The following is a 56044-nucleotide window of genomic DNA, read 5'->3' as shown; positions in this document are numbered from 1 at the left end:
CCGCTGACCGCCAGCACGGTGGTCTCCGTGGGGCCGTAGCCGTTGAGGAACCGCCGGCCGGGGGCCCAGCGGGCGACCAGCTCGGCCGGGACGGCCTCGCCGCCGCAGAGCAGCATCCGCCAGGACGGCAGCTCCGCCGGGTCGAGCAGGGCGAGCACGGTCGGGGTGATGAAGCCCCAGGTCACCTCGTGCGCGGCGACGAACCGGGCCAGCCGGACGGGGTCGCCCCGGTCGTCGGCGCCGAGCAGTTGCACCGCGCCGCCGAGCAGCAGCGGCACGAACAGGTCCATGGTGGCCGCGTCGAAGCCGAGCGAGGCGATGCCGAGGCTGCGTACCGAGGCGTCGGCGCCGGTCAGCGCGGCGACCCCGGTGACGAACTCGACCGCGTTGCGGTGGGTGGTGAGCACCCCCTTGGGCCGGCCGGTGGAGCCGGAGGTGAACAGCACGTACGCCGGGTCGCCGGGACGCGCCGGGCAGGGCGCCAGCGGGGCCGGGCCGGGCAGCCCGACCGCTTTGACGCCCGGCTCGTCGCCGAACTCGGCCGCCGCGGCGTCGCCGACGACCACCCGCACCCCGGCGTCCCGGGCGATCTCGCGCAGCCGCTCGCGGGGGCCGCCCGGCTCCAGCGGCACGTACGCGGCGCCGGCCAGCAGCACACCGAGCACGGTGACCACCAGGTCGGGGGTACGCGCGCCGCACACCCCGACCCGGTCGCCGGGGCCGGCGCCGCGCTCGCGCAGGGCGGCGGCCACCCCGGCCGCCCGGTCGACGAGCTGCCGGTAGGTGAGCCGGGTGTCCCACTGTCGTACCGCCACCGCGTCGGGAGTGCGGGCGGCCTGCGCGGCGACCAGGTCGGCCAGGGTGGCGTCCGGCCAGGGCAGGTCCGCCCCGTACGCGGCGCTGACGGTCAGGATGTCGGTCACCCGTGGTCTCCCCGGTGCTCGGCTGGGTCGGTGATCTGGAGGCGGAGTTCGCTGACGTAGCCACGGCCCTGCGCGTCGGTGACCCACGACCGGGCCGGGGCGGGCAGCAGCTCGGAGACCACGATCGGGACGTCCGGGCCGGTCCGGTGGGCGGCGTCGACCATGGCGCAGAGCGACTGCGCGTACAGCGGGCCGGTCAGGTCGACGTAGCAGGGCTTGATCTCGGTGCCCACCTTGACGAACACCCGCTCGGGCAGGCCGGCGGCCGCCCGCCACCGGCGTACGGCGAGGTAGCGGGCCGTCTCGTCGGCGTGCCCGGCGAGGCCGCACGCGCCCGCCGTGCTCCGCCAGGTGCGGCGGGCCACCACCAGCCGGTCGATGGTGATCCGGGGCGTGTGCGGAGCCGGGTCGAGCAGCTTGAAGGCGTCAATCAGCAGCGAGTCGAGCAGGCTGGCGAAGACCTCCATCAGCGGCCAGCGTCCGCCGTCGGGGAAGACCGCGACCAGCTGGCCGGCGGAGCCCTCCACTGTGGCCGCGGTGGCCGGCACCAGCTGGTCGGGGTCCGCGCCGTGGGCGGTGTCGATGCCGAGCTGGCGGTCCGCGGGTCCGGTCAGCCCGTACGTGGTGCGGGTGGTCCGCCGGGGGTAGCTGTCCGGCCAGAGCAGCCGCAGCCGGGCGGGGCCGAGGTCGGCGTCACCGGCGGCCCGCAGCGCCGCCGGGTCGGGGTGGAACGGGCTGAACACGGCGCTGTCGTAGGCGACATGGGCCGGATGCAGCTCGCCGAGAACGAGCAGGAACTCCCCCCGTCGGATCGCCTCCGGCGAGGCCGCGCTGAGCTGGACGTCCGGGTTGTGCAGCCGGGCCGACGGCCAGCCGGGGCGCTCCGCGGGGAAAAGCTGCCGGACCCGCTCGGCCAGGTCTTCGGCGCGCAGCAGCAGCTCCGCCTGGTCGGCGGGCAGGTCGCGCAGGCCGAACAGTTCCGCCCACCGCTCGGTGAAGGCGGCACCGGCCCGGCCGATCGGGCCGTCCGGTGCGACCAGCGTCCCCTGGGCCAGCGACCAGAGGTCGGCCAGCCGCACCGGGCCGTCCGCGGCCAGCTCGTCGTGCAGCTCGGCGAAGAGGTCGGCGCATCGGGCGGCGACCTCCCCGGTGAACCATCGGGCGGTCTGCAGCACGAGCGCCAGCGGGGCGGCCAGCGCGTCCAGGACCGCCGAGCCGACGGTGAACTCGAGGTCCCGGGCCGTCTCCTCGTAGCAGACGGTGCGGCCGACGTACATCTGGCCGCTCTGGCGGGTGGCCGGGCGGCCGGTCACCGCCGTGAACTCGGTGTTCAGCGCGGCCAGGGCGACGCCGAGCCGGTCCGGGTCGCCGGCGGCCGCGGCGACCGCGTCGCGGGCCGCGCGGAGCCGGTCGAAGCCGGCGGCCACCTCGGCCCGGACACCCTCGTCGCCGATGAGCGCGATCCGCTCGGCGAGCACCCGCTCGGCGTCGGGGCTGACCGGCAGGTTGGCGCCCCAGATGAGCTGGCCGCGATCGACCCACCGATCGAGCAGCAGGTAGACGTCGTCGACGCCGTGCACCTCGCCGTCGGCGTGCATCCGCTCCGCCAGCTCGATCGCGGGGGTCCGCCCGTCGCAGGCGGAGAGCAGCCGGGCCTCGGTCGGGGTCAGCGCGATCGGCGGGTGCAGTGGCCAGCGCAGCTGGCGCCCCTCGACGGTCAGGTGCGGTTGCCGCGCAGGAGCCCACCAGCGGCGCACCGCCAGGTCGTCACCCAGCCGGTCGGCGTACGCGATCAGCGCCCATGCCTCGAAGAACACGTGCCGCCGGTCGACCAGCGACGGGCCGGGCGACAACCGGACAGCCGGCTCCTCGGGATCGAGGGTTCCCCAGCAGACCGGCCCGAAGAAGCCGATCGTCTCCGCCTTGCCGCAGTACCGCTGCCAGTAGCGCAGCAGGCTCAGTTCGCGCTTGCGCCGGCGTACGTTGCGCACCTCGGGATCGGTGCGCAGCAGGCCGTCGAGCGCGACGAGCATGTCCGGGTTCTGCCAGGTGACCGCCTCCCGCAGCAGCGGGTCGGCGGCGAGCTCGTTCACGACGGCGGACGAGTCGGCGAACGCCTCGCGCAGCACCTTGTCGAGCAGGTCCGGGTAGCTCGCGCCGGTCAGCACCGCGTCGGCGACGGCGGCCGCCTCCGGCGCGCCGAACCGGTCGAGCCCCTCCGCCGGGAACCCGGCGGTGCGCAACACCACGTCCCGCCAGACCGACCAGCCGGTCTCCCCCAGTGGCAGCAGGTGGCTCATCGGTTCTCCGTCCCCGGGGTGTCCACGATGTGCAGGCGCAGCTCGCTGAAGTAGCGGCGGCCGGCGCCGTCGGGCACCCAGGCCTGGTCCGTGGTCGGGAGCATCTCGCTGACGGTGAGCGAGGCGTCGTCGCCGCCGTCGACCCGGGCGGCCCGGACCATGGCGCAGAACATGTTGGCGAAGGCCGGGCTGGAAAGGTCCACGAAGCACGGCTTGGTCTCGGTGCCGAGCTTGACGTAGACCTGCTCGGGCAGGCCGAGCCGGCGCCGCCAGTCCCGCACGGCCAGGAAGCGCTGCCGCTCGCCGGTGGCCTGGGCCAGGCCGCTCTCCCCCACCGTGGTCCGCCAGGTCTGCCGGGCCACCACCAGCCGGTCCAGCGTGATCCGCGGCGTGTACGGCGCGGCGGCGACCAGCTTGAAGCCGTCCACCGCGTGCGCGCTGAGCGGCTCGGCGAAGACCTCGGCGAGCGGCCACCGCTGCCCGTCGGAGGCGGTGGCGACGAGCCGCCCGTCGACCTCGCTGACGGTGAGGTCCACGGTGGGCAGCACCCGGGCCGGGTCCCCGCCCGGCGCGTCCTGGAAGGCCAGGTGCCGGTCGGTCGGCCCGGTCAGCGACTCGGCGGTGCGGCTGGTCCGGCGCGGCCACTCGGTGGGGAAGAGCAGCCGGACCCGCCGCTCGCCCATGTCCTCGGCCAGCGCGGCGCGCAGCCGCTCCACCTCCGGGTGGGACGGGGTGAACACCGCGCAGTCGAACGAGGACCAGGCGGCGTGCAGCTCGCCGAGCACCACGGTGTACTCGCCCCGGGCCAGCGCCGCCGCGTCGGTGGCGCAGATCTGCAGGTCGGGGCTGTGCATCACGGCGTTGGACCAGGTCGGCCGGGCGCCGGGGAAGACCGCGTCGATCCGATCGGCCAGGTCGGCCACCCGCAGCCGCACGTCGGTGGTGCCGGGCGGCAGCGCGTCCAGCCCGAACAGCCCGGCCCAGCGGGCGGCGAAGTCGGCGGCGACCGTGTCGACCGGCCGTTCGCCCCCGCCCCAGAACAGGCCCTGGGCCAGGAACCACAGGTCCGCCAGGGCGACCGGGCCGTCGCCGGCCTCCGCGCGCAGCTCCTCGTAGAGCCCGCGGAACACCTCGTCGTACGCCTCGGCCAGGGCGTTCGCCATCCAGCGGGCGGCGCGCAGCAGCACGTCCAGCGGGGCGGCCAGCTCGGCCAGCAGCGGCGCGCCGAAGACCACGTCCAGGTCGCGGGCGGTGTCCTCGTAGCAGATGGTCCGGCCGGCGTACATCTGGCCGGCCCGGCGGACGGCCGGGACGCCGGTCAGCTCGGTGAAGGTGGCGTCGAGGGTCTCCAGGGCGGGGCGCAGCCGCACCGGGTCGCCGGCCGCCTCGGCCACCGCGTCCCGGGCGGCGCGGAGCCGGTCGAACCCGGCCCGCGCGGCGCTCCGGGCGGCCTCGTCGCCGATCGCCCCGATCCGGTCACCCAGCACCCGCTCGGCGTCCGGGCTGACCGGCAGCGCCGCGTCCCAGGTGATCAGCTCCCGCTCCACCAGCCGGTCGAGCAGGGCGTACCCGTCCTCGGGGCGGCGCAGCCCGATGGCCGGGTCGGCCACCAGGTCGGCGGCGCAGCGGTGACCGTCGGCGGCGGCGAGCAGGGCCGCCTCCACCGGGGTCAGCGCCAGCGGGGGCCGGCCGGGGCGCAGCACGGTCCGGTCCCGAACCGCGAGGTGCGGGCGCAGCACCGGCGGCCACCACCGGCGGACGGCCAGGTCGGCGCCGATCCGCTCGGCGTACGCGGCCAGCGCCCAGGACTCGAACCAGACCCAGCGCCGGCGGGTCAGCCCGGCGCCGGGGCGGATCCGGGCGGTCTCCGGCTGATCGGGGTCGACGGTCACCCAGCAGCTCGGGCCGAAGAAGCCGACGGTCTCGTTCTTGCCGCCGTAGCGCTGCCAGTACTTGAGCAGTGCCCGCTCCCGGTCCCGGCGTCGCACGTTGCGGGCCGCGTCGACGCCGCCGCGGGCCAGGCCGTCCAGCGCGACCAGGGCACCCCGGTTCTGCCAGGTGATCGCCTCCCGCAGCAGCGGGTCGGCGGCCAGCTCGCTGAGCCGCTGGGCACTGGCGCGGACCGCCTCGTCGAACTCCTTGTCGTACCGGTCCTCGCCGGTGCCGGTGGCCAGCAACTCGTCGGCCGCCGCGGCGGCCCGGGGCGCGGCGAACAGGCCCAGGCCGTCGGCCGGGAAGCCGGTGGTGCGCAGGATGGCGTCGCGCCACACCGACCAGGCCGTGGCGCCGAGCGGCACCCGGTGCGAGCCGCCGGCGGTCCCGCGGCCGGCGGCGCGCACCAGGTCCGTACCCGCGGCCGGCGCGCCGGTGCGGGTGGTCTGGCCAACGAGCGCCGCGGTCAGGTCGGCGCGGATCAGCGCGAGCAGCTCGGGGAGCCGGTCGTGCAGGAAGAAGTGGCCGCCGGCCAGCTCGTGCAGGGCGAACCCGGCGGCGGTGTGCTCGGCCCAGGCGGCGGTCTGCTCGCGGGTGACCGCCCGGTCGTCCCGACCGCTGAACGCGACGATCGGCAGCGGCAGCGGCTCGCCGGGCACGTACCGGTAGCCGTCCACCCGGCCGAAGTCGGCCCGCAGCAGCGGCAGCAGCAGCTCCACCAGCTCCGGGTGGTCGAACAGCTCGGCGGGGAGGCCGCCGCCGTCGCCGAGGCGGCGCAGCAGTTCGTCGTCGTCGGCGCGGGACAGCCCGTCGAAGGGGCCGGGCGCGGTGACGTGCGGGGCGCGGGCGCCGCCGACGTAGAGCCGCAGCGGCAGGGGCCGGCCGGTCCGGCGCAGCTCCCGGACCACCTCGAAGCCGAGCCGGCCGCCCATCGAGTGGCCGTAGAGGGCGTACGGGCGGTCGGCCCGGGCGGCGACGGCCTCGGCCACCTCGGCGACGTCGAAGCGCGGATCCTCGTTGATCCGGTTCTCCCGGCCGGGCAGCTGCACCGGCAGCACCTCGACGTCCGGACCGATCCCCTCCTGCCAGCGCCGGAACGCGCTCGCGCCGGCACCTGCGTAGGGCAGGCAGAACAACCGCACCGGCGCCTGGGGTCGGCTTCCGGCGGAGACGAACCAGTTCACCGCGGACCTTTCTGGACGGGGTCGATCCAGTACCGCTGGCGCTGGAACGGATAGGTGGGCAGGCCGGTGCGCCGGACCGTGCCCTCGGGGTGCAGGGCGTCCCAGTCGACGTCCCGCCCGGCGACCCAGTCGGCCGCCAGCTCGCGCAGCGGGCCACCCTCGCCCGCGACCCGGGCGTCGGTGTCCAGCAGCGCGTCCAGTCCGGCCAGCGCGCCGGGCAGGTCGGCGGCGACCACCGCGGCCCGGTGGGGGAAGGCCCGCCGACCGAGCGCCAGGGTGGCGGCCACCTCGGGCAGCGCGGGGGCGTCGCCGCCGAGGTGGGCCCGCAGCCGGGCCAGCGCGGCCCGCAGCGCCGCCGGGGTACGCGCCGACACCGGCAGCAGCCAGGGTCCGGCGGGCGGGTCGGCCGGGTCGGCCGGCGGCGGCTGCTCCACCACGACGTGCGCGTTGGTGCCGCCGAGGCCGAAGGCGCTGACCCCGGCCACCCGGCGCGGCCCCTCGGGCCAGTCCCGGGCCTTGGTGGGCACGTAGAACGGGCCGGCGGCCAGGTCGATCTCCGGGTGCGGGCGGGTGAAGTGCAGGTTCGGCGGGATCACCCCGTGCCGGACGGCCAGCACCGCCTTGATCAGCCCGGCGATCCCGGCGGCCGCGTCGAGGTGGCCGATGTTGGTCTTCACCGAGCCGAGCGCGCAGCTCTCGGCGGGGGCGGCGCCGGCGTACACCTCGTGCAGCGCGGCGACCTCGATGGCGTCGCCGAGCGGCGTGCCGCTGCCGTGCCCCTCGACCAGGCCGACCTCGCCGGGTGCGACCTCGGCGGTGGCCAGCGCGTTGGCCACCGCGGCGGCCTGCCCGGCCGGGCCGGGCACGGCGAAGCCGGCGCGGTCCGCGCCGTCGTTGGTGACCGCCCAGCCGGGCAGGACGGCGTAGATCCGGTCGCCGTCGGCCTGCGCGTCGGCGAGCCGGCGCAGCGCGACCGCTCCGGTGCCGGAGCCGAAGCCGGAGCCGTTGGCGCCCTCGTCGAAGGCGCGGCACCGGCCGTCCGGGGAGGCGAGCCCGCCCGGGACGTGCCGGTGCCGGGGCCAGGTGACGGTCACCCCGCCGGCCAGGGCGAGGTCGCACTGGTAGTCGGCGAGGCTCTGCGCGGCCAGGCAGACCGCGACCAGCGAGCTGGAGCAGGCGCTCTGCACGGCCAGGGCGGGCCCGGTGAGCCCGAGCCGGTAGGCGACCTGCCCGGGCAGGTGGTCGGTGAACTGCCGGCCGATCAGCCGGGCCTCCCAGTCGTCCGGGTCGACGTCGCCGACCACGGCCGGGTTGTCCATGAGGTGGAACAGGAAGTACCGGTTGGCGGAGGTGGCCGAGTAGACCCCGACCAGGCCGGGGAAGCGCTCCGGGTCGTGCCCGGCGTCCTCCAGGGCCTCCCAGGCGGTCTCCAGGAAGAGCCGGTGCTGCGGGTCGGTCCGGGCGGCCTCGTCGGCGGCGAAGGAGAAGAACTCGGCGTCGAAGTCGGCGACCCCGTCGAGCCGGCCGACGGCCCGCACGTGCCGGGGGTCCGCGCGCAGCCCCGGCCCGACGCCGAGGGCGGCCAGTTCCTCGTCGGTGTGCTCGTGGATGGAGTCGACCCCGGTGCACAGGTTCCACCAGAAGGTCGCCACGTCCGGCGCGCCGGGGAAGCGACCGGCGAGGCCGACCACGGCGATCTCGTCGCCGGTGTACTCGCGGGCCGCGGCGGCCGGCGCGGCGGGCGCGGGCAGCACCGGAGCGCGGACCGCCTCGGGCGGGGCGTCGAGCAGCGCCGCCTGGGCGGCCACCGTGGGGTGGTCGAAGAGGCGCAGCAGGGGCAGGCGTACGCCGAACCGGTCGGCGAGCCGCTGCTGCACCTGGCCCAGCAGCAGGGACTGCCCGCCGACGTCGAAGAAGCTGTCGGCGCGGCCGACCGCCGGGCGGCCGAGCACGGCGCACCAGATGTCGTGCACCGCCCGCTCGGTGTCGGTGGCGGGCGCCTCCCCGGCCGGCACCTCGGCCGCCGGGTCGGGCAGCGCCCGCTCGTCGACCTTGCCGGTGACGGTGAGCGGGAACTCGTCGAGCAGCACGACCGCGCGGGGCAGCGCGTACCCGGGCAGCGCGGCGGCGAGCGCGGCGCGCAGCGCGGCGGGGTCGGGGCGGTCGCCGGCCGGGCGGGCGTACGCCAGCAGTTCGCCGTCGCGGGCGATGGCGCGCACGCCGGCCACGCCGGGCTGGGCGGCGAGCACCGCCTCGATCTCGGTCAGCTCGACCCGGTGCCCGCGCACCTTGACCTGCCGGTCGAGCCGGCCGAGGCAGACCAGTTCGCCGCCGGGCAGCCGCCGGCCGAGGTCGCCGGTGCGGTAGGACCGCACCCCGTCGGCGTCCACGGTGAACCGGTCGCTGTCCTGGTTGAGGTAGCCGGGGGCGAGGTGCCGGCTGCGGACCACCAGCTCGCCGGTGTCCGGGGCCAGGTCGACCTGGTAGCCGGGGAACGCGGTGCCGATCGGCAGCGGGCCGGTGGCGGCCGGGTCCACGGTGGACAGCGACAGCACGTGCCGGGCCACGAAGGTCATCTCGGTGGCGCCGTAGCCGTTGACCAGCCGGCAGTCGGTGGCGAACCGGTCCCGGCCGCGGACGGCGTCGGCGTACGTGGCCTGCTCGCCGCCGAGCAGCACCACGCGGACCGCGTCGAGGCGCCGTTCGCCCAGGGTGTCGAGCAGGTAGCGGTAGACGGTGGGCGTGCAGTGCAGCACGGTGGCCCGGTGCCGGTCGAGCTGCGCGACGGCGTGGCCGAGCCCCTGCCGGCGCAGGTCGACCGGGACCACCGCGGCGCCGGTGAGCAGCGCCGGGTAGAGGTCGGGGATGGCGGCGTCGAAGCTGAACGAGGCGAGCAGGCTGAGCCGGTCGGCCGGGCCGATCGCCAGCGCGGCGATCTGGTTGTCGACGACGTGCGCCAGGTTGCGGTGGGTCTGCCCGACGGCCTTCGGCACCCCGGTGGAGCCGGAGGTGAACAGCACGTACGCCAACGCGTCCGGGTCGACCGGGACGGGCCGCAGCGGGGCGGGCGGCACCTGGTCCAGCGGCACCACGGTCCGCCCGTCGGCGAGGTCCCGGGCCAGTTCGCGGTGCTCGGCGCCGCAGGCGAGGGCGGTGACCCCGGCGGCGGCGAGCATGTGGCGCAGCCGGTCGACCGGGAAGCCCGGGTCCAGCGGCACGTACGCGCATCCCGCGGCGAGGGCGCCGAGCAGCGCCGCGACGGTCGGAACGCCGTGCGCGGTGAGCAGGGCGACGCGGTCACCGGGTCGGACGCCGGCGGCGACGAGCGCGGCCGCGTGTCCCCCGGCCATCCCGGCCAACTCGGTGTAATCGACCTCGTGGGTCTCACCGAGCAGGGCCGGACGATCACCGTGACGCGCCGCGACCTCGCCGAAACGATTGATGATCATCGGCTGTGCCATGTCAGCGGGCTGATGTTTCCCCATGGATGACAGGCGCGCAGCGTTCAGTGAATGTGATCATGATCCCCCCCAGGACTTCACATTGGAAGCAGAATAAGGCTCAATCTCTCGATGGAGAGGGCATCGATGCAGGTCAAGCCGAAGGGGGGACGGCACCCTGGAACCTCGGACGGAGGAATTCGTCCGATCATCCCTCTAGCGCGTAGACGATTTACCGCGTAAGTGCCTACTCGCGAGTTATTTTACGGTGAAAATACTTCCTGACCGTGGAATTTCCACATTGACGGCCTCGTCGCCGCAGCTCAACCCGGGTTTCGGGGAGCCTGCCTACACATCGTACGGTGGCCGCGGGATCGGGTCGACCATTGCGTCGAATCCCTTGGGGAGTTGCGCCACGAGATCCTGGAACTCCCCGACCGTGACCGTCTCGCGCAGGGTGGCGAGCACCGCGCGAGCACCCACCTCAGCCACCGCCGGGTCCACTCCGGCCCGTTCCGCGACCCGATACAGGAAGGCGACCGCGCCGCCGGTCGTGCCGCCCTCGCCCGGCGCGACGAGATAGCTGCCGACCTCGTCCGGCAGCTGCGCGGCCAGGTCCGCAGACTCGGTGGCGGTGATCCGCTCGGCGAGGGTCTGCAACACCGCCCGTGAGATCGTGGCGGCCTGCCCGGCGGGCAGCTCGGCGCGGCGGGACACCGCCTCGACGAATCGGGGAAACCGCACAGCCGCACTCCTGTCGTCGCCGCCCGCCGCCGGGTATCCGACAGCCCCGGCCCGAAACGGCCCGGAGCGTCGCGCCGCGGTTACCCGCGCGCGACGGCGGCAAACGGCCCACATCGCCGTGCGCGCCCCGGCGGCCGGATGGCGATCGACCGGGCAACCTGGCGGCCGATCCGGTGACCCGCCCCGGCGCCGCAGGGGGAACCGGGCTCGCGCGGCGGCTCGGTAGGCTCGCCGTATGGCCCGTACCACCCACCCCGGCGCCTGCCCGCTCGACTGCCCGGACACCTGCGTCTGGCAGCTGACCGTGGAGGACGGCCGGGCCGTCGCGCTGCGCGGCGACCGCGACCACCCGTTCACCCGGGGGGCGCTCTGCGGCAAGGTCAACCGCTACCTGGACGCGGTCAACGGCCCCGACCGGCTGACCACGCCCTACGTGCGCACCGGCCCGAAGGGCGTCGGGCGGTTCGCCTACCGGCCGGCGAGCTGGGCGGAGGCGGTCGACCGGGTGGCCGCCGGGCTGCGGGTCAGCATCGAGCGGGACGGCCCCGAGTCGGTGCTGCCCTACTACTTCGCCGGCACCATGGGGCACGTGCAGGGCTGGACGATGGGCCAGCGGCTCTTCGCCCACCTGGGCGCGTCCCGGCTGGACACCACCATCTGCACCGGAGCGGCCCGCGCGGCGCTCCGCTCGATCTACGGCAGCTCGATCGGCTTCGAGCCGGAGTCGATCGTGGCCGCGAGGCTCATCGTGCTCTGGGGCGCCAACCCGCTCGCCACCAACCTGCACCTGTGGCCGTTCGTGCAGCAGGCCCGGGAGCGGGGCGCGTACCTGGTCACCATCGACCCGCTGCGCACCGACACCGCGGCACGCAGCGACGAGCACGTCGCCCCGCTGCCCGGCACCGACGCCGCCCTCGCCCTCGGCCTCATGCGGCACGTGCGCGACGCCGGGGCGGCCGACGAGGAGTGGCTGGCCGCGCACACCGTCGGCTGGCCCGAGCTGGCCGCCCGGCTCGACGAGTGGCCGGTGGAGCGGGCCGCCGCCGAGTGCGGCCTGCCCGTCGAGGTGGTCCGCCGGCTCGGCGACCGGATCGCCACCACCCGACCCACCGCTGTCCGGGTCGGGCTGGGCCTGCAACGGCACCACGGCGCCGGCCAGGCGATCCGGGCGATCTGCGCGCTGCCGCTGGTCACCGGCGACTTCCGGTACCCGGGCGGCGGCGCCCTGGTGTCGACCAGCGGGCACCACCCGATCGAGGAGGACCGCGTGGTCCGGCCGCTCGGCATGCCGGCCCCGCCGGCCCGGTCGGTGAACATGAGCCGGCTGGCGACCGTGCTCACCGGGGAGGCCGACCCCCCGGTGACCTCGCTGGTGGTGTTCAACTCGAACCCGGCCGCCACCGCCCCGGACCAGAACCGGCTCCTCGCCGGCCTGCGCCGCGCCGACCTGTTCACCGTGGTGCTGGAGCAGCGCTGGACCGACACCTGCGACTACGCCGACGTGGTCCTGCCGGCGACCATGCAGCCCGAGCACCTCGACCTGCACTCCTCCTACGGCCACCACTACACGACGCTGAACCTGCCGGTCACCCGGGCGCCCGGGGAGGCGCTGCCGAACACCGAGATCTTCCGACGGATCGCCGCCGCGCTCGGCATCGACCACCCCCGGTTCTCCGACAGCGACGAGGACCTGGCCCGGCAGCTGCTGGCCGGCACGCCGGTCAGCTTCGAGGAGCTGCGCGAGCGGACGTACGCCCGGACCACCGGGGTGCCGGTCGGCGCCGCCCCGTTCGCCGCCGGTGGTTTCCGCACCCCGGACGGCCGGGCCCGGCTGCACGACCCGGCGCTGGCCCGGCTCGGGGTGGACCCGCTGCCCGGGCACACCCCGCCGGTGGAGGCGGCCGACCCCGAGCTGGCCCGCCGGTTCCCGCTGGTGCTGATCGCCCCGGCCGGCCGGTTCCTGATGAACTCCACCTTCGCCTCGCTGCCCTGGCACACCCGGCGGACCGGCCCGCCCCGGGTGCACCTGCACCCGGACGACGCGGCGGCGCGCGGCCTCGCCGACGGCGACGCGGTGCGGGTGCGCAACGATCGCGGCGCGTTCCTCGCGGCGGTCGCGGTGGACGAGGCGACCCGGCCGGGGCTGGCGTTCACGTACAAGGCCTACTGGGCGCGGCTGAGCCCGGGCCGGGCCACCGTCAACGCGGTCACCGCGGTACGCGACACCGACCTGGGCGAGGCGCCCACGTTCCACGACTGCCGGGTCGAGGTCGAGCCGGTGCCGGCCGAGCTGCTGATCCCCGAGTCGCCCGCCGACGCGGCGGCCGTGCCGGCGCCGGCCGCACCCGGCGATCCGGCGACGGTGCCGGCGGGCTGAACCCGGCGGCTCAGCCCTCGGCGAGGGCGTCGAGCACCAGCGCGGCGGTCCAGCTGAACGCCGGTGAGCCGAGCCCGGCCCCGGTGTCCGGGTGGAAGTACTCGTGGCAGCCGGCCGCGTCGACCAGGTCCAGCAGGGACTCACGCAGCCCGGCGGCCAGGTCGGCGCGGCGGTGGGCGCGCAGCCCGCGCCACAGCAGCCAGCCGGTGTTCACCCAGCTCGGGCCGCGCCAGTAGCGCAGCGGCTCGAAGTCCGGCGCGGTGCGGTCGTGGGTGGGAAGCGGGCGGTCCATCCGGGCGGCCAGGCCGAACCGGGGCGAGCACGCCTCGGCGAGCACCGCCCGCACCTGGTGGGCCGGCAGGTCGGGCAGGATCAGCGGCATCAGGCCGAGCACCGTACGGGCCGGGACGAGCCGGTCGGCCCGGACGTCGCGCGGGCGGAAGGTGCCGGTCACCGGGTCGTAGAGCCGGTCGACCAGGGCCTGCGTGATCCTCGCCGCGCGGTCCCGGTGCGGCCCCGGGTCGGCGCCGACCACGGTGGCGATCCGGGCGAGGGCCTGCTCGGAGACCCCGAGCGCCGCGTTGACCAGCGGGCACTCCACGAGGAACGGATGCCGGCCGAGCAGCCCCTCGTCGCGGTAGCGGCCGGCCCGGTAGGCGTCCACGAGCGCGACGTAGCGCGCGTAGTCCAGGTCGGTGGGGCGGTGCGCCGCGTCGGCGTGCGCGGTGTCGTGCCGGCGGTACGCCCGCATCACCGCCTCGTCGGCGGGCACCGCGGCCATCGGGGCGTCCCAGGCGGGGCTGTTGTCCAGGCCGGACTCCCACGGGTGCACGACGGCGGCCAGCCCGCCCCCGCCGACGTCCCGACGCCCGGTCAGGTAGCGCTGCTGGGCCACCAGCCGCGGATAGAGCCAGCGCAGCGCCGCCACCGAGGCCTCGGAGGGCGCCCGGCGGTGCACCAGCCAGGCGGCCGGGGCGTGCACCGGCGGCTGGACGATCCCCGAGGTGGCCGCCGCCGGGGCGCCGTCGGCCCGGGCGGAGTCCCAGAACTCGGGCCCGGGGAAGTACGCGCCGACCCGCAGCGCCGGGTTGAACACGATGTGCGGCACCCGCCCGTCGGCCCACTGCGCGGCGAACAGGGTGCGCAGCTCCCGCCAGGCCCGGTCGGGGCGGACGTGCGCCAGCCCGACCGCGATGAACGCCGAGTCCCAGCTCCACTGGTGCGGATAGAGGGTGCGGGACGGCACGGTGTGGTCGTGCTCCCAGTTGGCGTCCAACGTGGCCAGCGCCAGTCGCCGCAGCCGGGCGGCCCGCTCGGCGTCGCTGCGGCCGGGACCGCCGGCCCGCACCCCGGCCGCGCTGCTGAGCCCCATGGCTCGCTCGCTGCGCGCGCTCACGCCGCCGCCCGCCGCGGCCGGGCCTGGGCGAGGACGGTGGCGGCCTGGCGCAGGGCGGCGACCGGCTCGCCGCGCAGCCGGCACTCCAGCGCCAGCCAGCCGGGGTAGCCGATCTCGTCCAGAGTGGCCAGGAGCGCCGGCCAGTCCAGGTGCCCGGCCCCCGGCTGGTGCCGGTTGGAGTCGCTGACCTGCACGTGCCCCAGGTACGGCGCGGCCGCGCGCAGCGCCGCGCACGCGTCGTCCTCCTCGATGTTCATGTGGTAGGTGTCGGCGACCACCCGGACCGAGGGCAGCCCGACGGCGCGGCACAGGGCCACCGCCTCGTCGAGCCGGTTGACCATGTGGTCCTCGTACCGGTTGAGGGGTTCCAGGAAGAGGGTGACCCCCTCGGCGCGGGCGTGCTCGCCCAGCTCGCCCAGGGCGTCGACCAGCACCTGCCGGTCGCCGTCGGGCGGGCGGGGCGGCTCGAACGGCGGCAGCCGGCGGGAGAACATCCCCCAGGCGGCCGGGGTCATGGCGCCGATCCCGCCGAGCTCGGCGATGACCGAGAGCTGGGAGCGCAGGTTGCGCACCGCGTCGCGGGAGCGCTCGGGGTCGAAGTCGCCGATGAAGTGGTCCATCTCGACGCAGACGGTCGGCATGACCACGCCCTCGGCGCGGGCGCGGCGCAGCTCGGGCAGCCGCCGGGCGAGGGCCAGGTCACCCCGGCCGCGCAGCTCGATGCCCTGGTAGCCCAGGGAGACGGCGAGGGCGTACTTCTCGGACAGGCCGGCGCCGGGGAGCAACTGCTCCTGGCAGGCGAAGGGGATGGTCATGGGAACCTCAGCACCACTTGGAGGGCGTCACCGTCACCGCGGTCGAGCAACGCCAGCGCGTCGGCCACCGCGCCCGCGTCGACGACGTGGCTCACCAGCGGCAGCGGGTCGACGCTGCCCTCGGCCACCAGGTCCATGAAGGTGTGGGCGATTCGGGTCCCGGTCCACCGGCCGGCCGTGCTGGGCGCCGGGGTGGGCCCGGAGACCTGGGCCGCCACCAGCTGGATCCGGTTGTGGTGGAACTCCTCGCCGAGTCCCAGCCCGTGGGCGTACCCCTGGTAGAAGCCGGCGGCCACGACGCGGCCGGCGTGGGTGGTGGCGCGGATCGCCTCGTGGAGCGCCGGATACGACCCGGACAGCTCCAGGCAGACGTCCGCGCCGCGGCCGCCGGTGGCGGCGTGCAGCGCGGCGGCGGCGGAGTCGACGGCGGCGTCGACCACCCGGCGGGCGCCGAGCCGGGTGGCGTGCGCGAGCCGGTCCGGCACCCGGTCGACGGCCACCACCCGGGCTCCGGAGAGGACGGCGAGCCGGGTGCCGAGCAGCCCGATCACCCCCTGCCCGAAGACACCGACCCAGTCGCCGAGGTGCAGGTCGCCGGCGAGCACGGCGGTCAGCGCGATGGCGCCGGGCCGGGCGAAGACGGCGACCAGGGGGTCGAGCCCGGGGGCCAGCGGGGTGACCGCGCCGGCGGCCAGCACGGCCTCGGCGCGGTGCCCCCAGATGCCCCAGACGACCTGGCCGGGCCGGCGGTCGGCGACGTCGGGTGCGACCTCGACGACCTCGCCGACCTCCTCGTAGCCGAAGCCCACCACCGGGTACGCGGGCGCGGCCTGCCGGGGCACGAACATCCGGGTGGCGTCGTCCCAGTCCTTGCTGAGCCGGGGATTGCTGCCCCGGTAGAGGGTCAGCTCGGTGCCGGCGGAGATGCCGGAGTAGCAGGTGCGGACGCGGACCTGGCCCGGGCCGAGCGGGTCCGGGGGGCAGGGCTCCAGGCTCACCCGCCGGGGCCCGGCCAGAGAGACAACCCAGTTGGCCATGGCGTCGCTCCGAGAAAAGTGCCGGAGCCAATTCTAAACCGAAATATTGGTAATTGTCTTGTAAACGATCAATCGAGGGAGTTAAATCCCTGATGTACCCTTCGAGAGGAGTGCCACCGATGCCATCACCCTCGATGCGGATCCTCGCTCCCACCCTGATCATGGCACTTGCCGGGACAACCCTGCTGGCCTGCGGTGACGACGAGCCGAAATCCGACAGTTCCCGGATAACCGTGTGGAGCCTGGAAGACGTGGCGGACCGGGTGAACGCCACCAAGGCGATCATCGCCGATTACACCGCCAAGACCGGAGTCAAGGTCAACCTGGTCACGGTCAACGAGGACCAGTTCCCCTCCCTCATCGCCTCCAGCGCCGCCGCCGGCGACCTGCCCGACGTGGTCGGCTCGGTCTCCCTGGCCGGGGTGCGCACCCTGTCCGGCAACGACCTGCTCGAGCCGGACGCCAACAAGCGGGTCGTCGAGAAGCTCGGCCGGGACACCTTCTCCCCGCGCGCCCTCGAACTGACCAGCGAGGACGCCAAGCAACTCGCGGTCCCCAGTGACGGGTGGGGTCAGCTGCTGGTCTACCGCAAGGACCTGTTCGCCGCCGCGGGCCTGCCCGCCCCCGACACGTACGAGAAGATCGCCGCCGCGGCGGCGAAGCTGAACACCGGCGGCGTCGCCGGCATCACCGCGGCGACCGCCCCCGGCGACGTCTTCACCCAGCAGACCTTCGAGCACCTCGCGCTGGCCAACAACTGCCAGCTCACCGACGACGCCGGCAAGGTCACGCTGGACTCGCCCGAGTGCGTCGAGGCGTTCCGCTTCTACGGCGACCTGATGCGGAACAACTCGGTCAAGGGCGCCCAGGACGTGGACACCACCCGGGCCACCTACTTCGCCGGCAAGGCGGCCATGCTGATCTGGTCGCCGTTCATCCTCGACGAGCTGGCCGGGCTGCGGAACGACGCCAAGCCCACCTGCCCGCAGTGCCAGTCCGACCCGGCCTGGCTGGCGAAGAACAGCGGCTTCGTCACCGCGATCAAGGGTCCGAACGGCGCCGAGCCGGCCCAGTACGGCGAGATCAGCTCCTGGGCGGTGCTGGACGGCGCCAGCGACTCGGCGCAGTCCTTCGTGGAGTACATGCTCTCCGACGGCTACCCGCGCTGGTTCGGCATGTCCCCCGAGGGGCGCTTCCCGGTCCGCACCGGCACCGCGGACGACAAGAAGAAGTTCCTCACCGCCTGGAACACCAGCCCGGCCGGGGTGGACCGCAAGCAGCCGCTGTCGGCGGTCTACGGCGAGGACGTGCTCGCCACCCTGCGCGAGAGCCCGGACACCTTCCAGCGCTGGGGGCTGACCCAGGGCCAGGGAAAGCTGGTCGGGGCGATCCTCGGTGAGCTGCCGGTGCCCAAGGCGCTCGCCGACGTGGTCGGCGGGAAGTCCGACGCCCGCGCCGCCGCCGACCGGGCGAAGAAGGACGTCGACGCGATCGCCAAGGGTGTGAATTGACCACCACCGCGCCGGAGGCCGGCCGCTCCCCCACCGGGGAGCGGCCCCGCCGGTCCGGCAAACGCCCGCTCACCCTGCGCCGCCGCGAGTCCCGCGCCGGGCTCGCGCTGGTCACTCCCACCCTGCTCGTCGTGGTCGCGGTGATCGGCATCCCCATCGTCTGGACGGTGGTGCTGGCCTTCCAACGGGTACGCCTCGCGACCCTGCGCCGGACCGGCCTCTTCGGCGAGCTGACCCTGGACAACGTCGACCGGGTGCTGCACACCCCCGGCTTCGCCGACACGCTCTGGACGACCGTCGTCTACAGCGCCGGCGGGACGGTGGGCTCGATCCTGGTCGGCCTGGTGGCGGCGCTGGTGGTCCGCCGGCCGTTCCGGGGCCGCACGATCGTCCGCGCGTCCATGCTGCTGCCGTACGTGGCGCCGGTGGTCGCCATGACGTTCGTCTGGCAGGTCATGCTCGACCCGCAGCTCGGCTTCGTCAACGACTGGGGCCGGCGGTTCCTCGGCTGGGACGCGCCGATCCCGTTCCTGTCCCAGGAGTCCACCGCGCTCTGGACGGTCATCGCGTTCGAGGCGTGGCGCTACTTCCCGTTCGCCTTCCTGTTCCTGCTGGCCCGGCTCCAGGCCGTGCCCGGCGAACTGGAGGAGGCCGCCCGGGTCGACGGGGCCACCCCGACCCAGCGTTTCCGGCACATCCTGCTGCCCCAGCTCATGCCGGTGATCGCCCTGATCGGCGTGCTCCGGTTCATCATGACCTTCAACAAGTTCGACGACGTCTACCTGCTCACCGGCGGCTCGGCCGGCACCGAGGTGGTCAGCGTCCGGGTCTACCAGTTCCTCACCGCGCGGACCGACATCGGCGCGGCAGCGGCGCAGGCGGTCGTGCTGGCCGTGGTGCTGATCGTCTTCGTCGCGATCTACCTCCGCTTCTTCAGCGGCCGACGGGAGGAGGCGTGATGGACCGGGACCGGATCGAGACGGTGAGCCTGCGCTGGCTGCGCCGACTGGTGATCGCCGCCTTCCTGCTCGTCACCCTGCTGCCGTTCTGGTACATGCTGGTGCTCTCGGTACGCCCCATCGAGCGGCTGCTGCTCGACCCCGGCTCGCTGCTCGTGCCGTTCGGCGAGCTGACCTTCGCCACCTACGCCGAGGTGCTGAAGTCGGTGGAGGACGGCGGGCAGGGCTTCCTCGCCTTCATCCGCAACAGCGGCATCGTGGCGGTGGCTGCCACCGCGCTCACCCTGGTGATCGCCATCCCCGGCGCGTACGCGGTGTCCCGGCTGCGGTTCTTCGGCCGGCGGCAGGTCAGCGCGCTGTTCCTGGCGGTCTACCTGTTCCCGTCGATCGTCATCGCGATCCCGCTCTTCGTGGTCTTCACGCGGGCCGGGCTGCGCGGGTCGCTGGTCGGGCTGGTGCTGGTCTACATCTCGCAGACCCTGCCGGTCTCGGTCTACATGCTGAAGAACTACTTCGAGACGATCCCGATCAGCCTGGAGGAGTCCGCCGCGATCGACGGGGCCGGCCGGCTCGGCATCATCCGCCGGGTCAGCCTGCCGCTCGCCGCGCCGTCGGTGATGGCGGTCGCCCTCTACGACTTCATGATCGCCTGGAACGAGTTCCTCTTCGCCCTGCTCTTCCTGGTCGACCGGCCCAACCGGTGGACCGTCTCGCTGGGCCTGTCGCTGCTCTCCGACGGCGTCGAGGTGCCGAAGACGGTGCTGATGGCCGGCTCGGTGATCCTCACCCTGCCGATCGTGATCCTCTTCTTCGCCAGCGAGCGGCTGCTCACCGAGGGCCTCACCAGCGGCGCGGAGAAGGGCTGATCCGCCGCTGCCAGGTGCCGGGAGTTCCCACCGGCGCCTGGCAGCGGCGCATCTCGGCCCTTGATGCCCGACTTGCGGGCTATCGTCGTTTCGGTCATCGGCGATCGGGGTGGGATGCCAGACGTACGCGAGACACTCAAGGTTCCCCGGGCCGGACACCTGCTGCATGTCGATGTGGTCGGCAGCGAGGGGGTGCCGCTGGTACTGATGCACGGCTTCCCCGACAACCTGCACCTCTACGACGAGCTGATGCCGCACCTCGGTGACCGGCGGGTCGTCCGCTTCGACTTCCTGGGCTGGGGCCGCTCCGACAAGCCCGAGGGCTACCCGTACACCGCGGACAACATGACCGGGGACCTCGCGGCGGTGATCGACCACCTCGGGCTGCGGCGGGTCGTGCTGGTGGCGCACGACGCGTCCGGGCCGCCGGCCATCGACTGGGCCCTGCTCTACCCGCACCGGGTTGCCGCGCTGGTGCTGCTCAACACCTACTACCACCAGACGGCGTCACTGCGCCGACCACCGGTCATCGCGCTGTACTCGACGCCACTGCTGCGCGCCGCGGCCCGGAAGCTGGCGGGCCGCGGCTCGGAACTGGCCCGGCGCCTCTACATCTGGCAGGTGGGCCGGTTCATCCGCGACGACCGACGCCGGGGCCCGGTGGTGGAGCGCCTGTGCGACAACTTCGTCGCGGTCCAGCCGGCGTTCTGGCGGCTCAACGACGACCTGCTCGGCACCGTCCTGACGCGCCGGCGCCGGATACCCGACCTGCGCCGGTTCGGCCCGCCGGTTCGGGTGATCTTCGGCGTCCAGGACCGTTCCCTCAACCCCCGGGTCGCGCGCCGCTTCGCGCAGCTCTTCCCCCGTGCGGACCTGCACCTGCTGCCGAACGCGGGCCACTTCGTGCAGGTCGACCAGCCGGAACAGACCGCCCAGCTCCTCCTGACCGCCGGTTGACCGCGCCACACCGCCCGCAGTTGACCTTGGCGGACGGCTCCACCAGGATGACCCGGTGCGGGCGACCCGGGAACGGACGGTCAGCGGGCGGCTGGCCCGGCTGATCACCGAGGTGCTCGCGCCGGGCGTCCTGGTGACCGCCCTGCCGCTGGTGGCGTCCGCCCGGGTCAGCCGCTCCCCGCAGCAGTTCCTGCTGTGGGGCGGCACCGCCCTGCTGTTCTGCGCGGTGATCCCGGTCGGCGTCATCCTCCACGGGGTACGCCGCGGCCGGCTCACCGACCGGCACGTCGGCGACCGCACCCAGCGGGCCCGCCCGCTGCTGACCGGCCTGGCCTCGGTGGCGGTCGGGACGGCGCTGCTGGCCGCGCTGCGCGCGCCCGCCGAGTTGTTCGCCGTGATCGTGGTGATCTTCGTGGTCGGCGCGGCCTGCACCCTGGTGAACCACTGGTGGAAGCTGAGCATCCACGCCGCGGTCGCGGCCGCCACCACGGCCGTCCTGGTGCTGCTGTTCGGCCCGGCGCTGCACGTCGGCTGGCTGCTCGTGGCGGCGGTCGGCTGGTCCCGGGTGGTGCTGCGGGACCACACCTGGCCACAGGTGGTGGCCGGCGCCCTCACCGGCGCCCCGTTCGCCGCCGGCGCCTTCCTGGCCCTCGGCTGAGGTTCCCCGGCCCGGCCCACACAAGATCAGCTACCGTGGCGGCATGGGCAAGCCGACCCGCTGGGTGACCGAGACCAAGCCAGGACACTCGCAGTGGTACGTCGACCGGTTCCGCCGGCTCGCCGCCGAAGGGGCGGACCTGGCCGGCGAGGCCCGGCTGCTGGACGCGCTCGTCCCGCGGGGCGCCCGGATCCTCGACGCCGGCTGCGGCACCGGCCGGGTGGCCGCCGCGCTGGCCGCCCGGGGCCACACCGCCGTGGGCGTCGACGCCGACCCGGTGCTGATCGACGCCGCCCGCGCCGACCACCCCGGCCCGCGCTTCCTGGTCGCCGACCTGGCCGAGTTCGACCTGGCCGCGCAGGACGAGCCGGAGCCGTTCGACGCGGCCGTGGTGGCCGGCAACGTGATGGCATTCGTCGCCCCCGGCACCGAGCGCGCGGTGCTGACCCGGATCGCCGCGCACGTCCGGCCGGACGGCCTCGTGGTGGTCGGCTTCGGCACCGACCGCGGCTACCCGGTCACCGGGCTGGACGCCGACGCGGTGGCCGCCGGGCTCCGCCTCGAACACCGCTTCGCCACCTGGGACCTGCGCCCCTGGCACGACGACGCGGAGTTCGCGGTGACCGTCTTCCGCAAGCCGGCCGCCTGACCCTCCCGCGCTCGCCCCCCGGAGCGCGGGTCAGGCCGGGGCGGCGACCGTGCGGGCGGCAGCCGGGTCCAGCGGGCTGCCGGCCGGCACCAGGCTGACCAGGCCCGCCGGCAGCCGGACCGGACGCACCCCGGCATAGCCGAGCATGCCGGGCACGTCGGCGCCGGCCAGCACGTAGCGCCGGCCGAGGTCGGTGACCACGCAGACCGCGCCGCCGGTGGCGCCGGGGGCGGCGACCGACTCGACGAGCGCGCCCCGCCCCGGCTCGACCAGCACCTGGTCGGCCAGCCCGCCCCGGCCGAGCGGCGTCCGCGCGGCGGCGGAGAGGTCCGGCGGGGTGGCGCCGAGCCGGACCTCGCGCACGCCGGTGTTGTCGCCGGCCCGGGCGCATACCGCGCCGCCCTCCACCGTGACCAGCGCGGGCGGGACGGCGGGCGGGGCGGTCGGCCCGGTGGGCACCAGGTCGGGGAGCTTCGGCAGGGCGGCGAACCGGCCGAGGGTGATCGGTTCCGGGTCGCCCTGGCCGGTGCGGGCGAGCAGCAGGGCGGCCTGCAACTCGGTGATGCCGGCCAGACCGGTCCGCCCGGCCACCGCGTACTGCCGGCCACCGCCGGAGTTGCGGACGAGGTAGACGTCGCCGACGGTCGCGCCGGTGACCCGCTCGGACGGGGTGCCCAGGTCGCGCAGCGGGGGCGGTGCCAGGTCGGCGCCGGCCGGCACGGTGTTGAGCAGCGCCGGGGCCACCGGCACCGCCCGCTCCCGGGTGGCGGCCAGCGCGGCGAGCACCCGGCCGGTGTCGCGGAGCAGGTAGCGCCGCTCGTGCCAGAGCAGGTGCAGGCTGCCGTCCGGGTGGCGCAGCAGCAGGCCCTGGTCGCCGAGGGGCCGGCCGCCGGTGGCGTCCCGCCCGATCAGCAGCGCCGAACGGACCTCCGTGCCGCCCGCCTCGGCGGCGGTGACCGAGCAGACCGTCCACGCCCCGCCGGTGAGCCGCCCCGGCGCGGGCAGCGAGTCGGGGGCGTCGGCGATGCCGAGCGGCAGTCCGCGCGGCACGCCCTCGATGGAGCGGCGGGAGACCAGCACGGTCTTCGGCCGTTCCGCCCCGATGACCAGCAGCGCCGAGGCGTAGTTGAGCACCGGGTGCAGCTTCTCCTCGCGGTAGACGAACCGCGCCCCGGACTCCTTCTCCACGATCACCGCGCCCTGGTCGCGCCAGGCGCTGCCACCGCCGGTGAACAGGCCGTAGAGGGCGACCCCGCCGAGCGCGATCACCGCGACCAGCACGCTGGCCAGGCCCGCACCGGCCAGCCGGCGGAACGGCGACTGGGCGGGGTCGGTCTCCCGCATCACCAGGGCGGCCACCGCCCGCTGGACGGTGAACTGGTAGGAGTGGAGCTGGTCCTGCCGGGACGGCATCGGATCCCTTCCGAGAACGATCGTCGGCGCACAGGATAAGCGCTCCGTCGATCTCCCGGGGACCCTCCGTGTCCGCCCCCGCGCCTCAGCCGGTGGCGGGATGGGTACCCCCGGGGGTATGTTGGGTCCAGGAGGTGCACGGTGAAACTTCGACCCGAGCTGACGGGCGACGCCCTGACCCGGCTCAAGCGGGCCCGTGGCCAGCTCAACGCCGTCATCGAGATGATCGAGAACGGCGAGGACTGCCGGGCCACGCTCACCCAGCTCGCCGCCGTCTCCAAGGCGATCGACCGGGCCGGCTTCAAGATCATCGCATCCGGCATGCGGCACTGCCGCACCGCCCGCGACCGGGGCGAGGAGCCGGAGATGACCGAGGAGGAGCTGGAGAAGCTCTTCCTCGCCCTGGCCTGACCGAACAAACCGCCGCCCGCGCGGCCTGATCGTCGCGCGGGCGGGTACTTCGCGCCCATACCCGGGCGGACGTCTGTCTCCCGCATACCCCCGGGGGTATGCGGGAAACGAAAGGAGCACCACACATGGCAGTGGACGTGACCGTGATCGCGACGTCCTCGCTCGGCGACCGCAGCTACCTGGCCTCGGACGGCCGGGTGGGCATCGTCGTCGACCCGCAGCGGGACATCGACCGCATCCTGTACCTGGCGGGTGCCAAGGGCGTGCGGATCACCCACGTGGTGGAGACGCATCTGCACAACGACTACGTCTCCGGCGGCCTGGACCTCGCCCGGATCACCGGCGCCCGCTACCTCGTGGCCGCGACCGACGAGGTCGGCTTCGACCGCACTCCGGTCGACGACGGCGACGTGGTGCCCCTCTCGGACGCCCTGCGCCTGCGGGTGATCGCCACCCCCGGGCACACCTTCCACCACCTGTCGTACGTGCTCGACGAGGCGACCGGCGGCGACTGGCGACCGGCGGGCGTGTTCACCGGCGGCTCGCTGCTGTTCGGCACCACGGGGCGCACCGACCTGCTCGGCGGCCAGCACGCCCACGCGCTCGCCCACCACCAGCACGCGTCGGCGCGCCGGCTGGCCGACCTGTTGCCCGACGGCACCCAGGTCTGGCCGACGCACGGCTTCGGCAGCTTCTGCTCGGCCAGCCAGGCCGACGCCCCCGAGTCGACCATTGGGCGGGAGAAGCAGGCGAACCCCGTGCTGCGGCTCGCCCCCGACGAGTTCGTCACCGACACCCTCGCCGGTCTCGACGCCTACCCCGCGTACTACGCCCACATGGGCGTGGCGAACACCGCCGGGCCGGCCCCGGTGAACCTGACCCCGGTCACCCGCGCCGACGCGGCGGGGCTGCGCGAGCGGATCGCCGCCGGCGAGTGGGTGGTCGACCTGCGCCACCGCAAGGCGTACGCCGCAGCGCACCTGGCCGGCACGGTCAGCCTGGGCCTCGACGGGCCGATGTCGACCTGGCTCGGCTGGCTGATCGACTGGGGCGTGCCGATCACCCTGCTCGCCGAGACGCCGGAGCAGGTCGCCGACGCACAGCGTGAACTGGTCCGCATCGGCATCGACCGCCCGGCCGCCCAGGCCACCGGCGCGGCCGAGCGGTGGGCGGCCGAACCGGGGCAGCTCCGGGAACTGCGGATGGCGGACTTTCCCGCTCTCGCGGCGGCCCGCGCCGGGGACGCCCCCGCCGGCCTGCCCGCCCCGGACGTCGTCCTCGACGTGCGGATGACCAACGAGTGGCGGGCCGGCCACATCGAGGGCGCCGTGCACGTCCCGCTGCCCGAGCTGCCCGGACGGCTGGCCGACGTGCCCGCCGGCACCGTGTGGGTGCACTGCGGCTCCGGCTACCGCGCCACCGCCGCGGCGTCCCTGCTCGCCAACGCCGGACGCGAGGTCGTCGTCGTCGACGACGCGTTCGCGGCGGCCGCCACCGCCGGCCTCGCCATGGCCGACCAGGCCTGAACCCGTACCCCGAGCACCGGCCGGCGCGACCGCGCGCCGGCCGGCGCTCCACCCTGCCGTCCGCCGTGGCGGTCCGCTTCCGGAACGAGGAGACATGAGCACCATCGACGCGACCACCCTGCGCGAGCTGATCGGCAGCGGGCGCGCCCCGCGACTGCTCGACGTGCGCACCCCGGCCGAGTTCGAGACCGTCCACATCCCCGGCTCGTACAACGTCCCCCTGGATCTGCTCAAGGAGCACCGTGCCGAGCTGCGCGACCACCTCGACGACACCGTCGTGCTGGTCTGCCACTCCGGCGCCCGCGCCACCCAGGCCGAGCAGGCACTGGCCGGGGTCGGGCTGCCCAGCCTCACCGTTCTCGGCGGCGGCATCACGGCCTGGCAGGCCGCCGGCGTGCCGATCAAGCGGGGCCGGCAGCGCTGGGACCTGGAGCGCCAGGTCCGCCTCGTCGCCGGCGCGATCGTGCTGGCCAGCGTCCTCGGCTCGGTGTTCGCGCCGCAGCTGAAGTGGGTCGCCGGCCTCATCGGCGCCGGCCTCACCGTCGCCGCCGTCACCAACACCTGCGCCATGGGCATGCTGCTGGGCCGGCTGCCCTACAACCGGGGCGCGAGCTGCGACCTGGACGCCGTCCTCGGCCAGTTGCGCGAGGCCCGGTGATGCTCCTGATGACCGTCGCGCTGGCCGTCCTCATCGGGGTCAGCCTCGGCCTGCTCGGCGGCGGCGGGTCGATCCTCGCGGTGCCGCTGCTGGTCTACGTGGCCGGCCTCCCGGCCAAGGAGGCCATCGCCACCTCCCTGCTCGTGGTGGGCGTGACCAGCGCGGTCGGGGTGCTGCCGCACGCCCGGGCCCACCGCGTGCGCTGGCGCACCGGGCTGATCTTCGGCCTGGCCGGGATGACCGGCGCGTACGCCGGCGGCCGGCTGGCCGGGTTCGTCCCGGCCTGGGTCCTGCTCACCGGCTTCGCCCTGATGATGCTGGCCACCGCGATCGCCATGCTGCGTGGCCGGCCCGGCGCCGAGGGCCGGCCGGTGCCGCACGAGCTGCCGGTGTTCCGGGTGATCCTGGACGGGATCGTGGTCGGGCTGGTCACCGGCCTGGTCGGTGCGGGCGGCGGCTTCCTGGTGGTGCCCGCCCTGGCCCTGCTCGGCGGCCTGCCCATGCCGGTCGCGGTCGGCACCTCGCTGGTGGTCATCGCGATGAAGTCGTTCGCCGGGCTGGCCGGCTATCTGGCCACCGTGCACCTCGACTGGGGCCTGGCGGTCGCGGTGACCGCCGCGGCGGTGGTCGGCAGCCTCCTCGGTGGGCGCCTCGCCGGTCGGCTGCCGGCGGACCTGCTGCGCCGGGCGTTCGGTTGGCTCGTGGTGGTGATGGGCATCTTCGTCCTCGCCCAGCAGTTGCCCCCGTTCGCGGGACTCGCCGTGGGAGCGCTTGCTGGAGCCGGTACGGTCACCATGGCGGTGTGGGGCCGCCGAAGGAGGAGACACAGTGGACAGCAGCGCCTGGGACACCCGGTACGCGAGCACGCCGGGTCTGGTGTGGAGCGCTGAGCCGAATCGTTTCGTCGTCGAGTCGGTCACCGGGCTCACCCCCGGCGCCGCGCTGGACCTCGCCGCCGGTGAGGGACGCAACGCGGTCTGGCTGGCAGAGCAGGGTTGGCGGGTCACCGCGGTGGACTTCTCGCCGGTGGCCGTGGGCCGGGGGCGTGAGCTGGCCGCCGGCCGGGGCGTCCCGGTCGAGTGGCGGGTCGCCGACGTGACCGCGTACCGGCCGGTGCCCGGCAGCTACGACCTGGTGCTGATCAGCTACCTGCACCTGCCCGCCGACGACCTGGCCCGGGTGCTGGCCGCGGCCAAGCAGGCGCTGCGCCCCGGCGGGAGCCTCGTGGTGGTCGGCCACGACCTGGCGAACCTGACCGGCGGCACCGGTGGGCCGCAGGACCCGGCCGTCCTGCTCACCCCGGAGGCGGTGGTCGACGGGCTCGCCGGGCTGCACATCCGGCGCGCCGAGACGGCCCGCCGTCCGGTGGCCACCACCGACGGCGGCACGGTCGATGCCCTCGACACGGTCGTCGTGGCGAGCCGCCCCGACTGACCGGCGCCCCGGCCCGTCAGGGCCGCAGGATCAGCCGGATCGGGTTGCCCTCCTTCTCGTGCACCCGGCGCACCGCCTCCGGCGCATCCGCCAGCGGCAGCACGTCGCTGACCGACGCGGACAGGTCGAGCCGGCCCAGCCCGGTGAGCGTGACCAACTGCCCGACGTGCTCGGCCTCGGAGCCGTAGTGGCCGAGCACCGCCTGCCGGTTGTAGGTGAACCGGCTGTCCGACGGGATGCTGATCGGCTTGTTGGCGATGCCGGCGAGCACCAGCCGGCCGTGTCGGCCGAGCACGGTCATGGCCTGCTCGCGGACCGCGTTGACGCCGGCGAAGTCGAACGCCACGTCGAGCCCCCGGGTGCCGACCAGTTCGAGCACGGCGTCCTTGAAGCCGCCGTCCGCAGGGTCGATGGCCAGGTCCGCGCCGAGGGCGAGCGCCCGGTCCCGGGCCGCCGGCAGCGGGTCCACGGCGATCACCGGGGCCGCGCCGACCAGCAGCAGCAACTGCACCGCGTGCGCGCCGAGGCCACCGACGCCCCAGACCGCGACCGCCTCCGCCGGCCGGACCCGGGCGGTCTCGGTCACCGCCGCCCACGGCGTGGAGACCGCGTCAGGGATGATGCAGGCCTGCTCGAACGGGAGCAGATCGGGGACGGGAACCAGGGTGTCCTCGCGAGCCAGGGCGTATTCGGCCCAGCCGCCGTCGTAGTCGACGCCGCGGGTGAGCACGAGGCCGAACCGGTCCCGCTCCCCCGCCTGGAGCAGCACCCGCTGGCCCGGCTCCCAGCCCCTCACCCCGTCACCGAGCGCGTCCACCGTCCCGGCCACCTCATGGCCGAGGGTCACCACGTCCCCGCCCAGATACAGGGGGGTCAGGGTGCCGTCGATCAGGTGCACGTCCGACAGGCACACCCCGGCCGCGGCGACCCGGATCCGCACCTGCCCGCGCCCCGGCTCGGGCACCGGCACCGATTCCATCCGCAGCGCCCGATCGGCCACGTGCAGCCGTCCGGCCAGCATCTCCGCCACGCTCGCTCCCCTCTCCGGCCTCCTCGACCGCCGACGGCTCCAGGTCCCGCCGCGCCGAGTCGTCGTGGGGCGTACCCGTCGCCGACGCGGCGATGCGGCCGGGCGGGGAAAAACGGCCGCGCCGCCGATACCCTCGGGCCACCGGACGACCGGCCGGTAGCATCCGGTGACGGACCGGCGGAGAGGACACGGGTGGGCGCACGCTTCGAGGAACTGGCCTGGCGGGAGACGCCGATCGGCGAGATCAGTCTGCGCCGGCGCCGCGACCCGTCGCTCGACGTCGACGTGTACGAGGTCAAGCTCGACGACGAGTTCCTGATGTCCAGCCTCTTCCCGGTCGCGGAGATCGAACTCGCCCGGCTCGGGCTGGCCCCGCTGGCCGGCGGGGCCCTGGACGTGGTGGTGGGCGGGCTCGGCCTCGGCTACACGGCGCGCACCGCGCTGGAGGATCCCCGGGTGCGCTCGCTGCTGGTGGTGGAGGCGATCGAGGACGTGATCGACTGGCACCGCCGCGACCTGCTGCCGTTCGCCGCCGGGCTGGCCGCCGATGCGCGGACCCGGTTCGTCCGGGCGGACTTCTTCGCGGCGGTCGCGAACGGCGCCGGGTTCGATCCGGAGGCGCCGGGGCGCCGGTTCCACGCGGTGCTGCTCGACGTGGACCACTCCCCGCGCCAGGTGCTGCACCCCAGCCACGCCGACTTCTACACCGTGGACGGGCTGCGCCGGCTGGCCGCGCTGCTGCACCCGGACGGGGTGTTCGCGCTCTGGTCGAACGATCCGCCCGATTCGGAATTCCAGCGGACGCTGACCGAGGTGTTCCCGACCTCGGTGGCGCACGTCGTCCGCTTCCCGAACCCGTTGCAGGGCCGGGAGGCCGCGAACACCGTGTACGTGGCCCGGCAATGACCCAGCCCCGGGCGGGCATGGCGGGAGCCGGAGCGGGAAAGCGGGCGGCCCACCGTACTCCCGGGAGGGTGACATGCGGGCTTTGCTCTGGACCGTCGGCGTCGTGGCCGTTGTGCTCATCCTGCTCGGGCTGCTGCTGGAGGCGGCCCGCTGGCTGATCATCATCGGCCTGGTCGCGTTGGTCGTGGTCATCGTCCTGGCAGCCGTGAAGACCCGGCGGGTGCTGCACCGGCCCGCCGGCCGCCGCTGACCGGGCGCGCCCCACTCCGCCGCACCGCGCCGTGTGACGAACTCAGCAAGTTACTCCGGCGTAAGTTACCGGGCGGTTAAGTTAGGCTGAGGGCCGTCATCCGGCAGCGAGGAGAGACGGCGATGGACGCGACCGCGCAGCGGCCCTGGACGCGCAGCTACGCCCCGGGCGTACCGGCCGAGATCGCGGAGCCGACCGGCTCGCTGGTGGACCTGCTCACCGACGCCGCCCGCCGGTTCGGCCCCCGGGTCGCGCTCGACTTCTACGGCGCCACCACCACCTACGCCGAGCTGGCCGACCAGGTGGCCCGGGCCGCCGAGGCGCTGCGCCGGCTCGGCGTCGGCCCGGGCGACCGGGTCGCGCTGGTGCTGCCGAACTGCCCGCAGCACGTGGTCGCCTTCTACGCGGTGCTGCGCCTCGGCGCGGTGGTGGTCGAGCACAACCCGCTCTACACCGCCGACGAGCTCGCCCACCAGCTCAGCGACCACGGCGCACGGGTCGCGGTGGTGTGGGACAAGGTGGCGGCGCTGGTCGCCGGGCAGGGCGCGGTCGAGACCGTTCTGGCCGTCGACCTGACCGGGGCGCTGCCACGGCTCAAGCGCTGGGCGCTGCGGCTGCCGCTGCCCAAGGTCCGCGCCGCCCGGGCCGCGATGACCGCCCCGGCCCGCGACGCGCTCTCCTGGTCGGCGCTGGTCGCCGGCGCCGCCCCGATGGCCGCCGACCACCCCGCGCCCCGACCCACCGACACCGCGCTGCTCCAGTACACCGGCGGCACCACCGGCGTCCCGAAGGGCGCCGTGCTGACCCACCGCAACCTGCGGGCCAACGCCGCGCAGGGCCGGGCCTGGGTGCCCGGCCTGCGCGACGGCGCCGAGACGGTGTACGCGGTGCTGCCGCTGTTCCACGCGTACGGGCTTACCCTCTGCCTCACCTTCGCGGTGAGCATCGGCGCCACCCTGGTGCTCTTCCCCCGCTTCGATCTCGACCAGGTGCTCGACGCGGCGCGCCGCCGCCCGCCGACCTTCCTGCCCGCCGTTCCGCCGGTCTACGCGCGGCTCGCCACCGCGGCCCGGGAACGCGGCGTCGACCTCACCTCCGTCCGGTACGCGATCTCCGGCGCCATGGCCCTCCCGCCGGCCACCGTGGACCTCTGGGAGTCGGTGACCGGCGGCCTGCTGGTCGAGGGCTACGGGATGACCGAGACCTCGCCCATCACCCTGGGCAACCCGGTCGCCCCGACCCGCCGGCCGGGCACGGTGGGGGTGCCGTTCCCCTCCACCGAGGTGCGCCTCGTCGACCCGGAGGACCCGACCCGGGACCGCGCCCCCGGCGAGGCCGGCGAGCTGCTCGTCCGCGGCCCGCAGGTGTTCGCCGGCTACTGGAACCGCCCCGACGAGACGGCCCGGGTGCTGCTGCCCGACGGCTGGCTGCGCACCGGTGACGTGGTCACCATGGACGCCGACGGCTTCGTCACCGTGGTCGACCGGATCAAGGAGCTGATCATCACGGGCGGGTTCAACGTCTACCCGTCCGAGGTGGAGGAAGCCCTGCTCCGGGTCCCCGGCGTCCGCGAGGCCGCCGCGGTCGGCCTGCCCACCGGGGACGGCGAGGAGGTGGTGGCCGCCGTGGTGCTGGACCCCGGGGTGGGCGCCGGCCCGGACTCGGTCCGCTCGGCCTGCCGGCAGCATCTCGCCGGCTACAAGGTGCCACGCCGGGTGGTGGTGGTCGACGAGCTGCCCCGCTCGCAGATCGGCAAGGTCCTCCGCCGCGAGGTCCGCGACCGCCTGATCGCCGAGGGCTGACCGGGAGTCCGTCACCGGTCAGGGCAGTTGACCCGGCCGGTCGACGATCGCGACCCGGAGTTGCGCAACGGCCGATTCCGGCGACTCCTTGCCGTTGCGCACCACCGACCTGCGGGTGCCGAGGTAGACGTGGGTGTCCCGGTCGAAGATGAGGTCGTTGTTGCCACCGATCACGCCGGGCATACGAATCGCCACCCCGTGCCGGCCGGCGGCGTCCACCACGTCGCCCGAGATGACGACCGCTCCGGGCTCCCGCGCCAGCAGTTCGAACAGCGCCGCCAGCGCTCCGGGCGGCACGAAGCCGTCGAGCACCGATCGCGCCGTGGTGTACGCCATGCTCTCGCTCCCGTACACGGTCTTCTCATCGGCTCCCGCGGGGAGATGCAGGTCGACCGGGTGTTCCCGAAGATATCGAAGCAGCTGGTCCGGGTCGGTGGGCAGGTCGCCGTGGTACGCGGGCGACGGGAGCTCGTCGAGCTCCTTGGCGGGATCCGCGGGATCGATGGGCCGGAGCACCCGCAGTTCGCCCCATCCGTTCGGTTCGTTCTCCGGCCGGTAACGCGCCTGCGGGTGCGCGACTCCCCCGGCCGACTGCCACATCTGCACCCGCATGGTGGTGTACGGGCCGCTGTCCGGCCTCTCCCGGCTCGTCGCCAGGGCCTCCGTGAACACGTACTGGTCGGGTCGGGCGGTGAGCTCGGGCTGCTGCCGGGCGGCATCGGCCGCCAGTCGGAAGATCTCCGACGCGCTGGCCGTGGGCGGCGGCTGGTCACCCACCCCCATCGTCTGGGCCGCCAGGCCACCGACGGTCAGTGCGACCGCCAGTCCGAAGGCTCCGGCGAGGCGCCAACCGCGCAGGAACCGGGTACGGTGCCCGACCGGACCGGCCGCCGAAACTGCCTCGGCCCGCCGGACGATGTGTACCTTCAGGTCCGTGAGGAGCTGCTCCTCGAAACCGTGCGGTGACTGCTCAATCTTGGTCATGGCGTCGTCTCCGTTTCACGCGAGGGTGGTGGCCGGGCGGGCGAGCACGGCGCGGACGACGCGCCGGGCACGGTGCAGGCGGACCCGGGCGGCGACCGGGGACATCCCGAGCGCGGTCGCCGCCTCCGCGACGGTGAGGCCGTCCACGGCGACGCTCTCGACCAGCGCCCGGGTGTGCTCGGGCAACTCGCGCAGCGCCCGACACGTACGGCGAGCCGCCGACTCGGCGTCGATCCGTTCCTCGATGCGGGCGATGTCGTCGGCGTCCAGGTCCCGTCGTCCGGCCAGGCGGCCGGTCACCCGCAGCCGCTGGGCTGCCCGGCGCCGCTCGTCGGCGATGACGTTGCGGGCCACCCCGAACAGCCAGCCGATCTGGCTACCCCGGTCCGGCCGGTAGCCGGCCGCCGATTCGATCACCGCCAGAAAGACGTCGGCGGTCAGGTCCGCGGCGAGGTGGGGGTCGTCGACCCGGCGCGCCACGAACCGGCCCACGGCTTCCACGTGCCGCCGGTAGAAGATCTCAAAGGCCACGGGATCGGCTCCGATGCCCGAGATGTCACTCTCCACTGAGCCAGGATCATGCACGGGCCGTCCTCTCTCGTAGCCGTTACACCCCTTCTTCGTCCGGCGGAGCGCGGGTGTTACAGAAACGAGAGCTCGTCCAGGGCTCCTGACTATCCCCGGGTGACGCGTCCGTGGTCGTCAGGACCGATCGCCTTCGCCACCTCGCTCAGGTCATTGTCCAGCTGGTGATCGCGCCCGGGCAGCCGGTGCAGCTGGGCCTGCGGGATGGCGCGGGCGTACAGGTCGGCATGCGACGGTGGGGCGGTCTCGTCCTGGAGGCCATGAAACACGTGCACCGGCACGCCGTGCGGCAGCCTCGCACCGAGGTCGTGCGGCAGCTCGAACTCCTCGCCGGGCCAGCCGCCCGCACCGACGAACGGAGCGGCGATCAGCACGATCGCGCTGAGCTCCCGCTCCGGTGGTCGCTCGGCGAGCGCGGTGATGAGGATCGTCGCGCCCACCGAATGGCCGGCGACGACCGCGCCGTCGTCCAAGGCCGCCATCTCACGCCGGATGGCCGCGCTCCACCTGGCGTAGCTCGGGTCGTCCTCGTCGGGCATGCGCGGGTAGCGGACCTCGTAGCCGTCTCCGAGCTCCCGCCTCAGGCTGTCGACCAGCTTGTCGTCCCATTCGTCGTGGGCGCCCGCGCCGCCGCCCTGGATGAACAGGATCTGCCGGGTCCCTGCCATGACGATCCACCTCCGCGCCCGCCGCGTCACCACAGTCGAAGCTTCAGTCGAGACCGCGGTGAGCGGCCCACAGGGTCCCGGCGCGGCTGGCAGCCCGGTCGACCAGGGCCACCAGCTCGGGCCTCTCCGGCACGGGGAACGACACGTAGGTGCCGCGGCCGCCGGCGGTCGGTCGGCCGTAGGCCTTCGCCGCGAGGCGCCCGTCGGGCAGGAGCCGGACGTTGAGCGTGGTCAGCGTGAACTCCTCACCGCGTCGGGTGTCGGTCCAGCGGAGTCCCTCGGGGATCGTGACGTTGATGGCCAGGGCGCTGACCTCGAGGGGGACATCGCTGCTCATGAACGCATGTTCTCACGCCGGCCGAGGCACACCCATGCGGCCGGCACGGCGCGGACCCTACCGTCCGGCACCGACGTCCCGGCCGACTGCGCCTCCTTGGACTCCGCCGCCCGCTGGATTTGCCGAAGTAGCAAGAAAGTTTGTCAGCACCCGGGGCATTCAGGATGCTGGTGGGCATCGCGGCGGACGCCGCGCAGCACCGGAAGGAAGCGCCGCATGAGTGGACACGGACACCAGCTCAGCGAAGAGGAGGCGGCCGCCATCTTCGAGCCGCCGGCCTGGGACGAGCGGTACTCCGGCCCGGAGAAGGTCTGGAGCGGGAACCCCAATGCCCAGCTCGTCGCCGAGGTGGCCGGGCTGACGCCGGGCACCGCGCTCGACGTCGGCTGCGGCGAGGGCGGCGACGTGATCTGGCTGGCTCGGCAGGGCTGGACGGTCACCGGCGCCGACTTCTCCGCCAACGGCCTGGCACGCGCCGCCCGGCACGCCGAGCAGGCCGGGGTCGCCGACCGCACCGACTGGTGGCAGGTCGACGCACGGACCTTCGCGGCGGACGGCCGGTCCTACGACCTGGTCACCAGCCACTTCCTGCACCCGCCGGACGGCGGCATGGTGGAGGTGACGCGCCGGCTGGCCGAGGCCGTCGCGCCCGGCGGGCACCTGCTGGTCGTCGGTCACGCGCCGTCCGAGGTGTTCACGCACCTGGCCGCGAGCCAGCACCGGGCCATGTTCCTCGCCGAGGAGCTGCTGCCCGGGCTGCCGGACGACTTCGAGGCTCTCGTGGTCGAGCAGCGGCCGCGGACGGCGACCCGCGACGGCGTGACGGTCGACATCGACGACTCCACGCTGCTCGCCCGCCGGAAGTCCTAGGCCGGCTCATCGCGCACGGCCGCTGTCCGTGCCGGGACGAGGTCGCCGATCAGAACCAGCTCTCCCGGGTGTCGAGGGTGGTGCGGTCCAGGCTCTCCAGCAGGTCGAACTGCGGCCCGGTCCGGGGCAGCTCATACCGGAAGAAGTACCGCGCCGCCTGCCGCTTCCCGGCGAGGAAGTCCCCCTCCGGGCCGTCCGGCGAGCCCAACGCCTCGACGGCGAGCAGCTGCTCCAGCCACATCCAGGCGATCACCACGTGCCCGACCGCCTCCAGATAGAGCGAGGCGTTGGCCAACGTCACCTCGGGGTCGCCGGCGCCGTGCAGCCGCCGGGTGACCACGGCGATCCGGTCGACCGCCGCGCCGAGCCGCCCGGCCAGCTCGGCCGCCTCGCCGTCGGCCTTCCAGGCCCGGGTGACGGTGGCCCGGATGGTCTCCAGCAGCAGCTCCAGGCCGGCGCCGTCGCGCATGGTGACCTTGCGGCCCAGCAGGTCCAGCGCCTGGATGCCGTGGGTGCCCTCGTGGATCGGGTTGAGCCGGTTGTCCCGCCAGTGCTGCTCGACGTCGTAGTCGCGGGTGTAGCCGTAGCCGCCGTGCACCTGGATGGCCAGGTCGTTGGCGGCCAGGCACCACTGCGACGGCCAGCTCTTGGCGATCGGGGTGAGCAGGTCCAGCAGCAGGTGCGCCCGGCTGCGGTCGGCCTCGGCCGGGGCGGTCTTCTCCTCGTCGAGGAGCCGTCCGCAGTAGAGGATCAGGGCGAGCGCCCCCTCCACGTAGCTCTTCTGCGCCAGCAGCATTCGGCGTACGTCGGCGTGCGCCACGATCGGGACCTGCGGCGCGGTGGGGTCCTTGTCGGCGGCCGGCCGGCCCTGCGGGCGCTGCCGGGCGTACGCCACGGACTTCAGGTGGGCGGTGTAGCCGAGCGCGGTGGCGCCGGCGCCCACCCCGATGCGCGCCTCGTTCATCATGTGGAACATCTGCGCCAGCCCCTGGTGCGGCTTCCCCACCAGGTAGCCGACCGCCCCGGGCCGCCCGTACGGGCGGTGCACGCCCTCGCCGAAGTTGAGCAGCGTGTTGGTGGTGCCCCGGTAGCCGAGCTTGTGGTTGAGGCCGACCAGCACCACGTCGTTGCGGGGGCCGAGCGCGCCGTCGGCGTCGAGGAGCACCTTCGGCACGATGAACAGCGAGATGCCCTTGACCCCGGGCGGCCCGCCGGGGATCCGGGCGAGCACCAGGTGGACGATGTTCTCGGCCAGGTCGTGCTCCCCGCCGGAGATCCACATCTTGGTGCCGACCAGCCGGTACGTCCCGTCGTCCTGCGGCTCGGCCCGGGTGGTGATGTCGGCGAGCGAGCTGCCGGCCTGCGGTTCGGACAGGCACATGGTGCCGAAGAACCGCCCCTGCACCATCGGCCGGACCCAGGTGTCGATCTGCTCCGCGCTGCCGTGGGCGAGCAGCAGGTTGGCGTTGCCGAGGGTGAGGAAGGGGTAGGCGGCGGTCGACACGTTGGCGGCCTGGAACCAGGCGGAGCAGGCGGCGGCCACGGCGTGCGGCAGTTGCATGCCGCCGACCGACTCGTCCATGGTGGCGGCCAGCAGGCCGGTGCGGGCGTACGCGTCCAGGGCTGCCTTGACCTGGGGGATGGTGCGTACCCGCTGCCCGTCGAAGGTCGGTTCGGTGGCGTCGGCGGCCCGGTTGTGCGGGGCGAACTGCTCGGCGGCGACCTGCGCGGCGAGATCCAGCACCGCGTCGAAGGTCTCCCGTGAGTGCTCGGCGTAGCGCGGCCGCTCGGTGAGCCGGCCGACGTCGAGCCAGTCGTGGAGCAGGAACGCCAGATCGCGACGGGACAGCAGGGTGGACGACGACACGGGTCTCCTTCCGTCGACCGTCGTCAGCCGCGGCGCAGCCCGGCGACGGCCTCTCGGAGGTCATCCTGACTGATCGGGGCGGGCGGCGCACCCTCCGTCGCCTCCCGGAGCGCCTTGGCGAGTTGCACCCGGCGCAGCACCTCCCGCAGGTCGGCCCCGGTGAGCCCGGGTGTGGTCGCGGCCAGCGCGGCCGGGTCGACGTCGGCGGCGAACATCCGGAAGCCGGGCCGCTCGTGCCGGTCGATCAGCTCCCGGATCATCTTGGCGAGGATCTCCGCGCGGCCGGTCTCGTCCGGCGCCGGGATGGCGATCTTGAGGTCGAAGCGGCCGGAGCGGGTCAGCGAGGCGTCCACCCGCTGCGGGAAGTTGGTGGTGGCCACCACGATGACGTCCGGGTTCTCCTCGAACAGGGTGTTCATCTCCTGCTTGAAGATGCCGGCCACCGCGTTCACCGCCTGGCTGGCCGCGTCGCCGCCGGCGCCGGCGCCGGCGTAGCTGATGATGCTGTCGAACTCGTCGAAGAGCATGACGGTGGGCCGCCGGTAGCGGCGCGCCTCCCGGAAGATCCGCTTGATGTTGCGCTCGGAGCCGCCGAGGAACTTGTCGAGGATCTCCGGGGTGCGGATCTCCACGAAGTCCGCGCCGATCTCGTTGGCCAGGGCCCGGGCCAGCATGGTCTTGCCGGTGCCCGGCGGCCCGTACAGCAGGATGCCCTGCGGCCGGCGCGCGCCCCAGCGGGCCATCGCCTGCGGGTGCCGGAACGACACCGCGACCTCGCGGAACCGGGCGACCACCTCGGCCAGGCCGCCGACCTGGTCGAGGGTCACCGCCGCGCTGCGCGGCACCGCCGCCGCCGCGCGGTGACCCACGGGGTACGACCGGCCGCGCAGCAGCGTCGGCTCCGGGGTGTCGCCGGCCAGCTCCCGGACGGTTTGCAGCACCACGCCGACCATGGCGGTCAGGTGCGCCGGCGTCACGTCGGCGCTGGGCACCTCGGCGCGTACCCGCACCGTCGCCCCGTCGTGGCTGACCTCCGGACGCAGGCCGGCCTCCTCGGCGGCGCGCAACACCGCCCGGCCGGCCGGGTCGCGCGGCGGCTCGACCAGGGTGGCCCCAGCGGGACGCAGCCCGAGCCGGCGCCCGGCCTCGGCGGCGACCCGGCCGACGGCGGCGGCCGGACCGTCGCCGCCCCGGGCGGCGAGCCGCTGGGCCAGCAGCAGCCCGACCGGCCCGGCCAGCCCGAAGGCGAGCAGGCCGGCGCCGGGCAGCGGGGTGTCCGCCCGCAGGTACGCCTCGAAGCGGTGCACCGGCCGACCGTCGCGGCTGTCGGCCCGCACGGTGCAGCGCACCTCCCGCACCGGCGCGGGGAAGTCACCTCCGGCCAGCAGCTCCACCGGCCCGTCCTGTGCGGCGGCGAGCAGCGCCGTCGCGTCGGTGACGGTCACCCGGGCGCCGAGCACCGTCACCGTCTCCACGTCCGGCCGGACCTCGTACCCCGTCATGCGACCACATCCCTCGCTGCGGCGGTCTCCGCTGCCGAGTCTGGCACCGTGGCGCCGCCCCGGCCACCGGCGCGGGTCAGCCCGCCTCGGCGAGCAGGCCGTCGACCAGGTCGCGGGGCAGCCCGTGGGTGTCGTGCAGCCAGTGGTAGTCGCGCTCGGTCAGCGGCCCGCGCGCGCGTACCCGGTCGACCAGCGGCCGGCCCCGGTCCAGCAGGCCGCGGAACCGCCGCTCCTCGTCCAGCAGCAGCTCCCGCAGCGGGCCGACCTCCGTCTCCTGCCGGAACCGGCGCAGCGTGTCGCGGTACGCGTCGAGCGGCAACTCGGTCAGGCCGCGCGCTGGGTCGTCGCGCCACAGCACGGTGAGCGCCCGCCGGACCAGCCGGCGCAGCACGTAGCCGCGGCCGGTGTTGCCGGGGCGTACCCCGTCGCCGAGCACGACCACCGCGGAGCGCAGGTGGTCGGCGACCACCCGCAGGTCCTCGCCGCGCAGGTCCCACCGGTCGCGGACCGCGCCCACCCACGGGGTCAGGCCCGCGCCCTCAAAGACCGACCGGCCGCCGCGCAGCACCATCTCCAGGCGCTCCAGGCCCATCCCGGTGTCGATGCTGGACGTCGGCAGCGGCGTCAGCCGTCCGTCGGCGTGCCGGTGGTGACGCATCTGGACGTGGTTCCACACCTCCATCCAGCGCTCGTCGGTGCCCGGGGTGCCGACCGGCGGCCCCTCCCCGGTCCACACGAAGATCTCCGAGTCCGGCCCGCACGGGCCGGTGGGGCCGTTGGACCACCAGTTCTCCGCGCCGTTCGTCTCGACCGGCACGCCCAGTCCGGTCCAGGTGGCGAGCGCGGTCTCGTCCGGGCCGACCTGGTCGTCGCCGCCGAAGACGGTGGCGTGCAGCCGCCCCGGGTCGATGCCGAAGCCCTCGGTGAGCAGTTCGTGGCCCCAGCGGAGGCTGGTCGCGATGTCGTAGTCGCCGAGCGACCAGGAGCCGAGCATCTCGAAGACGGTCAGGTGGGTCCGGTCACCGACCTCGTCGAGGTCGGTGGTGCGCAGGCAGCGTTGCACGTTGACCAGCCGCCGGCCGCCGGGGTGCGGGCGCCCCAGCAGGTACGGGGTGAGCGGGTGCATGCCGGAGGTGGTGAAGAGCACCGGGTCGCCGGGCGACGGGACGAGTGAGCTCTCCGGCGCGTCGCGGTGGCCCCGGCGGTGGTAGTGGTCGACGAAGGTGTGGACGATCTGGTCGGGTGTCATGGCACGGGCCTTCCGGTGGGGACGACCGGACGGTCCGCCGCGCGGGCGGTGGGTGACACGACGACGCCGGCGGACCGTTTCCGGTCGCCGGCGGGGATTGGGCAGGTCAGGCGGCGGCAACCGGCGAGCGGGAAGCTCGCGCGGCCGCGGCGGTGATGCTGCGCCTGAGGTCCATGCCCATGACGGTAGCCGATCGGCGGCGGCGCCGCCCACCGGAATGGTTCCGGTGGGCGGCGACCGGTCAGGCCGTGCCGGAGGAGACCAGCGGGGCCGAGGCCACCGGCTGGCGGCGTTCGGCGCGCCGGTTGGGCAGCGACAGCCGGATCACCTTCCACCAGGCGGAGGCGACCTGCTTGGGCAGCGGGCCGGTGGTGTACTTCAGCCCGTACCGGTCGAACAGCGCCCGGACCTGCGGGGCGATCTCCTGGTAGCGGTTGCTCGGCAGGTCGGGGAAGAGGTGGTGCTCGATCTGGTACGACAGGTTGCCGGTCATGATGTGCAGCAGGCGGCTACCGCTGATGTTGGCCGAGCCGAGCATCTGCCGCAGGTACCACTCGCCGCGGGTCTCGCCCTCGATGGAGGTCTTCTCGAAGGTCTCCACACCGTTCGGGAAGTGCCCGCACATGATCACCGAGTGGCTCCACAGGTTGCGGATCAGGTTCGCGGTGAACGTGGCGGCGAGCGTGGACAGGAACGACGGGCCGGACAGCAGCGGGTGCAGCACGTAGTCCTTGAGCACCTGGCGGCGGATCTTGCGGCCGACCGCCTTGGCCCGGGCCCGGAACGCCGGGTCCTTGTGCCGGCCGTTCTTGAGGTTCTCCCCCAGCTCCAGGTCGTACGCGGCGATGCCGTACTCGAAGAAGCAGGCGTTGACGAAGTTGTAGAACGGCTGGCCCAGGTACATGGGGTGCCACGGCTGGTCCTCGTCGACCCGCATGATGCCGTACCCGAGGTCGTTGTCCTTGCCGAGCACGTTGGTGTACCGGTGGTGCAGCTCGTTGTGCGAGTGCTTCCACTGCTCCGGCGGGGAGACGTGGTCCCAGTCCCAGGTGGTGGAGTGGATCTTCGGGTCGCGCATCCAGTCCCACTGCCCGTGCAGGACGTTGTGCCCGATCTCCATGTTGTCGAGGATCTTGGCCACCGCGAGGCCGGCCGTGCCGACGATCCAGGCCGGCGGGAACAGCGAGAAGAGCAGCACCGCGCGGCTGCTCAGCTCCAGCGTTCGCTGGGTCTTGATCACCTTGCGGATGTAGCGGGCGTCCCGCTCACCCCGGTCGGCGATCACCCGGTCCCGGATCGCGTCCAGCTCCTTGCCGATGATCTCGATGTCCTCGGCGCTGAGGTGGGCGATCGGGTTGTCCGCCTTCTTCTGGATCACTGTCACGTCGGAGGGCCTCCTGTCAGAGTTCGATGTCGCAGGTACCGGCGGCCGCCGACACGCAGGTCTGCACGAGCACGCCGTCGCCGGGGACGGCGGTGGTGACGTCGCCGTTGCGCAGGTCGCGCACCGCGCCCTCCCGCAGGGGGACGACGCAGCCGAAGCAGATGCCCATCCGGCAGCCGGACGGCATCAGCACTCCGGCCTGCTCGCCGGCGTCGAGGATCGGGGTGGCCCCGTCCGCCTCGACGGTCACCCCGGCCTCGGTGAACGTCACGGTGCCGCCCTCCCCCGGCGAGATCACGGTGGGCCGGAACCGCTCGGTGTGCAGCCGGTCGGCGAGCCCGTGGGAGTCCCAGTACCCCTCGACGGCGTCGAGCATGCCGATCGGCCCGCAGGCCCAGCTCTGCCGGTCGAGGTGGTCGGGCACCAGGTCGGCCAGCTCGTCGACGCCGAGCAGGCCGTCGGTGTCGGTGTGCCGCTCGACCAGCCGCAGCGCGCCGGCCTCGGCGAGCGCCCGCAGCTCCGGCCCGAAGATGACGTCGTCCCGGGTCGGCGCCGAGTGCACGAGCACCACGTCGGCCCGGTCGTGCAGGCCGGCGCGGAGCATCCCCATGACCGGGGTGATCCCGCTGCCGGCGGTGAGGAAGAGGACCCGTCCGGGCGTCGCCTCGGGCACGACGAAGTCGCCCTGTGCCTGGTCCAGCTGGACGATCGTGCCGGGACGGACCCGGCGGACCAGGTGGTTGCTGACCTTCCCGTCCGGGATCGCCTTCACGGTGACGGAGATCAGGCCGTCCGCGGCGCCCGGCGCCGAGGTGACCGAGTACGCCCGCCACTGGCGCACCCCGTCGACGTCCACGCCGAGGCGCACGTACTGTCCGGGCAGGTGCCCCTGCCAGCTGCGGCCCGGCTGGATGACCACGGTCGCGGCGTCCCGGGTCTCCGGACGGACAGCGACGATCCGGCCACGCAGCGGGGCGCCTGCGCGCAGCGGCGCGACGAGGTCGAGGTAGTCACCGGGCAACAACGGGGTGGTGACCGCGCCGGCCAGCCGCAGCAGTCTGTCCCGGAAGGTCACCTTCTGGGGGCGGCGGGGGGCAGTTGTGGTCATATCACCAGGGTGACTGCGTGATCGCATAACATCTTGACCGGCAAAGGTGAAAGGCCCGCAGGTTTTTGTTCGGGGAGAACAACATGTCGGACGAGTCCGAGTCGAACTATCGCGCCGCCCATCTCGAACTCGACGAGCGGGTGTCGGCCCGGCTGCGTGACCGGCTCCCCATCGTCGCCGAGCGCACCGTCAGCGCCATCACCGCCGAGGTCCCCGACTACTCCGGCGCGCTCACCGGCACCATGCGGGAGAAGATCGAGAACGCGGTACGCATCGCGTTGGGCACCTTCCTCCAGCTCATCGACGGGGCACAGCTGGCCGATCCGAGCACCCCGCTGGCCCCGGCCCTGGAGGCCGCATACGCGCTGGGCAGCGGCGAGGCCCGCTCCGGGCGCAGCATGGACGCGCTGCTCGCCGCGTACCGGGTCGGGGCGCGGGTGGCCTGGCGGGAGGTCTCCGCCACCACGGTGCGCAGCGGCCTGTCCGCCGGGACGGTGGCCGAGTTCGCCGAGCTGATGTTCGCGTACATCGACGAGCTCTCCGCGGCCAGCGTGGCCGGGCACGGCGACGAGCGGGCCAGCGCCGGCCGGGCCCGCCGCCGCAACATGGAACGGCTCACGCAGCAACTGCTCGCCGGGGAGCCCGAGGAGATCCTGCGGCGCAGCGCCGAACGGGCCGACTGGCCGCTGCCGCAGACCCTCACCGTCGTCCTCCTGCCCCGCCACAACCTGCGCGCGGTGCTCGCCCTGCTCGGCCCGCACACCCTGGAGAGCGGCGAGGACCTGCCCGGCATGGACCCGGCCGAGGAACTGGCCGTGCTGCTGGTGCCGGACACGCACGGCGCCCGGCGGCGCCAGCTCACCCGCCTGCTGCACGGGCACCGGGCGGTGCTCGGCCCGGCCCGGCCGTGGCACCGGGTCGCCGCCTCCTACCAGCGGGCCACCCGGGCGCTCGCCCTCGGGCTCGGCGAACCCGACGCCGGGCCGGTCGACACCGAGCACCACCTGGCCGAACTGCTGCTCAGCATGGACCCGGAGGCCCTGGCCGACCTGCGCGCCCAGGCCCTCGCGCCGCTCGCCGACCTACCCCCGGCCACCGCGCACCGGCTCGCCGAGACGCTGCGCTCCTGGCTGCTGCACCAGGGCCGCCGCGACGACGTGGCGGCCGACCTGTTCGTGCACCCGCAGACCGTGCGCTACCGGATGGGCAAGCTCCGGGAGCTGTACGGCGACCGGCTCCACGAACCGGCCACGGTGCTCGCCCTCACCATCGCCCTGGCCGTCCCGCCCACCCCACCGGAGACGGAATGAACAGCCCGGGCGCGATCCGCGCTGCTGCTCGGCGGCGGTCCGGCGTCAGCGGGTCCCGGCGAGGGCCCGCCGCGGTTCGCCCAGGAACGCGTAGCCGGCCAGCGCACCGGCGAGAACGGCGTCCACCGCGATGACGAAGCCCCGGTCCATCCCGCTCGGGGCGAGCGCGAACCCGGCCGCCAGGGCGACCACGGCGATCAGCACCAGGATCCCCCGGACCGCCTGCCGCGCGGCCGGACGCCTCAGCGGCGGCAGGATCCCGGTGACCGCCAGGACCGCCCGGACGGCGCCGGCGAGCCCGACGACCAGCGAGGGCACGGCCAGCCCGGCCACCTCCCGGTCGAGCCCGTCCAGTCCCGACCAGGCGAGCAGCCCGAAGATCACCACGGCGAGGACGTGCAGATGGGCGTCGCGGAGGTGGTGGCGTCTGGCCGGCCGCACCGATGGCTCGCTGTCCCGCGCCATGACCGTCCTCCGTCCGGATGCCGGCGTCATGGACAACCATCGTCGCACTCCTCGGGCTGCGCTCCAGCACCCGACCGGGCCTACTCCTCCGGGATGCCCGGACCGACCTCGCCACGCCTCAGGTGCTCGGCGTTGCGGTCGGCTTCGCTGTCCGCGTGCGCGGCTCCCGCTCCGGCGTCCGTGGTGCGACGCCCCTCGGCGTCCTGATACACCGCGCCTCTCTCGAGCGCGTCTTCCTGCTGCCGACTCTGCTCAGGTGTGGTCACCACCACCGATTACCCTGCGATCGCGGCGAATATGCGACCCGGCCTGGTCGACGGCGGAGATCCTCGCCAGTTCGGCGGCGAACTCGGCGTCGGTGAGCGCCCCACGCTCGTGCTGTCGGGTCAGCGCGTGGATGTCGCGCCGCTGGTCGGCGGTGAGGGCATCCCCGGCCACGCGGGTCGGGCCGACGCCGGCGGAGGGCCTCGCCGGCCGGCTGCCCCCGACGGCGGACGGCGCGGGCGAGCCGAGGGGCGGCGCGGGTCTGCCGGCGGGGGGCGCCTGGGCGGCCCATGTCCAGGCCGGCGATGCTGGCCGTGCCGCTGCGGATCTCCGCCACCGACGCCCAGGGCACCGTGATCGTACGCAGAAGGGACCGGGACCGGAGGCCGCGATCGCTGACGTAGACGCCGAGCATCGCCCGCCGCGCCATGACGACCACGGCACAGACGAGCCACACTCCGACGAGGACCGCGAACGGCGCCGGCATCGACGCGCGCAGGTACATGACGACGAGGAACGTGGCGACAAGGGCCACCGGGACAAGCCCCTGCACCGCGAAGCCGGTGGCGATGTCGAGTGAGTACGGCCGATGCCATCCGTTCATGACGCCATGGTGGGCAGAGGTGTCCAGCGTCGCGGTGCCTGTCCTCAGGCGGGGACGTAGACGAGGTCCATGGTGTCGGTGCGCCCGGACCAGCGGAGTTCGAGGTGCCAGCAGCCGGCCTGCGGCAGGTCGATGATCGACGGGCCGGGGCCGCCGGCGACCTCGCGGGTGGCCCGGGTCGTGGTGCCGTCCAGGGTCGCGGTGATGACGAGGGTGGTGGGCGCGCTGGGGTCGGGCGACGGCGTGGCCGCCGGCCTGGCAACCCAGAGGATCTTGTTGTTGGGCCCCTCCGTCCGGCCGACGGCCAGCGGCTGGCCGAACAGCACCGCGACGATGTCGCCCTTCGCACCGAACACATGCGCGATGCGCGCGTCCCCGCTGAACCCGGCGTCCGCCCAGTCGGGCAGCCTGCCCGCCTCGACGTGGGCCGCACAGCCGGTCGTTGCACCGGCCGCCGGGGTGGCCGGCGTGGCCGACCGCCCCGCGGTGGTGCAGCCCGCCAGCAGGACCACCGACCCCAGCAGGAGCCTGCCCCATGAACGCATCTCGCACCTCCGAACCGGTGCCGGTCGGCGGCACCCCCTTGCCCTGACGACACCGGTCGGGCAGCGCGGGTTCCGCCCGTGGCGGATGACGGCTGTCGCGCGGCGCGACCCGCGCCTAGTCCAGGGACGCGGCGATCCCGATCGCCCCGTCCCGGGTGAGATCGCCCTCCAGCCGGTAGCTGACACCGGCGTCCTCCCAGATCAGCGTGGCCGCGGCCAGCCGTGCGGTCTCCACCCGCACCGTGCCGGCGCGGTCGACGTAGGCCAGTTCGTGCGGGCCGCCGATCCAGATGGCGAAGTCGCCGTGGACCTGGACCCATTCCACGCCCGGCCCACTGATCTGCTTGTGGAAGACCGGGTCGAGGCCACCGTCGAAAGCGTCGAGGCGCAGCGCACCACCGCGGTAGAGCAGCGTCACCACCCGGTACGCCCCGGTGCCGTCCGGGTCGGCGACCAGCACCTGTTCCGGGTCGCCCAGCTCGGCTGGCACGCGGATCGGGAAGCGGACGTGCCGCTGCGCCTCGTCGAGGGAGGCGGGCCGCTGCGCCGGCAACGGGGACGGCACGCCGGTGGGCGACATCGGCGCCGGGGTGGTGTCGATGACGATCCCCGAGAAGCGCAGCAGTCCCGCCACGGCGTCGGCGATGGCGGCCCGCCCCGGCGGCAGCAGGGCGACCAGCAGCGCGGCCAGCGCCGCGGCGAGCCAGTAGCGCCAGCGGCGCCGACGGTGCGCCGGCGTGGCCAGCCGGGCCCGCACCCGGGCGGTCACGTCGGGAATCTCGGGTGTCTCCAGCCAGGTGGCGAGGTCCCGCAGTTCGCGCTCGAGATCATCCACGGCGCACCTCCTCGCGGTCGAGCAGGCTGCGCAGCTTCGCCAGGGCCCGGTACGTCCGTGACTTCACGGTGCCCTTGGGCCAGCCGAGCGTCGTCACGGTTTCCTCCTCGGTCAGGTCGAGAAGGAACCGGCACACGATCACCTCGCGGTCCTTGACCGGCAGCTGGCGCAGCGCCGCCACCAGCGCGGCCCGGCGCTCCGCGGCGAGGACCCCGCCGACCGCGGCGTCCTCGCCGACCTGCGCCCCGGGGTCCGCCGCCGTGGCCCGCAGGATCAGACCGTCCCGCCGGCTGCGGGACCGGTGCAGGTTGCGGGTCTCGTTGGCGACGATCGCGAGCAGCCACGACCGGAAGGACGACTCGCCGCGGTAGCGGGACAGGTTGCGGAACCCCTTCACGAACGCCTCCTGGATGACGTCCTCCGCGTCCGATCCGGCGCCGAGCAGCACCGCCGTCCGGTACGCGGACGCGGTGTGCCGGGCGACCAGGAGTTCGTACCCCTCCAGGTCACCGGCGCGAGCACGGGTGACAAGCTCGTCGTCGTCCAGTGGAGACCTCCGCTCCGATCACCCTCATGACACCGGCCGCACGGCGCTGGTTCCATCTTTCGCGGCATGGAACCTCGACGGCTTCGAGGGTGTCACCCGGGCATGACCGTCACCATCTCACGCCGCAGCATCCTGACCCTGCTCGCCGGTGCCGGTGCCGCCGCACTGGCCGGCTGCGAGCCGACCCGGGGCACCGCCTCGTCCCCGGCCGTCGCCATTCCCGATCCGTTGCTCGTCCACGTCGACGAAGGGCAGGCTCTCCTCCGCGGGACCGACCGGCGAACGATCCCCCGCGCCGTCGCCAGCGCGGACGGCGCCTGGATCTTCGCGACCGCCCCCGACGGCCCCGACACCGCCTGCTGGCGGATCGACACCACGACCACCCACGCGTCGGCGAAGACCGTGCTACCCGGGCGCTGGGTACCCCAGGCGGTCTCGGCCGACGGTACGGGGCTGGCGCTCACCACGACCGGGGCGACCGTGAACGGCGGTCGCCCAGCAGGGCGGGAGGTGACGCCAGTGCTGGTCGCCGACGTCAACGGGGCACGCCACCGGCTGGACCTGCGGGGCAACGTCGTCCCGGAGGCGTTCACCGCGGACCGCACCGGGCTGTTCGTCCTCGATTGGCTCCCGCCGACCGCGCCGGACCGCTACCGGGTGCGGGTCGTCGACCTCGCCACCGGTGAGCCCGGCCCGCTGTCCACCCGCGACAAGTCGGCGGTTCCGCCCGGCGCCGAGGAGGAGATGCGCGGCGACGGGCGCCAGGCGGTGCTCGCCCCGGACCGCACCGTCCTCTACACGCTCTACACCCACCAGCCCGGCCATCAGCACACCCGCGACCTGGTCAGCGGTCGGCCCGGCAACGCGCACGCGTTCGTCCACACCCTGAACCTGCGGGAGCGGTGGGCGTACTGCATCGACCTGCCGCACCCGTTCGGCGAGGCGGCCGCAGTCGGCCACGCCATGGCGATCAGCCCCGACGGAGGTCGGCTCCTCGTCGCCGACGTCTCGTCGGGCACCGTCGCGGACATCTCCACCGAGGAACTGGCGGTACGCCGCACGGTCCCGCAGGACCGCGCAACGGGCGCCGCGCACGCCGCCGCCGGCAACGACCGCCTCTTCCTCGCCGCCGGTACGACGGTGCGGGCCCTGGGCCTCACCCGCCTGACCGGCACGGTGGACTGGCGGGTAGGCGAGCCGGTCGCCGGCCTCGTGCTCAGTCGGGACGGCAGCCGCCTCTACGTGGGCCAGCGGAACGCGGTGAGCTGGCACGATCCGGGCACGGGTCGCGAACTCGGCCGCGTCCCGGTCCCCGGTCTCGTCGCCGTCCGCGGGTTGGCCGGATCCGCCTGAACCCGGGCCGAGCCCGCCTCGCGGCAGAGGCCGCAACCAGTCGCGGAAGAGCAGGTGCGCAGGTGCTCGTCGCAATCCCTCCGGCACCCATCGCCCCGTCATGATCAAAAGCGAGGTCCCAACGATCACGTCTATGATCCACTGGCGGCGCGACGGTGACGGAGGACCGCAGGTGATCGACGCGATCTTTTTTGATGTCGGCGGGACGATTCTCGACGAGTCCCGCGAGTTCGCGAGCTGGGCGGACTGGTTCGGCGTTCCACGGCACACGTTTTCGGCGGTCTTCGGTGCGGCGATCGCCCGGGGTCTGGACTGGCAGGAACCGTTCCGGGTCTTCCGGCCCGGTTTCGATCTCGCGGTCGAGCTCGAACGGCGCGCGGCCGCTGGCACACCGGAGTCGTTCGGCGAAGAGGATCTCTACCCCGACGCGCGATCGTGCCTGACCTCCTTGAAGGAGCAGGGCCTGCTCGTGGGCCTGGCCGGCAACCAGCCAGCTCATGCCGAGGCGCTCCTCCGCGCCCTCGATTTGTCCGTGGATGTGATCGGCACGTCGCACGGTTGGGGCGTGGCGAAGCCGTCACCGGCCTTTTTCGCGCATGTCATTCGTGAAGGCGGTGGCGACGCGTCGTCGATCCTGTACGTCGGCGATCGGCCCGACAACGATGCACGCCCGGCCATGGAGGCCGGTATGAAGACGTGCCTGATCCGGCGCGGTCCGTGGGGTTACATCCTCGACGACCCCGCCGTGGCTGAGCAGTGCCTGTTCCGCATCGATTCGTTGGACGAACTCCCGAGTCTGGTGGCGAAGCACAACGCGGCAAGCGGCTAGCTCGCCGATCGCGCGGGAGAGGAAATCGACAGCCGGCCCCCGCGGTCAATCGTCGATCGCCTGGTAGACGGCGGTCCAGAAGTCGTGCGACCTCGGCAGCCTCTGGTCGCCGGCGTGCGCCCGCTGCACGCAGTCACCTGTCTCCTCCTCATCCCGACCGTTCGCAAGCTACCGGTTGCGCGACGACCGCACGTGACCTGAGCAGTTGAGGAGGTGGCCCCGTCCGAGAAGTACCGAACGGGGCCACCCACGGCACCGGTCCACGGGAATGGCCTACCGCCGCCGACGGAACCCCCACGGGGCAACGCCCCGACCGGCCCCGCCGTATCCTGCGCCGGTGCCGCTCCCCTCCTCGACCGCGACCAGCCCCCGCTCACGTGCCCACGCGACCCCGGCAGCACTACGGGTGGTCGCCGGGCTCGTGGCTACGCTGCTGCTGGCCGGCTGCGGGCTCCTTACTCGACCTCGCCCCGCCTCCTTGCTGCGGTTCCAGTTCGCCGCCACCACCGGGGACGGGTACATGAACCAGCTCCTCACCATCTACAACGACAGCACCGCGATGGTCGCCCCGACACTGGAGTTCACGGCGATCGATGCCACCGGAGGCCCGCTACCGACAGTGAAGGTCACGACGGTCTACGGCAGCGACCGGGGACGGCTGGTCGTCGCACCGGGCGGCGGCGTCGACGTGCTGATCTTCACGGGCGAGGGAGCGCAGGTGGCGGAGGATGTGGCCGTGTCCGTACGCACTGCGGAGAGGGTCGACGCGCCGGTGGCCGATGTCGAACCGATCGTCGCGCCGGTGGACGACTCCGGCCGCGTGCTCGACCGCAACAGCCAATTCGCCGCCGTGTCGCTGCGCAACGAAGACAGCGAACCGATGAGCGTCCGGCTGGTCTACATCATCTGGACCGTGCCCGAGGGGGACCAGCGGCAACAGGCCGAACGGGTCGTTCCGGTCGGCGACCTGATCGTCATCCCGCCCAAGCTGGGCACTCTCGTGCCGGTCAGCGGAGAGGCGCAGACCGCCATGGCGGACGCGGCAGGACGTGTCCCGACCAGCATCAAGGCGTACCTGTCCCGGTAGCCGCACGTGTGTCGGTCAGGCGACCGCCGTCGAGCGGCTGATCTCCTCCCAGGCGGCGACCTCGGCCAGCAGCGCCTCGTGGTGCTCGCGCAGCCCGTCCACCGCGTCACCACCGAGCAGGAGTCGCAACGGCAGGCGGTCACTGTCCAGCACCTTGAGAATCGCCGCCGCACCCTTCACCGGGTCGTTCGGCTCCGCGCCAGACAGCTCGTGGGTGAGGCGGCGGGTCGCCCCGGCCGTGTCCCGGTACGCCGCCGTCTGCTCGGTGACGTGCTTGTTGTTGTTGAACTCGGTACGGAACGCGCCTGGTTCTACGATCAGCACCCGTACGCCCAGCGGCGCCAGCTCGGTCGCCAGCGTCTCGGACAGCCCTTCGAGGGCCCACTTGGCGGCGTGGTAGGCCCCGAATCCCGGGTACGTCTTCTGCCCACCCAGCGAACTCATCTGCACGATGGTCCCGCTGCCCTGCTCGCGCATCAGCGGTAGGACCGCCTTGGTGACCTCGGCCGCGCCGAAGAAGACCACCTCCATCTGCTGGCGCAGCTCCGCCATGGTGACCTCCTCCACCGCGCCGAGGACCAACGAACCGGCGTTGTTGACCAGGACGTCGATCCGGCCGTACACAGCCAGCGTGGCCCGTACCGCGGCGTCAATCGAGGCCGGATCGGTGACGTCCAGCGCCGTTGTGCTGATCCGGTCCTGCTCCGCCAGGTCGGCCAGGGTCTCCGGCCGGCGAGCGGTGGCCATCACCCGGTCGCCGGCGGCCACCGCCGCCAGCGCCATTTCCCGGCCGAAGCCGGAGGAACAGCCGGTGATCAGCCAGACCCGACCCTGCGTGTTGTCCTGCATGTTCCTGCTCCCTCAACGTGTCGTCGTGAACAGGAACAATGCTGCTGCCGGGCAGTCTCGCGCGGCCAACACCGGTTACCTGCCACGGCGGTAGTCTCGGCCTGTGACCCCTGATCTTCGGCAGCTCCGGTACTTCGTCGCCGTTGCCGAGGAGTCGAGCTTCACCCAGGCCGCCAGCCGGCTGATGATCACGCAACAGTCGCTCTCGCAGCAGATCAACGCGCTGGAACGGATCCTCGGCGCGAAACTGTTCAACCGGGACAGCCGGGGCACCAGACTCACCGATACCGGGGCATTGTTCCTGCCCGAGGCACGCGCGGTGCTCGAGCGCGCCGACGAGGCCGTTGCCGTAGTCCGGCGGGCCGTGCGCGGCGAGACGGGCCGGCTCCGCCTGGCGTTCCTGGCCACCACCGCGAACCACCTGCTGCCGCCGGTGGTCCGGGCCGCCCGGGAACGCCTCCCCAGCCTGGAGCTGATCACCGAGGAGACCACCATCGCCCCGCTGGTCGAGGGCGTGCTCAGCGGCCGGTACGACCTCGCGTTCACCCGACCGCCACAGGTCCCGGGCCTGGCCGCACGGACCATCGCCACCGAACAGGTGTGCGTCGTCCTGCCCGAGGGGCATCCACTCGCCGACCGCACCGAGCTGACCCTGGCCGAGCTGGCCGGCGAACGGTGGGTCATGACCCCGCGCAGTTCCTGGCAACCGTGGCACGAGACGTTCGACGAGAACTTCCGCGCCGCCGGGTTCACCCCCGACATCGTCGCCCGAGACGCCAGCGTGCAAGGGCTGCTCGGCCTGGTCGCGGCAGGTCTCGGGATCACCCGGCTCGGCTGGTCGGCGCACAACCTGCGCCGTACCGGTGTGGTGTTCGTACCGTTGGCCGGGGAAATCGCCACCACCGAGATGATCTGGCGGGCCGACAACCCCTCGCCCGCGCTGCGCCGCGTAACGGACGTGGTGACCGAGCTGGCCGCCACGATGGACCTCACCACCACCGGCTGAGTGCCACCGACCGGCCAAGGCTGACGCGAAACACGAGGGGCCACAGGCTGCGGCTACCGCCGTACCAGGTAATCGGTGTTGGCCGGTTCATACCGACCTGGACCAGTATCGTCGTTGCCAATCCGGAACGGGATCACGGTCCCGCACAGCAACGAGGAACCACCATGAGCAACCCCAACCCTTCCCCCGAGCAGGCCACCGATCGGACAGCCCTCCGCGAGCTGGTCGACGCCTACGCCCGCTTGGCGGACCGCCGCGACGCCCAGGGACAGGCCGCGCTCTTCACCGCCGACGCCCGCGTCGCCGTGTACGACGGCGAGCCCGACACGACCACGCCGACGCAGGTCCTGAACGGTCGAAACGAACTGGCCGCGGCCTTCGGCGCGCTCCAGAACTACGAGAAGACGACCCACTTCAACGGTCAGAGCACGGTGACCATCGACGGGGACCGCGCCACCGGAGAAACCTACTGCCTGGCGCACCACCTCTGGACCGAGGAGGGACAGCGCAGCCTCATGGTCATGGCGATCCGGTATCGCGACACCTTCGTTCGGCAGGAGAGCCGGTGGTTCTTCGCCGAACGCCAGCTCATCACCGACTGGATCGATCGCCGACCCTCGACGCCATGAGGGTCGGGCGGCCTACCGCAGCCACCGCAGTGCGGCGTCGGCGGTGTCCTCGGGGGTGCTGTTGAAGGCGATGGCCGCGCCGGGAGCATGCTGCCGGACGAGGTTGACCACCTTCTCGAAAAGCTCGAGCAACGGCTCGTGCTTGCGGATCCCGCCCCCGACCACCACGCAGGCGTAGTCCCTTCGGGTCAGCGCCTCGACGATCGCTCCCTCGGCGTCCTCGTCGGGTGCCACCAGGCACAGGTCCGCCTCGACACCATGTTCGGCGAAACGGGCCTGACCGCGGGCTATCGCCGCCACAACCGGCTCAGGATCCCAGCCCGGAATCCGGACGGGATCGAGACCGACCACCAGCACTCGGCCCAACGCCATGCCTCCTCCTGCCTCCTGCAGAACGGTCTGGCCCCGGCACCCCAGCGCGTAGGCGCCGAGTTCACCAGACACTGTCGACTTTGTGGGAAGATCGCGTCACACGACCCCGATGCTGCCACAGGTGGTATCAGACTTGCTCGATTCCGGGGGTACCGGCGTCACGCCGCGTCGTGCCATCCTGGCCGGATGCGAGTCGCCTCCATTCACACGTACCCGGTGAAGGGGTGCCGCCGGATGGACCGCGACACGGCGCGGGTCGAGCCGTGGGGCCTGGACGGCGACCGGCGCTGGCTGATCGTGGACGAACACGGGGTCGGCCTGACCCAGCGTCAGCACCGGGAGCTGGTGACGATGCGGGCGGTGTCCCGGCCGGGCGGACTGACCCTGGACGCGCCGGGGCTGGCCCCGCTCGATCTGGCCGAACCGACCGGCGGCGAGGCGATCCAGGTCCGGGTGTTCCGGGGGCGGTCGCCCGCACCGGTACGCGCCGCCGGCCCCGAGGCGGACGACTGGCTCACCCGACTGTTGGGGCGCAATGCCCGGCTGGTCTGGCTCGGTGACCCCACCGGCAACCTCGTTCCCTGGCCGGTTCCGGCCGGCTCAGGCGCCGAGCTGAGCTTCGCCGACGGCACTCCGCTGCTGCTGGCCAACACCGCGTCGCTGGACGCATTCAACGACTGGCTGCTGGAGTCGGGCAGCACCGAGGGGCCGCTGCCGATGATCCAGTTTCGCCCCAACCTGGTGGTCAGCGGTGCCGCGCCGTGGGCCGAGGGCGAGTGGGTCGGCCGGCGGATCAGGATCGGCGGGGCCGTGTTCCACGGCGTCAACGAATGTGGCCGCTGTCTGGTCGCGACGATCGACCAGGAGACCGGGGAGCGGGGGCGGGAGCCGCTACGGATGCTCGCCGCACGGCGGAACATCGGCCAGAAGCTCCTCTTCGGTCTGCAGATGACGGTGCGGACCGAACCGGGCGGCTCGTCCCGCGACGGTCGTACGGTCAACGTCGGCGACACCGTGGAGGTGCTGGACTGACCGGACCATCGCCAATCCGCTGAGGCTTCATGCCTTCTTCGGCTGCCATGCGCGCTGCTGAACTAGAGCCGAGATGTCCGTCTCGCCCCGCGATTCAAGCCGACCTCGTTCTCCACGGCTGCGCTGGCAAACTCCGTCACGTCGCGGGCCACGTCCTGCGCGGTCAGCCTCAGGTCGGCGAGGATCTGCGCGCGGGTGCTGCACTCCCCCGGTAGAGGGAGCACGTCCCCCTCAACGGGGAGGACAGCCCCGCCAGTCGCACAGAGCATTGCTCCATGACCATCAAGCCTTGTTCTGTCAGTCCCGGGGTGGCTGGTCGAGTTGTCGACCGATCGCATGGGGAGGGGAAGACCCGGTTGGTGCTCGGCTACGAGGTGATCGTTGCGGTGCGCTATCCGGCGCTGAAGGAGCCCTCGGCAGATGGGGCGATGGCCGGAGTTCCGGCGGGTTCTGCCGTACGTGGGGAGGAACTCGTCGGGCCGAACGCGGTCACGGCGGCGTCGGATGCCGCGGCGATGGTGGTCGCATTGGCGCCCATCAACCGGCGGGGACAGCGGCTCGCGGCGTGGTTGGCACCGCTCTCGGTCCGGACTGGGCCGCTGACCCCAGCCGTGGTCGAGGTGGTCAAGCGATGACGGCGAGGCAACGGCCCGGGCGCGTGCGGGTCCCGGATCGCACGGCCACGGGTCCGGCACGTCGTCGGGACGCTCCGCAGGGGGTTGGCATGTCCGGTCTTTCGGCTCGTTCCCCCCGATCAGCTGCCGCTCCTCGGGTCCGGCCGTGGGCGGTGGCCTGCGTCGTGTTCGTCGTCGCCGAGGTGACTTTGCGGGCGTACTGGATCGCGGGTGGCCGGTGGGGGTACACCGCCTGCGACCGCACCAATCTGGTCGACCCGACGGGCGGATGCGGCGCGAACCGGGTCGAGACACTGCCGTTCTGGGCGGGGTGGGGAGCGGTGGGAGTCGGTGCCGCCCTCGCGATACTGGTCGTGTGCGCGGTCCGGTTCCCCGGCCGCTACTCGGTCGCCGGCAGTTGGGCGGCGGCCGCGCTGCTCCTGGTCCTCGCGTTCCCGCTGCATCTGCTCTTCGAGATCCCTGCGGCGTTGGCGGGACGCCCCTCGGACTGGCGCGACCTCGGCGCACGGCTCGTGCTGGCGACCGGCGGTCTCCTGTTCACCGGGCTCGCCAACGCCTGCGCTCCCCAGCGCGGCGCGCGGGAGGCCGGATACCAGCCGGTGCCGCGGTGGACCCGCCGCTGGGCGTACGTGGCGGTCGCTCTGCCGGTGGTCGGTTGGGCCGTGCCGCACGGGCTGTGGGTGCTCGGCGTTCCGTTCGGAATTCCGCAGCGGCAACTGGATGACATCCACCGGAACCTCTCGACCTGGACCGGCGTGGCGATCACCCTCGTCCCGCCACTCGCCGGCCTGCTCGTTCTCGGGTTGATACAGCGCTGGGGGCAGCAGTTCCCACGCTGGGTGCCAGGACTGCGGGGGCGACCGGTTCCCCGGCTCCTTGCGGTGATCCCCGCCGGGGTGGCGCTCACGCTGGTCACCTACGGCGTCTTGAGCGTCGCGGTGCTCGTGACGCAGGTGCTCACCGGCGACACGCACTGGTCGGATGTGCGGGAGGGGTGGGCGGTGACCGCCACCCTGCTGGTGTTCCTGTGCTGGGGAGTGGCACTGGGCGTCACCACCACCGGCTACGCCATCACCACCCGGCCTCGTCAGGAGCGGGCCACGAACACCGAGCCCTCGCTCTGAGACGCGTCGAACGCCGGGCCCGGCAACAGTTGGCGCATCCTCAGCACGTTGCAGGCGAGCATGCCGACCGGGTAGTGGGAACGCGGCCGCCGACGCCGCAGGACGCGCTCCACGACCCGGGCGACGTCGTCGGCCGCCACGGTGAATCGTGCGGAGGAATTCAGGAGTCACACCGGCCTATGGCCCGTGAGTGGCCCGCCGGCTTGTGTAGAGGGACCGGCAAGGGGCTCCTAACCCTCTAGCCTTGCCCACCATGAGCGTTGGCCATGAACGTCGACCCGTGGACGCCGATGTGGTGATTGCCGGATGCGGACCGGTCGGAGCGGTGCTCGCCGCACTGCTCGGCGACCGTGGCATCCGCGTCGTCGTCGTGGACCCGGCGTCCGACGCCCGGTCTGGGCCGCACGCCCACCCGCGGGCGGCGGTCCTCGATTCGCACGTGCAGCGGATCCTCCGCCGCATTGACGGCCTGGACGGCTGGGACGAGTGGGCGACGCCGTTGCGCCGTTCGCAACTGCTCGCCCCCGATCTCCAACCGCTGCTGACGCTTCGCCTGCCGGACGGCGTCCCGGCCGGCGTCATGCTCGACCAGCCCCGCCTCGAGCGGGCACTACGTGACCGACTGGCGCGGATGCCCACGGTGCACCTGCACGCCGGTCGGTCGGTGACAGCGCTCGAACAGTCTGGCGACATCGTCGCCGTCACGCTCGACGACGGCTCGACGCTGACCGCCTCGTGGCTCGTCGGCTGCGACGGGGCGTCGAGCACCGTGCGGGGCCTGATCGGGGCCTCCTACGACGGCGTCAGCTACCCGGAGCCGTGGCTA

General features: G+C 73.9%; 52 protein-coding genes (1 of these 52 cut by a window edge). 26 read left to right on the top strand and 26 right to left on the bottom strand.

Annotated features, from left to right (window positions below):
• The 5 genes from ACFYPD_RS30960 to ACFYPD_RS30940 form a co-directional block, all read right to left on the bottom strand.
• Positions 1-923 carry the 5' portion of an amino acid adenylation domain-containing protein gene (locus tag ACFYPD_RS30960; protein WP_387121264.1) on the bottom strand. Its footprint begins 2578 nt before the window's first position, so only the first 923 of its 3501 coding nucleotides appear in the window; the start codon lies at positions 921-923; the stop codon falls past the left edge of the window.
• On the bottom strand, positions 920-3223 hold the full coding sequence (locus tag ACFYPD_RS30955; RefSeq protein WP_387121261.1) for a lantibiotic dehydratase: 2304 nt from the start codon (positions 3221-3223) through the stop codon (positions 920-922). The genes ACFYPD_RS30960 and ACFYPD_RS30955 overlap by 4 nt, the downstream gene beginning before the upstream one ends.
• On the bottom strand, positions 3220-6339 hold the full coding sequence (locus ACFYPD_RS30950; RefSeq protein ID WP_387121258.1) for a thioesterase domain-containing protein: 3120 nt from the start codon (positions 6337-6339) through the stop codon (positions 3220-3222). Before ACFYPD_RS30950 ends, ACFYPD_RS30955 begins: the two co-directional genes overlap by 4 nt.
• Positions 6336-9800, bottom strand: coding sequence for an AMP-binding protein (locus ACFYPD_RS30945; RefSeq protein ID WP_387121255.1), 3465 nt, complete (start codon positions 9798-9800; stop codon positions 6336-6338). The genes ACFYPD_RS30950 and ACFYPD_RS30945 overlap by 4 nt, the downstream gene beginning before the upstream one ends.
• A 327-nt stretch (positions 9801-10127) precedes the next feature.
• Positions 10128-10523 (bottom strand): DUF2267 domain-containing protein, encoded by a 396-nt coding sequence (locus ACFYPD_RS30940; protein WP_387121253.1) that lies wholly within the window; start codon positions 10521-10523, stop codon positions 10128-10130.
• A 235-nt stretch (positions 10524-10758) separates the two neighbouring features.
• Here ACFYPD_RS30940 and ACFYPD_RS30935 point away from each other — a divergent pair, with 235 nt between their 5' ends.
• The gene (locus tag ACFYPD_RS30935) at positions 10759-12900 is read left to right on the top strand and encodes a molybdopterin-dependent oxidoreductase (RefSeq protein ID WP_387121250.1); all 2142 of its coding nucleotides are present in this window, start codon (positions 10759-10761) and stop codon (positions 12898-12900) included.
• A gap of 10 nt (positions 12901-12910) precedes the next feature.
• Here ACFYPD_RS30935 and ACFYPD_RS30930 read toward each other — a convergent pair whose 3' ends face one another.
• The 3 genes from ACFYPD_RS30930 to ACFYPD_RS30920 are packed head-to-tail and all read right to left on the bottom strand — an operon-like array spanning position 12911 to position 16148.
• Positions 12911-14272: a hypothetical protein gene (locus ACFYPD_RS30930; protein ID WP_387121390.1), complete on the bottom strand. Its 1362-nt coding sequence runs from the start codon at positions 14270-14272 to the stop codon at positions 12911-12913.
• 20 nt (positions 14273-14292) lie between these two features.
• Entirely contained in the window at positions 14293-15111 is an 819-nt protein-coding gene (locus ACFYPD_RS30925; RefSeq protein WP_387121248.1) for a sugar phosphate isomerase/epimerase family protein, read from the bottom strand.
• On the bottom strand, positions 15108-16148 hold the full coding sequence (locus tag ACFYPD_RS30920; protein WP_387121245.1) for a zinc-binding alcohol dehydrogenase: 1041 nt from the start codon (positions 16146-16148) through the stop codon (positions 15108-15110). Before ACFYPD_RS30920 ends, ACFYPD_RS30925 begins: the two co-directional genes overlap by 4 nt.
• A gap of 119 nt (positions 16149-16267) precedes the next feature.
• Between ACFYPD_RS30920 and ACFYPD_RS30915 the strand changes: the two genes are divergently transcribed.
• From ACFYPD_RS30915 to ACFYPD_RS30890, 6 genes are all read left to right on the top strand, one after another.
• A complete protein-coding gene (locus ACFYPD_RS30915; RefSeq protein WP_387121242.1) occupies positions 16268-17659 on the top strand; it encodes an ABC transporter substrate-binding protein in 1392 nt (463 codons plus the stop codon).
• Entirely contained in the window at positions 17656-18618 is a 963-nt protein-coding gene (locus tag ACFYPD_RS30910) for a carbohydrate ABC transporter permease (protein WP_387121239.1), read from the top strand. The genes ACFYPD_RS30915 and ACFYPD_RS30910 overlap by 4 nt, the downstream gene beginning before the upstream one ends.
• Complete coding sequence (locus ACFYPD_RS30905; RefSeq protein WP_387121236.1) at positions 18618-19484, top strand: carbohydrate ABC transporter permease; 867 nt, start codon at positions 18618-18620, stop codon at positions 19482-19484. Before ACFYPD_RS30910 ends, ACFYPD_RS30905 begins: the two co-directional genes overlap by 1 nt.
• 114 nt (positions 19485-19598) lie before the next feature.
• Complete coding sequence (locus tag ACFYPD_RS30900; protein ID WP_387121233.1) at positions 19599-20441, top strand: alpha/beta fold hydrolase; 843 nt, start codon at positions 19599-19601, stop codon at positions 20439-20441.
• Positions 20442-20496: 55 nt separating this feature from the next.
• Positions 20497-21099, top strand: coding sequence for a phosphatase PAP2 family protein (locus ACFYPD_RS30895; RefSeq protein ID WP_387121230.1), 603 nt, complete (start codon positions 20497-20499; stop codon positions 21097-21099).
• Positions 21100-21142: 43 nt separating this feature from the next.
• A complete protein-coding gene (locus tag ACFYPD_RS30890) occupies positions 21143-21748 on the top strand; it encodes a class I SAM-dependent methyltransferase (protein ID WP_387121227.1) in 606 nt (201 codons plus the stop codon).
• Positions 21749-21778: 30 nt separating this feature from the next.
• Here ACFYPD_RS30890 and eccB read toward each other — a convergent pair whose 3' ends face one another.
• Positions 21779-23161 (bottom strand): type VII secretion protein EccB, encoded by a 1383-nt coding sequence (gene eccB / locus ACFYPD_RS30885; protein ID WP_387121224.1) that lies wholly within the window; start codon positions 23159-23161, stop codon positions 21779-21781.
• 141 nt (positions 23162-23302) lie between these two features.
• Here eccB and ACFYPD_RS30880 point away from each other — a divergent pair, with 141 nt between their 5' ends.
• From ACFYPD_RS30880 to ACFYPD_RS30860, 5 genes are all read left to right on the top strand, one after another.
• Positions 23303-23572 carry a metal-sensitive transcriptional regulator gene (locus tag ACFYPD_RS30880; protein ID WP_387121222.1) on the top strand — a complete coding sequence of 90 codons (270 nt, stop codon included), beginning with the start codon at positions 23303-23305 and terminating at the stop codon, positions 23570-23572.
• A 125-nt stretch (positions 23573-23697) separates the two neighbouring features.
• Positions 23698-25098 carry a rhodanese-like domain-containing protein gene (locus tag ACFYPD_RS30875; protein WP_387121219.1) on the top strand — a complete coding sequence of 467 codons (1401 nt, stop codon included), beginning with the start codon at positions 23698-23700 and terminating at the stop codon, positions 25096-25098.
• A 94-nt stretch (positions 25099-25192) separates the two neighbouring features.
• Complete coding sequence (locus tag ACFYPD_RS30870) at positions 25193-25756, top strand: rhodanese-like domain-containing protein (RefSeq protein WP_387121217.1); 564 nt, start codon at positions 25193-25195, stop codon at positions 25754-25756.
• On the top strand, positions 25756-26646 hold the full coding sequence (locus ACFYPD_RS30865) for a sulfite exporter TauE/SafE family protein (protein WP_387121215.1): 891 nt from the start codon (positions 25756-25758) through the stop codon (positions 26644-26646). Before ACFYPD_RS30870 ends, ACFYPD_RS30865 begins: the two co-directional genes overlap by 1 nt.
• The gene (locus ACFYPD_RS30860) at positions 26585-27190 is read left to right on the top strand and encodes a methyltransferase domain-containing protein (RefSeq protein ID WP_387121213.1); all 606 of its coding nucleotides are present in this window, start codon (positions 26585-26587) and stop codon (positions 27188-27190) included. Before ACFYPD_RS30865 ends, ACFYPD_RS30860 begins: the two co-directional genes overlap by 62 nt.
• A 16-nt stretch (positions 27191-27206) precedes the next feature.
• Here ACFYPD_RS30860 and ACFYPD_RS30855 read toward each other — a convergent pair whose 3' ends face one another.
• Positions 27207-28211 carry a zinc-binding dehydrogenase gene (locus tag ACFYPD_RS30855; RefSeq protein ID WP_387121387.1) on the bottom strand — a complete coding sequence of 335 codons (1005 nt, stop codon included), beginning with the start codon at positions 28209-28211 and terminating at the stop codon, positions 27207-27209.
• A gap of 201 nt (positions 28212-28412) precedes the next feature.
• Here ACFYPD_RS30855 and ACFYPD_RS30850 point away from each other — a divergent pair, with 201 nt between their 5' ends.
• The 3 genes from ACFYPD_RS30850 (at position 28413) to ACFYPD_RS30840 (ending at position 31178) form a co-directional block, all read left to right on the top strand.
• Entirely contained in the window at positions 28413-29126 is a 714-nt protein-coding gene (locus ACFYPD_RS30850; protein ID WP_387121211.1) for a spermidine synthase, read from the top strand.
• A gap of 73 nt (positions 29127-29199) precedes the next feature.
• The gene (locus tag ACFYPD_RS30845; RefSeq protein WP_387121208.1) at positions 29200-29376 is read left to right on the top strand and encodes a hypothetical protein; all 177 of its coding nucleotides are present in this window, start codon (positions 29200-29202) and stop codon (positions 29374-29376) included.
• A gap of 122 nt (positions 29377-29498) precedes the next feature.
• A complete protein-coding gene (locus ACFYPD_RS30840; protein WP_387121205.1) occupies positions 29499-31178 on the top strand; it encodes a long-chain-fatty-acid--CoA ligase in 1680 nt (559 codons plus the stop codon).
• A gap of 18 nt (positions 31179-31196) precedes the next feature.
• On the opposite strand, the gene ACFYPD_RS30835 is transcribed toward ACFYPD_RS30840, so the two are convergent.
• The 4 genes from ACFYPD_RS30835 to ACFYPD_RS30820 all read right to left on the bottom strand — a co-directional run bounded on the left by ACFYPD_RS30835 (position 31197) and on the right by ACFYPD_RS30820 (position 33752).
• A complete protein-coding gene (locus tag ACFYPD_RS30835) occupies positions 31197-32162 on the bottom strand; it encodes a CU044_5270 family protein (protein WP_387121202.1) in 966 nt (321 codons plus the stop codon).
• A 15-nt stretch (positions 32163-32177) separates the two neighbouring features.
• Entirely contained in the window at positions 32178-32693 is a 516-nt protein-coding gene (locus ACFYPD_RS30830) for an RNA polymerase sigma factor (protein WP_387121199.1), read from the bottom strand.
• A gap of 143 nt (positions 32694-32836) precedes the next feature.
• Positions 32837-33415, bottom strand: coding sequence for an alpha/beta fold hydrolase (locus tag ACFYPD_RS30825; protein ID WP_387121196.1), 579 nt, complete (start codon positions 33413-33415; stop codon positions 32837-32839).
• Positions 33416-33458: 43 nt separating this feature from the next.
• Positions 33459-33752 (bottom strand): hypothetical protein, encoded by a 294-nt coding sequence (locus tag ACFYPD_RS30820; RefSeq protein ID WP_387121193.1) that lies wholly within the window; start codon positions 33750-33752, stop codon positions 33459-33461.
• A 216-nt stretch (positions 33753-33968) separates the two neighbouring features.
• Here ACFYPD_RS30820 and ACFYPD_RS30815 point away from each other — a divergent pair, with 216 nt between their 5' ends.
• Complete coding sequence (locus ACFYPD_RS30815) at positions 33969-34622, top strand: SAM-dependent methyltransferase (RefSeq protein WP_387121190.1); 654 nt, start codon at positions 33969-33971, stop codon at positions 34620-34622.
• A gap of 49 nt (positions 34623-34671) precedes the next feature.
• Here ACFYPD_RS30815 and ACFYPD_RS30810 read toward each other — a convergent pair whose 3' ends face one another.
• The 5 genes from ACFYPD_RS30810 to ACFYPD_RS30790 all read right to left on the bottom strand — a co-directional run bounded on the left by ACFYPD_RS30810 (position 34672) and on the right by ACFYPD_RS30790 (position 41732).
• On the bottom strand, positions 34672-36489 hold the full coding sequence (locus tag ACFYPD_RS30810; protein WP_387121187.1) for an acyl-CoA dehydrogenase: 1818 nt from the start codon (positions 36487-36489) through the stop codon (positions 34672-34674).
• Positions 36490-36512: 23 nt separating this feature from the next.
• On the bottom strand, positions 36513-37991 hold the full coding sequence (locus tag ACFYPD_RS30805; protein ID WP_387121185.1) for an AAA family ATPase: 1479 nt from the start codon (positions 37989-37991) through the stop codon (positions 36513-36515).
• Positions 37992-38067: 76 nt separating this feature from the next.
• Positions 38068-39240: an alanine--tRNA ligase-related protein gene (locus tag ACFYPD_RS30800; protein ID WP_387121182.1), complete on the bottom strand. Its 1173-nt coding sequence runs from the start codon at positions 39238-39240 to the stop codon at positions 38068-38070.
• A 241-nt stretch (positions 39241-39481) separates the two neighbouring features.
• Positions 39482-40624 (bottom strand): fatty acid desaturase family protein, encoded by a 1143-nt coding sequence (locus tag ACFYPD_RS30795; protein ID WP_387121180.1) that lies wholly within the window; start codon positions 40622-40624, stop codon positions 39482-39484.
• Positions 40625-40640: 16 nt separating this feature from the next.
• Positions 40641-41732 (bottom strand): ferredoxin reductase, encoded by a 1092-nt coding sequence (locus ACFYPD_RS30790; protein ID WP_387121177.1) that lies wholly within the window; start codon positions 41730-41732, stop codon positions 40641-40643.
• An 83-nt stretch (positions 41733-41815) separates the two neighbouring features.
• Between ACFYPD_RS30790 and ACFYPD_RS30785 the strand changes: the two genes are divergently transcribed.
• The gene (locus ACFYPD_RS30785; RefSeq protein ID WP_387121174.1) at positions 41816-43042 is read left to right on the top strand and encodes a PucR family transcriptional regulator; all 1227 of its coding nucleotides are present in this window, start codon (positions 41816-41818) and stop codon (positions 43040-43042) included.
• Between the two features lie 45 nt (positions 43043-43087).
• Here ACFYPD_RS30785 and ACFYPD_RS30780 read toward each other — a convergent pair whose 3' ends face one another.
• From ACFYPD_RS30780 to ACFYPD_RS30760, 5 genes are all read right to left on the bottom strand, one after another.
• Entirely contained in the window at positions 43088-43507 is a 420-nt protein-coding gene (locus ACFYPD_RS30780) for a rhomboid family intramembrane serine protease (RefSeq protein WP_387121171.1), read from the bottom strand.
• 252 nt (positions 43508-43759) lie between these two features.
• Positions 43760-43945, bottom strand: a complete 186-nt coding sequence (locus ACFYPD_RS30775) for a hypothetical protein (protein ID WP_387121168.1) — start codon at positions 43943-43945, stop codon at positions 43760-43762.
• 474 nt (positions 43946-44419) lie between these two features.
• Positions 44420-44920, bottom strand: a complete 501-nt coding sequence (locus tag ACFYPD_RS30770; RefSeq protein WP_387121165.1) for a hypothetical protein — start codon at positions 44918-44920, stop codon at positions 44420-44422.
• Positions 44921-45035: 115 nt separating this feature from the next.
• Positions 45036-45755 (bottom strand): hypothetical protein, encoded by a 720-nt coding sequence (locus tag ACFYPD_RS30765; RefSeq protein WP_387121162.1) that lies wholly within the window; start codon positions 45753-45755, stop codon positions 45036-45038.
• Positions 45748-46203 (bottom strand): RNA polymerase sigma factor, encoded by a 456-nt coding sequence (locus ACFYPD_RS30760; RefSeq protein WP_387121160.1) that lies wholly within the window; start codon positions 46201-46203, stop codon positions 45748-45750. Before ACFYPD_RS30760 ends, ACFYPD_RS30765 begins: the two co-directional genes overlap by 8 nt.
• A 201-nt stretch (positions 46204-46404) precedes the next feature.
• Between ACFYPD_RS30760 and ACFYPD_RS30755 the strand changes: the two genes are divergently transcribed.
• From ACFYPD_RS30755 to ACFYPD_RS30745, 3 genes are all read left to right on the top strand, one after another.
• The gene (locus ACFYPD_RS30755) at positions 46405-47655 is read left to right on the top strand and encodes a YncE family protein (RefSeq protein ID WP_387121157.1); all 1251 of its coding nucleotides are present in this window, start codon (positions 46405-46407) and stop codon (positions 47653-47655) included.
• 172 nt (positions 47656-47827) lie between these two features.
• Positions 47828-48484 carry an HAD family hydrolase gene (locus ACFYPD_RS30750; RefSeq protein ID WP_387121154.1) on the top strand — a complete coding sequence of 219 codons (657 nt, stop codon included), beginning with the start codon at positions 47828-47830 and terminating at the stop codon, positions 48482-48484.
• 337 nt (positions 48485-48821) lie between these two features.
• Complete coding sequence (locus ACFYPD_RS30745; protein ID WP_387121151.1) at positions 48822-49571, top strand: hypothetical protein; 750 nt, start codon at positions 48822-48824, stop codon at positions 49569-49571.
• A gap of 15 nt (positions 49572-49586) precedes the next feature.
• On the opposite strand, the gene ACFYPD_RS30740 is transcribed toward ACFYPD_RS30745, so the two are convergent.
• Positions 49587-50420: an oxidoreductase gene (locus ACFYPD_RS30740; protein WP_387121148.1), complete on the bottom strand. Its 834-nt coding sequence runs from the start codon at positions 50418-50420 to the stop codon at positions 49587-49589.
• A 103-nt stretch (positions 50421-50523) separates the two neighbouring features.
• Here ACFYPD_RS30740 and ACFYPD_RS30735 point away from each other — a divergent pair, with 103 nt between their 5' ends.
• On the top strand, positions 50524-51426 hold the full coding sequence (locus tag ACFYPD_RS30735) for a LysR family transcriptional regulator (RefSeq protein ID WP_387121145.1): 903 nt from the start codon (positions 50524-50526) through the stop codon (positions 51424-51426).
• Positions 51427-51590: 164 nt separating this feature from the next.
• Complete coding sequence (locus ACFYPD_RS30730; RefSeq protein WP_387121142.1) at positions 51591-52055, top strand: nuclear transport factor 2 family protein; 465 nt, start codon at positions 51591-51593, stop codon at positions 52053-52055.
• Positions 52056-52067: 12 nt separating this feature from the next.
• Here ACFYPD_RS30730 and ACFYPD_RS30725 read toward each other — a convergent pair whose 3' ends face one another.
• Positions 52068-52427 carry a hypothetical protein gene (locus ACFYPD_RS30725; protein ID WP_387121140.1) on the bottom strand — a complete coding sequence of 120 codons (360 nt, stop codon included), beginning with the start codon at positions 52425-52427 and terminating at the stop codon, positions 52068-52070.
• 186 nt (positions 52428-52613) lie between these two features.
• Between ACFYPD_RS30725 and ACFYPD_RS30720 the strand changes: the two genes are divergently transcribed.
• From ACFYPD_RS30720 to ACFYPD_RS30705, 4 genes are all read left to right on the top strand, one after another.
• A complete protein-coding gene (locus tag ACFYPD_RS30720) occupies positions 52614-53459 on the top strand; it encodes an MOSC domain-containing protein (protein ID WP_387121138.1) in 846 nt (281 codons plus the stop codon).
• 275 nt (positions 53460-53734) lie between these two features.
• On the top strand, positions 53735-54094 hold the full coding sequence (locus ACFYPD_RS30715) for a hypothetical protein (RefSeq protein ID WP_387121135.1): 360 nt from the start codon (positions 53735-53737) through the stop codon (positions 54092-54094).
• A 164-nt stretch (positions 54095-54258) separates the two neighbouring features.
• Positions 54259-55218 carry a hypothetical protein gene (locus tag ACFYPD_RS30710; protein WP_387121132.1) on the top strand — a complete coding sequence of 320 codons (960 nt, stop codon included), beginning with the start codon at positions 54259-54261 and terminating at the stop codon, positions 55216-55218.
• A gap of 253 nt (positions 55219-55471) precedes the next feature.
• A partial coding sequence (locus ACFYPD_RS30705) for an FAD-dependent monooxygenase (RefSeq protein ID WP_387121384.1) occupies positions 55472-56044 on the top strand: 573 nt, incomplete at its 3' end.

It is taken from the genome of Micromonospora sp. NPDC005299, assembly GCF_042872345.1.
Lineage (GTDB): Bacteria > Actinomycetota > Actinomycetes > Mycobacteriales > Micromonosporaceae > Micromonospora.
This window is presented reverse-complemented; position numbering and strand designations above follow the sequence as displayed.

What these genes read in the sequence shown, in the direction of transcription:
- ACFYPD_RS30955 (WP_387121261.1), bottom strand. Translation starts at nt 3,223, where the DNA reads ATGAGCCACCTGCTGCCACTGGGGGAGACCGGCTGGTCGGTCTGGCGG.
- ACFYPD_RS30785 (WP_387121174.1), top strand. Translation starts at nt 41,816, where the DNA reads ATGTCGGACGAGTCCGAGTCGAACTATCGCGCCGCCCATCTCGAACTC.
- ACFYPD_RS30780 (WP_387121171.1), bottom strand. Translation starts at nt 43,507, where the DNA reads ATGGCGCGGGACAGCGAGCCATCGGTGCGGCCGGCCAGACGCCACCAC.
- ACFYPD_RS30855 (WP_387121387.1), bottom strand. Translation starts at nt 28,211, where the DNA reads ATGCTGGCCGGACGGCTGCACGTGGCCGATCGGGCGCTGCGGATGGAA.
- ACFYPD_RS30865 (WP_387121215.1), top strand. Translation starts at nt 25,756, where the DNA reads ATGCTCCTGATGACCGTCGCGCTGGCCGTCCTCATCGGGGTCAGCCTC.
- ACFYPD_RS30820 (WP_387121193.1), bottom strand. Translation starts at nt 33,752, where the DNA reads ATGAGCAGCGATGTCCCCCTCGAGGTCAGCGCCCTGGCCATCAACGTC.
- ACFYPD_RS30890 (WP_387121227.1), top strand. Translation starts at nt 21,143, where the DNA reads ATGGGCAAGCCGACCCGCTGGGTGACCGAGACCAAGCCAGGACACTCG.
- ACFYPD_RS30900 (WP_387121233.1), top strand. Translation starts at nt 19,599, where the DNA reads ATGCCAGACGTACGCGAGACACTCAAGGTTCCCCGGGCCGGACACCTG.
- ACFYPD_RS30725 (WP_387121140.1), bottom strand. Translation starts at nt 52,427, where the DNA reads ATGGCGTTGGGCCGAGTGCTGGTGGTCGGTCTCGATCCCGTCCGGATT.
- ACFYPD_RS30740 (WP_387121148.1), bottom strand. Translation starts at nt 50,420, where the DNA reads ATGCAGGACAACACGCAGGGTCGGGTCTGGCTGATCACCGGCTGTTCC.
- ACFYPD_RS30720 (WP_387121138.1), top strand. Translation starts at nt 52,614, where the DNA reads ATGCGAGTCGCCTCCATTCACACGTACCCGGTGAAGGGGTGCCGCCGG.
- ACFYPD_RS30755 (WP_387121157.1), top strand. Translation starts at nt 46,405, where the DNA reads ATGACCGTCACCATCTCACGCCGCAGCATCCTGACCCTGCTCGCCGGT.
- ACFYPD_RS30920 (WP_387121245.1), bottom strand. Translation starts at nt 16,148, where the DNA reads ATGGCCAACTGGGTTGTCTCTCTGGCCGGGCCCCGGCGGGTGAGCCTG.
- ACFYPD_RS30905 (WP_387121236.1), top strand. Translation starts at nt 18,618, where the DNA reads ATGGACCGGGACCGGATCGAGACGGTGAGCCTGCGCTGGCTGCGCCGA.
- ACFYPD_RS30715 (WP_387121135.1), top strand. Translation starts at nt 53,735, where the DNA reads ATGACCATCAAGCCTTGTTCTGTCAGTCCCGGGGTGGCTGGTCGAGTT.
- ACFYPD_RS30815 (WP_387121190.1), top strand. Translation starts at nt 33,969, where the DNA reads ATGAGTGGACACGGACACCAGCTCAGCGAAGAGGAGGCGGCCGCCATC.
- ACFYPD_RS30790 (WP_387121177.1), bottom strand. Translation starts at nt 41,732, where the DNA reads ATGACCACAACTGCCCCCCGCCGCCCCCAGAAGGTGACCTTCCGGGAC.
- ACFYPD_RS30840 (WP_387121205.1), top strand. Translation starts at nt 29,499, where the DNA reads ATGGACGCGACCGCGCAGCGGCCCTGGACGCGCAGCTACGCCCCGGGC.
- eccB (WP_387121224.1), bottom strand. Translation starts at nt 23,161, where the DNA reads ATGCCGTCCCGGCAGGACCAGCTCCACTCCTACCAGTTCACCGTCCAG.
- ACFYPD_RS30845 (WP_387121208.1), top strand. Translation starts at nt 29,200, where the DNA reads ATGCGGGCTTTGCTCTGGACCGTCGGCGTCGTGGCCGTTGTGCTCATC.
- ACFYPD_RS30770 (WP_387121165.1), bottom strand. Translation starts at nt 44,920, where the DNA reads ATGCGTTCATGGGGCAGGCTCCTGCTGGGGTCGGTGGTCCTGCTGGCG.
- ACFYPD_RS30945 (WP_387121255.1), bottom strand. Translation starts at nt 9,800, where the DNA reads ATGGCACAGCCGATGATCATCAATCGTTTCGGCGAGGTCGCGGCGCGT.
- ACFYPD_RS30875 (WP_387121219.1), top strand. Translation starts at nt 23,698, where the DNA reads ATGGCAGTGGACGTGACCGTGATCGCGACGTCCTCGCTCGGCGACCGC.
- ACFYPD_RS30915 (WP_387121242.1), top strand. Translation starts at nt 16,268, where the DNA reads ATGCCATCACCCTCGATGCGGATCCTCGCTCCCACCCTGATCATGGCA.
- ACFYPD_RS30730 (WP_387121142.1), top strand. Translation starts at nt 51,591, where the DNA reads ATGAGCAACCCCAACCCTTCCCCCGAGCAGGCCACCGATCGGACAGCC.
- ACFYPD_RS30805 (WP_387121185.1), bottom strand. Translation starts at nt 37,991, where the DNA reads ATGACGGGGTACGAGGTCCGGCCGGACGTGGAGACGGTGACGGTGCTC.
- ACFYPD_RS30800 (WP_387121182.1), bottom strand. Translation starts at nt 39,240, where the DNA reads ATGACACCCGACCAGATCGTCCACACCTTCGTCGACCACTACCACCGC.
- ACFYPD_RS30825 (WP_387121196.1), bottom strand. Translation starts at nt 33,415, where the DNA reads ATGGCAGGGACCCGGCAGATCCTGTTCATCCAGGGCGGCGGCGCGGGC.
- ACFYPD_RS30930 (WP_387121390.1), bottom strand. Translation starts at nt 14,272, where the DNA reads ATGGGGCTCAGCAGCGCGGCCGGGGTGCGGGCCGGCGGTCCCGGCCGC.
- ACFYPD_RS30935 (WP_387121250.1), top strand. Translation starts at nt 10,759, where the DNA reads ATGGCCCGTACCACCCACCCCGGCGCCTGCCCGCTCGACTGCCCGGAC.
- ACFYPD_RS30925 (WP_387121248.1), bottom strand. Translation starts at nt 15,111, where the DNA reads ATGACCATCCCCTTCGCCTGCCAGGAGCAGTTGCTCCCCGGCGCCGGC.
- ACFYPD_RS30835 (WP_387121202.1), bottom strand. Translation starts at nt 32,162, where the DNA reads ATGACCAAGATTGAGCAGTCACCGCACGGTTTCGAGGAGCAGCTCCTC.
- ACFYPD_RS30870 (WP_387121217.1), top strand. Translation starts at nt 25,193, where the DNA reads ATGAGCACCATCGACGCGACCACCCTGCGCGAGCTGATCGGCAGCGGG.